Source organism: Streptomyces sp. NPDC001941 (genome assembly GCF_040296945.1).
In the GTDB taxonomy this organism is placed as follows: Bacteria; Actinomycetota; Actinomycetes; order Streptomycetales; family Streptomycetaceae; genus Streptomyces.
In genome coordinates this window covers 1-44,238 of sequence record NZ_JBEOYE010000077.1, presented here as the reverse complement: position 1 = coordinate 44,238, position 44,238 = coordinate 1, and the positions used below count along the sequence as shown (strand labels likewise).

Annotated in this window: 39 protein-coding genes; 24 read left to right on the top strand and 15 right to left on the bottom strand. The window is 72.5% G+C overall.

Annotated features, from left to right (window positions below):
- Positions 1-237 precede the first annotated feature (237 nt).
- The gene (locus tag ABT160_RS35525) at positions 238-1,386 is read right to left on the bottom strand and encodes an ABC transporter permease (RefSeq protein ID WP_351652105.1); all 1,149 of its coding nucleotides are present in this window, start codon (positions 1,384-1,386) and stop codon (positions 238-240) included.
- A 172-nt stretch (positions 1,387-1,558) separates the two neighbouring features.
- Positions 1,559-1,786, bottom strand: coding sequence for a hypothetical protein (locus tag ABT160_RS35520; protein WP_351652104.1), 228 nt, complete (start codon positions 1,784-1,786; stop codon positions 1,559-1,561).
- A gap of 156 nt (positions 1,787-1,942) precedes the next feature.
- Here ABT160_RS35520 and ABT160_RS35515 point away from each other — a divergent pair, with 156 nt between their 5' ends.
- The 6 genes from ABT160_RS35515 to ABT160_RS35490 all read left to right on the top strand — a co-directional run bounded on the left by ABT160_RS35515 (position 1,943) and on the right by ABT160_RS35490 (position 10,287).
- The gene (locus ABT160_RS35515; RefSeq protein ID WP_351652103.1) at positions 1,943-4,411 is read left to right on the top strand and encodes a helix-turn-helix domain-containing protein; all 2,469 of its coding nucleotides are present in this window, start codon (positions 1,943-1,945) and stop codon (positions 4,409-4,411) included.
- A 154-nt stretch (positions 4,412-4,565) separates the two neighbouring features.
- Positions 4,566-5,669, top strand: a complete 1,104-nt coding sequence (locus ABT160_RS35510) for an alpha/beta hydrolase (protein WP_351652102.1) — start codon at positions 4,566-4,568, stop codon at positions 5,667-5,669.
- A gap of 103 nt (positions 5,670-5,772) precedes the next feature.
- Positions 5,773-8,193 (top strand): hypothetical protein, encoded by a 2,421-nt coding sequence (locus ABT160_RS35505; RefSeq protein ID WP_351652101.1) that lies wholly within the window; start codon positions 5,773-5,775, stop codon positions 8,191-8,193.
- Positions 8,190-8,516 carry a hypothetical protein gene (locus tag ABT160_RS35500; RefSeq protein WP_351652100.1) on the top strand — a complete coding sequence of 109 codons (327 nt, stop codon included), beginning with the start codon at positions 8,190-8,192 and terminating at the stop codon, positions 8,514-8,516. The genes ABT160_RS35505 and ABT160_RS35500 overlap by 4 nt, the downstream gene beginning before the upstream one ends.
- On the top strand, positions 8,513-9,952 hold the full coding sequence (locus tag ABT160_RS35495; RefSeq protein WP_351652099.1) for a PrsW family glutamic-type intramembrane protease: 1,440 nt from the start codon (positions 8,513-8,515) through the stop codon (positions 9,950-9,952). The genes ABT160_RS35500 and ABT160_RS35495 overlap by 4 nt, the downstream gene beginning before the upstream one ends.
- A complete protein-coding gene (locus tag ABT160_RS35490; RefSeq protein ID WP_351652098.1) occupies positions 9,949-10,287 on the top strand; it encodes a hypothetical protein in 339 nt (112 codons plus the stop codon). Before ABT160_RS35495 ends, ABT160_RS35490 begins: the two co-directional genes overlap by 4 nt.
- Here ABT160_RS35490 and ABT160_RS35485 read toward each other — a convergent pair whose 3' ends face one another.
- From ABT160_RS35485 to ABT160_RS35475, 3 genes are all read right to left on the bottom strand, one after another.
- Positions 10,288-10,827, bottom strand: coding sequence for an RNA polymerase sigma factor (locus ABT160_RS35485; protein ID WP_351652097.1), 540 nt, complete (start codon positions 10,825-10,827; stop codon positions 10,288-10,290).
- 95 nt (positions 10,828-10,922) lie between these two features.
- Positions 10,923-11,642, bottom strand: coding sequence for an ABC transporter ATP-binding protein (locus tag ABT160_RS35480; protein WP_351652096.1), 720 nt, complete (start codon positions 11,640-11,642; stop codon positions 10,923-10,925).
- 5 nt (positions 11,643-11,647) lie between these two features.
- Positions 11,648-13,081 (bottom strand): ABC transporter permease, encoded by a 1,434-nt coding sequence (locus tag ABT160_RS35475; protein ID WP_351652095.1) that lies wholly within the window; start codon positions 13,079-13,081, stop codon positions 11,648-11,650.
- Positions 13,082-13,269: 188 nt separating this feature from the next.
- Here ABT160_RS35475 and ABT160_RS35470 point away from each other — a divergent pair, with 188 nt between their 5' ends.
- Positions 13,270-13,932, top strand: a complete 663-nt coding sequence (locus ABT160_RS35470; RefSeq protein ID WP_351652109.1) for a response regulator transcription factor — start codon at positions 13,270-13,272, stop codon at positions 13,930-13,932.
- Entirely contained in the window at positions 13,929-15,239 is a 1,311-nt protein-coding gene (locus ABT160_RS35465) for a HAMP domain-containing sensor histidine kinase (protein ID WP_351652094.1), read from the top strand. Before ABT160_RS35470 ends, ABT160_RS35465 begins: the two co-directional genes overlap by 4 nt.
- Positions 15,240-15,305: 66 nt before the next feature.
- Here the strand turns inward: ABT160_RS35465 and ABT160_RS35460 are convergent, their stop codons facing one another.
- The 3 genes from ABT160_RS35460 to ABT160_RS35450 all read right to left on the bottom strand — a co-directional run bounded on the left by ABT160_RS35460 (position 15,306) and on the right by ABT160_RS35450 (position 18,813).
- Positions 15,306-15,776, bottom strand: coding sequence for a MarR family winged helix-turn-helix transcriptional regulator (locus tag ABT160_RS35460; protein ID WP_351652093.1), 471 nt, complete (start codon positions 15,774-15,776; stop codon positions 15,306-15,308).
- A 98-nt stretch (positions 15,777-15,874) separates the two neighbouring features.
- Positions 15,875-17,317 carry an MFS transporter gene (locus ABT160_RS35455; protein WP_351652108.1) on the bottom strand — a complete coding sequence of 481 codons (1,443 nt, stop codon included), beginning with the start codon at positions 17,315-17,317 and terminating at the stop codon, positions 15,875-15,877.
- A gap of 164 nt (positions 17,318-17,481) precedes the next feature.
- The gene (locus tag ABT160_RS35450; protein WP_351652092.1) at positions 17,482-18,813 is read right to left on the bottom strand and encodes an NsdA family TPR-like regulatory protein; all 1,332 of its coding nucleotides are present in this window, start codon (positions 18,811-18,813) and stop codon (positions 17,482-17,484) included.
- A 639-nt stretch (positions 18,814-19,452) separates the two neighbouring features.
- Between ABT160_RS35450 and ABT160_RS35445 the strand changes: the two genes are divergently transcribed.
- Together ABT160_RS35445 and ABT160_RS35440 are read left to right on the top strand one after the other, a co-directional pair.
- A complete protein-coding gene (locus ABT160_RS35445) occupies positions 19,453-19,767 on the top strand; it encodes a hypothetical protein (protein ID WP_351652091.1) in 315 nt (104 codons plus the stop codon).
- Positions 19,746-21,245 (top strand): FAD/NAD(P)-binding protein, encoded by a 1,500-nt coding sequence (locus ABT160_RS35440; protein WP_351652090.1) that lies wholly within the window; start codon positions 19,746-19,748, stop codon positions 21,243-21,245. Before ABT160_RS35445 ends, ABT160_RS35440 begins: the two co-directional genes overlap by 22 nt.
- A 346-nt stretch (positions 21,246-21,591) precedes the next feature.
- Here the strand turns inward: ABT160_RS35440 and ABT160_RS35435 are convergent, their stop codons facing one another.
- Positions 21,592-22,509 carry a LysR family transcriptional regulator gene (locus ABT160_RS35435; RefSeq protein WP_351652089.1) on the bottom strand — a complete coding sequence of 306 codons (918 nt, stop codon included), beginning with the start codon at positions 22,507-22,509 and terminating at the stop codon, positions 21,592-21,594.
- A gap of 136 nt (positions 22,510-22,645) precedes the next feature.
- Here ABT160_RS35435 and ABT160_RS35430 point away from each other — a divergent pair, with 136 nt between their 5' ends.
- Together ABT160_RS35430 and ABT160_RS35425 are read left to right on the top strand one after the other, a co-directional pair.
- Positions 22,646-23,479, top strand: a complete 834-nt coding sequence (locus ABT160_RS35430) for an inositol monophosphatase family protein (protein WP_351652088.1) — start codon at positions 22,646-22,648, stop codon at positions 23,477-23,479.
- A 48-nt stretch (positions 23,480-23,527) separates the two neighbouring features.
- The gene (locus tag ABT160_RS35425; protein WP_351652087.1) at positions 23,528-24,124 is read left to right on the top strand and encodes an NADPH-dependent F420 reductase; all 597 of its coding nucleotides are present in this window, start codon (positions 23,528-23,530) and stop codon (positions 24,122-24,124) included.
- Between the two features lie 79 nt (positions 24,125-24,203).
- On the opposite strand, the gene ABT160_RS35420 is transcribed toward ABT160_RS35425, so the two are convergent.
- Positions 24,204-25,529, bottom strand: a complete 1,326-nt coding sequence (locus tag ABT160_RS35420) for a GAF domain-containing SpoIIE family protein phosphatase (protein WP_351652107.1) — start codon at positions 25,527-25,529, stop codon at positions 24,204-24,206.
- 296 nt (positions 25,530-25,825) lie between these two features.
- Between ABT160_RS35420 and ABT160_RS35415 the strand changes: the two genes are divergently transcribed.
- The gene (locus ABT160_RS35415) at positions 25,826-28,204 is read left to right on the top strand and encodes a phosphoketolase family protein (RefSeq protein ID WP_351652086.1); all 2,379 of its coding nucleotides are present in this window, start codon (positions 25,826-25,828) and stop codon (positions 28,202-28,204) included.
- A 25-nt stretch (positions 28,205-28,229) separates the two neighbouring features.
- On the opposite strand, the gene ABT160_RS35410 is transcribed toward ABT160_RS35415, so the two are convergent.
- Both ABT160_RS35410 and ABT160_RS35405 read right to left on the bottom strand, forming a co-directional pair.
- Complete coding sequence (locus tag ABT160_RS35410; RefSeq protein WP_351652085.1) at positions 28,230-28,676, bottom strand: hypothetical protein; 447 nt, start codon at positions 28,674-28,676, stop codon at positions 28,230-28,232.
- A 73-nt stretch (positions 28,677-28,749) separates the two neighbouring features.
- The gene (locus tag ABT160_RS35405; RefSeq protein ID WP_351652084.1) at positions 28,750-29,310 is read right to left on the bottom strand and encodes a hypothetical protein; all 561 of its coding nucleotides are present in this window, start codon (positions 29,308-29,310) and stop codon (positions 28,750-28,752) included.
- Between the two features lie 419 nt (positions 29,311-29,729).
- On the opposite strand from ABT160_RS35405, the gene ABT160_RS35400 reads away from it, so the two are divergent.
- The 5 genes from ABT160_RS35400 (at position 29,730) to ABT160_RS35380 (ending at position 33,027) form a co-directional block, all read left to right on the top strand.
- Entirely contained in the window at positions 29,730-29,933 is a 204-nt protein-coding gene (locus ABT160_RS35400) for a cold-shock protein (protein WP_351652083.1), read from the top strand.
- A gap of 192 nt (positions 29,934-30,125) precedes the next feature.
- A complete protein-coding gene (locus tag ABT160_RS35395; protein ID WP_351652082.1) occupies positions 30,126-31,643 on the top strand; it encodes a DEAD/DEAH box helicase in 1,518 nt (505 codons plus the stop codon).
- A 115-nt stretch (positions 31,644-31,758) separates the two neighbouring features.
- On the top strand, positions 31,759-31,980 hold the full coding sequence (locus ABT160_RS35390) for a CBS domain-containing protein (protein WP_351652106.1): 222 nt from the start codon (positions 31,759-31,761) through the stop codon (positions 31,978-31,980).
- 70 nt (positions 31,981-32,050) lie between these two features.
- Positions 32,051-32,353 carry an SCO5918 family protein gene (locus ABT160_RS35385; RefSeq protein WP_351652081.1) on the top strand — a complete coding sequence of 101 codons (303 nt, stop codon included), beginning with the start codon at positions 32,051-32,053 and terminating at the stop codon, positions 32,351-32,353.
- Positions 32,354-32,688: 335 nt separating this feature from the next.
- Positions 32,689-33,027: a MerR family transcriptional regulator gene (locus tag ABT160_RS35380; RefSeq protein ID WP_351652080.1), complete on the top strand. Its 339-nt coding sequence runs from the start codon at positions 32,689-32,691 to the stop codon at positions 33,025-33,027.
- A gap of 12 nt (positions 33,028-33,039) precedes the next feature.
- Here ABT160_RS35380 and ABT160_RS35375 read toward each other — a convergent pair whose 3' ends face one another.
- Positions 33,040-33,498, bottom strand: a complete 459-nt coding sequence (locus ABT160_RS35375) for a hypothetical protein (RefSeq protein ID WP_351652079.1) — start codon at positions 33,496-33,498, stop codon at positions 33,040-33,042.
- A gap of 164 nt (positions 33,499-33,662) precedes the next feature.
- Between ABT160_RS35375 and ABT160_RS35370 the strand changes: the two genes are divergently transcribed.
- Positions 33,663-34,157, top strand: coding sequence for a carboxymuconolactone decarboxylase family protein (locus tag ABT160_RS35370; protein WP_351652078.1), 495 nt, complete (start codon positions 33,663-33,665; stop codon positions 34,155-34,157).
- 90 nt (positions 34,158-34,247) lie between these two features.
- Here ABT160_RS35370 and ABT160_RS35365 read toward each other — a convergent pair whose 3' ends face one another.
- Positions 34,248-34,805 (bottom strand): helix-turn-helix domain-containing protein, encoded by a 558-nt coding sequence (locus ABT160_RS35365; RefSeq protein WP_351652077.1) that lies wholly within the window; start codon positions 34,803-34,805, stop codon positions 34,248-34,250.
- A 36-nt stretch (positions 34,806-34,841) separates the two neighbouring features.
- Here ABT160_RS35365 and ABT160_RS35360 point away from each other — a divergent pair, with 36 nt between their 5' ends.
- Positions 34,842-36,104 (top strand): alpha/beta hydrolase family protein, encoded by a 1,263-nt coding sequence (locus tag ABT160_RS35360; RefSeq protein ID WP_351652076.1) that lies wholly within the window; start codon positions 34,842-34,844, stop codon positions 36,102-36,104.
- Between the two features lie 51 nt (positions 36,105-36,155).
- On the opposite strand, the gene ABT160_RS35355 is transcribed toward ABT160_RS35360, so the two are convergent.
- Positions 36,156-36,911, bottom strand: a complete 756-nt coding sequence (locus ABT160_RS35355; RefSeq protein WP_351652075.1) for a GNAT family N-acetyltransferase — start codon at positions 36,909-36,911, stop codon at positions 36,156-36,158.
- A 733-nt stretch (positions 36,912-37,644) separates the two neighbouring features.
- Between ABT160_RS35355 and ABT160_RS35350 the strand changes: the two genes are divergently transcribed.
- The 4 genes from ABT160_RS35350 to ABT160_RS35335 all read left to right on the top strand — a co-directional run.
- Complete coding sequence (locus ABT160_RS35350) at positions 37,645-38,280, top strand: RICIN domain-containing protein (RefSeq protein WP_351652074.1); 636 nt, start codon at positions 37,645-37,647, stop codon at positions 38,278-38,280.
- Between the two features lie 615 nt (positions 38,281-38,895).
- Positions 38,896-40,470: an AbfB domain-containing protein gene (locus tag ABT160_RS35345; RefSeq protein WP_351652073.1), complete on the top strand. Its 1,575-nt coding sequence runs from the start codon at positions 38,896-38,898 to the stop codon at positions 40,468-40,470.
- Between the two features lie 96 nt (positions 40,471-40,566).
- Positions 40,567-41,220: an RICIN domain-containing protein gene (locus tag ABT160_RS35340; protein ID WP_351652072.1), complete on the top strand. Its 654-nt coding sequence runs from the start codon at positions 40,567-40,569 to the stop codon at positions 41,218-41,220.
- A 309-nt stretch (positions 41,221-41,529) separates the two neighbouring features.
- Positions 41,530-44,238 (top strand): coiled-coil domain-containing protein (locus ABT160_RS35335; RefSeq protein ID WP_351652071.1); only part of this gene is annotated, 2,709 nt, incomplete at its 3' end.

Below are 44,238 nucleotides of genomic sequence, written 5' to 3'. Positions count from 1 at the left end.
GTCCGCTGCCCCGGGGAGGCCGGCCAGGGCCGCCGTGGCGACCACCGCTGACGCGGTGACGGCACGGCGCGAGGGGCCGGCGGATGAGGAGGCCGGGGCGGGCTCTTGCTGCGGAGCGGAGTGCTGAGGCATCTCCGCATGGTCGGCCCCGTTCAGCGGAAGAACGGAAAACCTGCCGGTACGCCCGCCTGGATGTCCACCATCCGCAGCAACGGGCCCTCCGCCCCGGCCGCCGGCTCAGGCGGCGGCGACCGCCGCGTGCGCCGCCGTCGAGGCGCGCCCGCCGGGGTGGCGGTGGCGCCAGGTCCAGAAGACGGCGCAGGACACCAGGGCCCACCCGGCCAGCACGAGGTACGGGAAGAGGTGCTGGTGCCCGGCGAAGTACACGGCCGTGTGCTGGGCGTTCACCGAGGCCCCCGGCGGCAGCCAGCGGCCGATGGTCCCGAGCGGCGAGGGCAGTAGCGGCCAGGAGACCGCGCCGCCCGACGAGGGGTTGCCGAGCAGCACCATCAGGCCCCAGGTCGGGATCATGGCCCACCGGCCGAAGAGGGTGTTGAACATCGTGAACACCATCCCGGACGTGAACATCGTCAGCGCGAGGATCAGCCACGACTGCACGAACGGCAGGTCCACCGCGCCCAGCCACCAGTCGACGACCGCGGCGATGGTGAACCCGCCGAGCAGGGCGTACGCCGCGGTGAACCCGATGCGCTCCGGCGGGTTCAGCCCCCGCGCGTGCACGCTGAGCTGGATGGCGCCGACGAAACCGATGATCACGGCAGCGAGCGAGATGTAGAAGATGGCCATGCCGCGCGGGTCTCCCGGCTGCATCGGCTTGACGTCCCGGACGGTGACGGGCACCCCGATCTGCTCGCCGACGGCCGGCGCGGCCTGCTGGAGCAGCTGCGCCACGGAGGAGCCGGAGGCCCCGGCGACGTCGAGCCCGACGCGGTCGTCGCCGGAGTCGCGCAGGACCGCGAAGACCTGCTGCTCGTCCACCGCCTGGCGCGCGGCGGCCTCGTCGGCGTACGGCTTCAGCTCCAGCGAGGCGTTGAGCTGCTTCTCCAGGCCCGCGACGAACTGCTTGCCCCGGTCGGAGTCCCAGGACCCGACGACGGCGGTCGGGACGTGGCGGGGCGTGGGGTTGGCCATGGTGTACGTGTAGCTGCCCGCGAAGAGGCCGCCCGCCGCGGCCAGGATGAACACCAGGACCACGGCGGGCAGGAAGGGCGAGTCCTTGAAGCGCCGCCACCGCTGGGAGGGCGAGGGGACCTTGCCGTGGGCTCCGTGCGTGTGGTGGGCCCCGGTGTCGGTGCCCTGCGTGTCCTGGGCGCCGTGCGGGTCGTGCGGAGGGGTGCTGGGTGTGTCTGCTGTGGGACCGGCCATGACAACACCGTAAAACACTTGTTTCGGTCATATGTGTGCGGGTGGGTGCAGGTCGTCGCCGCCCGCGCGGGAGGCGACCGCCGGATCCGGCCAATCTGATGCGTCCGCGTCAATGCCGTATGGTCGTGCCCCATCGGTCGTACGGTCATGCCCCCTCGGCCGTACGGGGGTCTCAGCGGCGCCACACGCCGACGGCGTACAGCAGGATCACCAGCAGCGCGGCCACGAGCAGGCAGCCCGTCCTCGGGCGTAGGACGAACCTGCGGGACTCCACCTGGCCGTCCGGGAGTTCGGCGGGGTGCTTGAGGGCGTAGTGGCCGAGGTACTGGCGCACCCCCTCGGTTTCGTCCAGCCACGGCGTCCTGAACTCGCACGCGCCGCACCAGTAGCGGTTGGGCACCTCTGGCCACGCCTTTCGTCGATCGTCCCGGGGTCCGCTCCCACGGTCGCCGTGGTGTCGCTGATCGGCCAGGTCAGGCGACCGGACATTCGTGGCCGGTGGGGGGCGTGGGTAGTCTCGTGGGCGTTCGAACGGGTGACTCGGGGGAGTTGGCGGATGGCGGAGAACGTCGGCGCGCTGCTGCGCAGGCTGCGCGACGAGGCGAACCTGACGCAGGAGCAGGTGGCCCACCGCTCCGGCGTCAGCGAGCGCACCATCCGGCGGCTGGAGAGCGGCGGGTCCGCGAGCCACCGGACGGACACCCTCAACCGCCTCGCGGACGCGCTGGAGCTCTGCGAGGACGACCGCCTCCTGCTCGCCGCCACCCTCGCCGGGACGGCGGGCGCTCCACCCGAGGGCCGAGAGGCGGACGCCCCCGAGGCCACCGCCCCGGAGGCCGCGCCGCGCGATGCCAGCGGGCGCGGGCCGCAGCCCCCGCCGGTGGTCCCCGGAGCCCTCGCCGACGCGCTGCGCGACCTGGCGGGCGAGGTCCGGCGGCGCTGGCGCCGCGAGGAGGAACAGCGCCGCGTCCACGACCCCTTCCCGCTGCCCGTGCGCTGGGAGCCGGCGCCGCCGTGGCTGTCCGACCACGCCGAGAACGTCCAGCGCCTCGGGCCGGGCGAGGAGCCGGGCCGGGTGCGGCTCGACGGCGACCTGCGGAACACGGCCGACGTCTACCGGGGCATCCCCTCCGGACGCCTGGTCGTCCTCGGCAGGGCCGGCTCCGGCAAGTCGGTCCTCACCATCCGGCTCGCCCTGGACCTGCTCGATGCCGCGGAGCCGTACGGACGGGTGCCGGTGATCTTCAGCATCGGCTCCTGGGACCCGTCGACGACCGCGCTGCGCGACTGGATGGTCGGCCGTCTGCTGCGCGACCACCCGCACCTGTCGCGCCGCGGCCCCGGCAGGTCGACGCTCGCCGCCGCGCTGATCGACGCCGATCTCGTCCTCCCGGTCCTCGACGGCTTCGACGAGATGGCGGAGGGGCTGCGCCCCGAGGCGCTCGAAGCGCTCAACGCGTCCTCCCTCCCGCTCGTGCTCACCAGCCGGCGCGACGAGTACGCGGAGGCGGTGCGGGTGGCCCGGTCCCCGCTGGTCTGGGCCGGGGCCGTGGAGCTCACCGACCTCACCCTCGACGACCTGGCGGACTACCTGCCGCGCACGGCCCGCACCGTACGGCCGGACACGGCCGCGACCGGTGCGCCGCGCACGCCCGGCACGGCGTGGGACGAGGTCCTGGCGGCCCTGCGCACGGGCCGCGACCCTGAGCACGCACGGCTGGCGGAGGTGCTCCGCACGCCGCTCATGGTCGCCCTCGCCCGCACCCTGTACAGCGAGAACGAGCTGCGGGACCCCGCCGAACTCCTCGACCCCTTCCGGTTCCCCTCCGTGCGGAGCATCGAGGAGCACCTGCTGGCGGGGTTCGTGCCCGCCGTCTACCGCCGCCGCGCCCCCGAGCGGGGCACGGAGCCGGGGCGCGCGAAGGCGGCGTACTCCGAACCCGCCCGGGCGGAGCGCCACCTCGGCTACCTCGCGCACCACCTGGTCCGCCTCGGCCACGAGCGCCACGACCTCGCGTGGTGGCGGCTGGGCCGCTCGCTGTCGCGCTGGTCGCGCACCGCGGCCTTCGCCCTGGCCACCACCCTGTGCGTGACCCTGGCGGACTGGGCCGTCGGCTTCCTCATCAACCCGCTCTCCACCGCCGAACTCCTGGTGCAGGGGCTCCTGATGGGACCGGCCGCCGGGCTCACCTTCGGCGTGGTGTACGCCCTGGCGGACAAGTACGGCAGGGCCGCCTTCGAACCGACCCGGGTGCGGCTCGTGCTCCGCCCGGGGCGCGGCGGCCCCGGCCGCCGGCCCCTGCGCACCGCGGCCGCGCACTTCGCCCAGGGCCTGCTCGGGGGCGCGGTCGCGGGCTTCGGCTGCGGCTTCGCCCTCACGCTCGAACGGGTGCTGGTCCTGCGGATCCCCCTGATCAACCAGGACGTCCTGGTCGGCACGGTGCTCAACATGGTGATCTTCGCGCTGATCTTCGGCACCGCCGGAGGCGTCGTCTTCGGGCTCATGGGAGCCCTGGAGGTTCCCGTCGACGTCACGGCGGCGGCCACGCCCGTCAGCCTGCTGGCCGCCAACCGCGCGACGGCGGCACGGCAGTTCCTCATCCTCGCACCGGTCCTGAGCCTGACCATCGCCGTCGGCGGCTACCTGATCGTCCGGCTGCTGCGCGGCGTGGCGGGGCCGTTGAACTGGGAGGTCTCGGACAGCGTGCTCTTCGGAGCGGTGTGCGGGCTCGGCGGCGGTGCCTCGTACGTGCTCGTGTTCACGGCCTGGGGCCAGTGGCTGGTGCTCGCCCGCGTCTGGCTGCCGATCGCCGGACGCCTGCCCTGGGACCCCGCGGCCTTCCTGGACGACGCCTACCGCCGGGGCGTGCTGCGCCAGACCGGGGCCGTCTACCAGTTCCGCCACGTACGGTTGCAGCACCACCTCGGGCGCACCTTCCGCGACCGGCACCGGTCCTTCGCCCCGACCGGATTCGCCCCGGCCCCGCCCTCCACCCCGCCGGGGGATGTCCGGGCAGGTGAGTGACCCGGCGGGAGGCGGGGTGCACAAAACCCTGAGCGACCGGACAGCGATGGCCGGTCGTCTGGCCTGTTGAACCACCGTACGAGGGACCAGCATCGGGACGTCCGGCTCGCCGCCCGGCCACCGCGCCGCGAGCCTCCCCGACGAAAGGTTCCCGATGAAGTCCCTGCGCCTCACCGCGATCGGCGCGGCCCTCGCGCTCGCCCCCCTGGCGGGCACGGGCCTCGCGCACGCGGCGGCACCGCCCGCCGCCTCCGCGTCCGCCGCGACGGCGTCCGCCGTCCCCGACTTCACCGACGGCTACGGCCTGACCCTGGTGCCGGGCGAGACGCAGGTGCACAGCCCGACCGACTTCACGCTGACCGTCACCACCCCGCAACTGTCCGGGAAGCACAAGATCCGCATCCTGCTGCCCTCCGGGTACGCGTCCGACCCCGGGCGGCGCTGGCCGGTCACGTACTTCCTGCACGGCGGCGGCGGGACCGTCGACGACGTCGTCGCGGCACCCGCGCTGCACTCCGACTCGATGATCACCGTGGTACCGGACGGCGGCCTCAAGGGCTGGTACGCGAACTGGGTGATGCAGAACACCGCCGAGGGCAAGGCGAACTGGGAGGCGTTCCACCTCGACCAGGTGGTGCCGTTCATCGACGCCAACCTGCGCACCCGCGCCGACCGGGACCACCGGGCCGTCGTCGGCCTGTCCATGGGCGGCTACGGCTCGCTGCACTACGCCGAGGCCCGCCCCGCGCTCTTCGGCCACGTGGCCGCGCTGTCGGGAGCCGTCGACTTCGGCATGTGGCAGGTGCGCGCCACCGTCCTCGCCACCGAACTCAACGCCACGGGCGCCTGGTGCGCGGTGAGCAACTCCTCCAGCTCGTCCGGCTCCGGGGAGTGCACCGGCTACGGCCCGTACGTCGACAGCGACGCGATCTTCGGCTCGCCCTACCCGGTCTTCGGCGCCGACCACGTCTGGAACGAGCTCGACCCGGCCGCGCCGTCCAACCTGGCCAAGCTGTCGCGCACCGGCGTCACCCTCTACACCGGCAACAACGACATCGTCGACGTCCACACCTCGGCCGCCTCCGCCACCGTCAAGTCCCGCCTCGACCAGCTGAAGATCCCCAGTCGCCTGGTGGACTACGGGAACGGCAGCTCCCTCGCGCCCACCTGCAACGGCGGCCACAACTACGGCTGCTGGGCACCGGCCTTCGCCGACTACGTCCCCCGCCTCGAAGCCGCCTTCGCGGCCGCGGGCTGACCCGAGCGGCCGCCGGCCGACCCCACGGGACGGGCCCGCGCCCACGTCTTCGTACACCCAGTACACCCAGTAGCCACCCCCCACGCCCTCCCAGGAGACCGCCATGCCCGCACCACCTCCCGAGGCGCGCCCGCCGCGCGCTCCCAGGACCCGGGGCCTCACCCGCGCGGGCCACCTGCTGGCGGTGCTGGGGGTCGCCCTCGCCCTCGTCGGCGGCGGAACGGCGCCGGAGGCCCGCGCCGTTCCGGCGGCCACGCCGCCCCCGAAGCCGTCTGCTTCCCCCGGCGGGGACGTGCGGCCCCCCGGGGCCGCCGAGGGGCTGGACCTCTCCGAGGTCAAGGGCGTCGAGAACCCGCTCCTGCACCCGCTGCTGCTTCCGGTCACCGACCTGCGCGTGCAGCTCTATCGCGAACTGCTGAAAGCCGACAAGAAGGCCGAGAGCGAGGCCGCGTTCGACGAGATGCGCAACGGAGCCGTGGAGTTCATCGATCCGACCGCGGTGGATCGGGACGACTGGGAGCGGATGCAGGAGAGCGACAAGGAACTCAAGCCGAACACCCACGGGCAGTACTGGCGTGCCTCTTGGGTCCGGCTGGACTCCGTCGCTGCGTTCCTCGATCCCAAGGCCGTCACGCGGATCCGCGAGGCGGGGCACCTCCAACTGATCACCATCAGCGCGCTGAACGTCACCAAGGACGAGGACGAGCAGGGGAACGAGGAGGATTCGATCCACTCCGAGGACCTGCTCGCCGACTACCGCCGCGCCCACCACATACCGGACAGCGCACGGCTGTACGCCACTTCCGAGCGCCAGCAGTGCGAGATGTGCGCCAAGCTGCACCCGCTGTCGCTGCGAACGGGGTACGGCCGGCCGTACGGGCTGTCCGTCCAGGCCCTCAAGCTCAAGGCAGAACGCTTCAAGAAGATCGACGCGAGCTCCGGCACGCCCGAGCAGCACGCGAAGAAGAAGAAACAGATCACGAGTCGACTGACTGCGCGGAGGAAGGAGATCAACGCGGAGACGAAGCAGGCCCTCGCCCTCGACCTGGGCCAGGTCAAGGCCCTCGCCGACGCCAACACGGACAAGGCCGTGAGCGCCCTCGTCCAGGTCTTCCACGCATCGCCCGCCAAGGACTGCCCGCCCCCGGCGCCCCACGCCCAGTCCCTGCGCCGAGGCGCTCCCGTACCCGCCGTCCCCGTCATGGCGCTGCGGGCCGCCGACCCCTGTGCCGAGAAGGACGACGACGCAGCCGCACGGTCCGCGGCCTTGTCCACCGGCCTCGGCCAGGCCCTCGCCGCCTCCGCCATGGACCCCGGCGGCATCGACTTCACCACCATGGAACTGCGCTACCTCGCCGACCCGGGCGACGGCAGCGGCCTCCAGTACTCCTTCCAGGCGGGCCGCGACCCGTGGCGCGGGGACGCGCGGACCAGCACCGGCCTGAGCGCGGCCACCCTCTCCTCCGACGCCTTCTTCGTCTGGCTCTCCCTGCGCCCCCAGGACTTCTGGGTCAACCTCAACCCCGACGAACCCGACCGCATCGTGGACCGCCGTCTCGGCGCGACCGACGCGGGCCGGGTGCTGCTCCAGGCGGACCTGGAGATGAAGAAGACCGTCGGCCGCCTGATCCACCCGGACACCGGGGCGGGCAGGGACCTGTGGAAGCGCATCAAGGGGCAGTGCCTGTCCTTCCGCACCTGGATCGTCCCCGCGCCCGCGACCGTGCACCAGGAGGACGACAAGCTGTACATCCTGGACGCGCCCCTCGACGTGAAGATGGAGACCCAGTACCTCAAGTCCCGGGGCGTCACGGCCGGGCAGAACTGCCCCCGCCAGAGCGCCGCCGACCAGACGCACAACGAACAGGTCTACCGCGACCTGGTCCTGACGAAGCTCAAGAAGGCCATCAACACCGGCCGCGAGTACGCCGACCTGCGCCGCGTCTACCTGGCCCGCGTCGCGGCCGAGTGGTACCGGGGCCTCAGCCGGACCCGGCACACCACCTACGCCTCCCTGATCGACCGCGGCGACGCGAGCGCGTGGCCGACGAAGACCTCCTGGAAGCCCACCGACACGTTCGACGCGTTCGTACGGTCGTACACCAAGGGCGAGTTCAAGGTCACCCGCCGCACGACGCGCGGCAACGCCGACTACGTCACCACCTACACCTACGGGGGAGTGGACCTGACCCGGGTACCGATGCGCGACGCGCCCTCGCCGGGCGACGCGGCCCGGGTGGAACGCTCACTGCGCGCGTCGAACGCCTCCTGGCCCGGCGGTACCGCGGACAGCACCGTCTGGCTCGGCGCTCCCACGCCCCGCCAGGCCGCGGGCCTCGACGCACCGGGCGACGGCCTGTCGAACGGCGCCCTGGCGCTGCGCCTGCTGCCCGCGCTCCTGGTGCCCCTGGCCGGTCTGCTGTGGTGGCGCAGGCGCCGCCTGGACGCGGCCGGTGCCAGTCCCCTGCGCCGCGCCGTCGCCACGGCCCCGCGCTCCCCTTCCCGTACCCGGAGGTACCGATGACCCACCCGGTCCCGCCCCCGGCCGGTCCTGCGGACCCGGCCGACGGTCCTGACCCGCACACCCCGGCCCGGCCCCCGCACGCACGCCTGATGTCGCTCGTGGGAGGGCTCGGCGCGGTCGCGCTCGTGCTCGGCGTCCTGGTCGGGTTCACCTCCGACCCGCCCATCCCGCTGCCCGAGAACGCGCCGGTCGTGCCGCCGCGGCCGGGCGGGGCGACGCCTCCGGGATGGCCCAGCACCCTGCCGACGGGCTTCCCGACCGAGCTGCCCTCCGGCTTCCCCACCGCGGCCCCCGGGCCGGCAGCACAAGGAGGCACCCCGTGACCTCGCCCGCCCCACTGGCGCCGCAGGCCGCCCCGCCCCCGGTGCCACGGCACGCGCCGGACGCCTTCCGCCGGCCCTGGCGCATCGCGCTGGGCTTCGCGCTCGTGCTCTCGGCGGCCTTCGCCACCGCCCAGGTGCTGTACTGGACCGCGCCGGAGATCAAGTCCCCGCTGCCCTGGATGAGGATCTACCTGCTTCCCCAGCCCCCGGCCCTCCGGTGGACGCGGGTGCTCCTCTACTCGGGGTGGGGCGTCGCGCTGCTGCTCGCCCCTGTGCTGTACGGCGCCGCGCGCTCCGGCCGTACGGGGGTCGTGCGGGTCTGTCGCGCGGCCGTGCTGGCCGTCCTCTTCCTCCCGTACGCCGTGATGGCGCTGGACACGCTCTCGGGCGCCCCGCTCACCGCGCTGCTGTGCCTGGCGACCTCCGCCGCCGCCCTGCTCGTGGTGCACCGCGCCCAGTTGTACGTACGACTGCCCGCCCGCCTCACCGTGTTCGCCTTCGCCTGGGGCGCCCTGGTAGGAGCCGGTTTCGCGCTCGTGATGGTGATGTGGTTCGCCTGGTACGCGGGCGGCTACCTGCTGGACTTCGCGCACCCGCGCGGCTCGATCCGCTCGCTGATGGGGTTCGCCACCCTGAACGCGGGCCTCGTCGCCGAGCTGGGCAAGGCGGCCGGTGTCGCGCTCGTCCTGCTGGTCTTCCGCCGCCGCGTGCACGGGATGGTGTCCGGCCTCGTCCTGGGGGCCGCCGCGGGCATCGGGCTCAACCTCACCGAGACGGTGCGGTACGTGGCCGAGATCGAGCCGGGCCAGCCGGCGGCGCAGTTCTGGACCCGTCAGGTGGTCGGACTGCTCACGGTGCACGCCGTCTTCGGCGCGCTGGCGGGGGCCGGGTTCGGGGCGGCCACGGAAGCGGCCACCCGGCGCGACCGCGTGGCGATGTGCGCGAGCGGGCTGCTGGCCGCGTGCGGTGGACACCTGCTGTTCGACGCCTTGCTGCCGGTCCTGGACCGCTGGCGCAAGGACCTGTTCTCCGGCGCCGAGACGATGGGGGTACTGATCGGGGTGCCGATGGTCATCCTGCTCGCGGCGGGACCGTTCGCGGTCCTGGTCGTCCTGCTGCTCAGGCGGGGACTGCGCGCGCAGGAGGCGACGCTGCGCGCCGCGCTCTCCGCCGGAACCGGCGAGGGCACGGGCGCCGTGACACCGGCCGAGGGCGGCCTGCTGCTCTCGCCGAAGCGGCGCCTGCTGCTGGAACTCGCGGTGTGGCGCCGCGACGGGACGGCGGGCCTCAGGCACCTGATCCGCCTGCAGCAGGCGCAACTGCGGCTGTTGATCGAACCGCTGCCACACCGGGCAGACCACGTAAGGGAGTTGAAGGGCCTTCCGGCGCTCCCCTCCGGCTCACCGCTCCACATCGACCAGGGGGTCGCGCTGTGACCGTGCTGTTCCGTTCGGGGCTCACCGCCCTGGTCCTCGTCCTCGCGGCGCCGGGCGCGGCGTTCGCCCAGTGCGCGGGACCCAACTACCGGGGCGGCCGGGAGCTGCCCAGCGGCCCCTGCCCCTCCGAGGCCGCGGGGACGGCGTCGGCCACCGTGTGGCTGGTACTGGTCCTTGCCGTCCTGGTCTGGCTCGCCCTGGCCCGGCGTCATGGAAGGGCCACCACGGAGGCCGACCTGGCGCTGGTGGACGCGGAGTTCTCCGCCGCTACCCGGCCGGAGGTGGGGAGTTCCGTGCCGCCCCTTCCATCCGGACAGTTCCCCGCCGGCTCGTGACTACGACGTCCTGAAGGCTGACTCGATGAGGAGGCGCAGAGCATGACGTTCGGCGGAGCGCGTCGCCGACAGCGGTTCGCCCAGCACCTGTCCGGTCTCCTCGGGGGTGAGGGCGCACAGGTGGCGCAGGACGAAGACGTCGAGCTGGGCCTCGGGAAGCGTGCCGATCAGCCGGAGGAGCTGCGGGCTCGGCGTACGGCTTCCTTGGTCGTGCCGTGCGGCGGTGGGGCGGGGCGGCAGCAGGAGCGTCCCGTCCGTGTCGCGGGAGGCCCGGGTCGTGACGGCGGTGCGCAGGGTCCGCCAGGCGTACCGCCGTATGTCCGGGCTGGCCAGGGCCGCTTCGAAGGACGCGCGCAGTGTCGAGAACGCCTCGTAGAGCGCTTCGTGCGCCTGCACCTCCGGCAGCAGCGCGCGGGCGTAGCGGAGGTAGGGGTCCTGGGTGGCCGTACGGAGAGCGGCGAGTTCCAGGGGGGTGCCAGGGTGCGTCGCCTCCACGCCACGGTGCGCGGAGGTGTTCCGTATGGAGTGCATGGAGTGCATGGCGCGCTCCCCTGGTCGTGCCGTGGGGCGGTTGTCCGTGGGCCGGTCTTCCACGGGCCGGTCGTGCCTGATGACCCGTCGGGCCGGATGGCCGGTCAGGCCGGGACGAGGCGTCCCCGCTTGAGCTGGAGCACCTCGTCGCAGGCGGCGGCCACCTCGCGGGAGTGCGTGACGAGGATGACGCACTTGCCGTCCTCGTGCGCGAGCTTGCGGAACACCTCGACGATGCTCTCGGCGGTCTCGTGATCCAGGGCGCCCGTGGGCTCGTCGGCGAAGAGGACGTCGACCTCGCAGGCCAGGGCCCGGGCGATGGCGACGCGCTGCTGCTGGCCGCCGGAGAGCTGGAGGGTGCGGCGGTGGTGCTCGGTGGGCTCGACGCCGAGCAGTTCCAGGAGTTCCACGGCGCGGCGCTTGCGGGCGCCCGGGCGGGACTTGACGCCGGTGATCTCCATGGCGGAGGTGATGTTCTGCACCGCGGTCATGTAGGTGATCAGGTTCAGGGACTGGAAGACGGTGGCGGCGTGCCGGTTGCGGTAGCGGCCGAGACCCATCTCGGAGATGTCGCGCCCCTGGAAGCGGATCGTGCCCGTGGTGGGCGCGTCGAGTCCGGAGGCGAGGGAGAGGAGCGTGGTCTTGCCGGAGCCGGACGGGCCGACGATGGCGTACATGCGCCCGGCCTCGAAGCTCTGGTTGACGTCCTTGAGGAGCGTACGGCGGCGGTTGCGGGCGGTGACGGTGCGGCTGACGCCGGAGATCTCCAGCAGGGCCGGACCGGTCTCCGTGGGGGTGCCGGCGGTGGCGGTCTCGGTGGTCATGGTGGTCAGTCGCCCTTCGTGAGGATGTCGCGGGGGGTCAGGCGCATCACGCGGATGCCGGGCAGGATCGTGGCCACGGCGGCGATCCCGAGGCCCAGGACGCCCACCTGGACGATGTCGGCGGGGCCGACCTTGACCTGCAGGGAGTCGACCGGCTTGATCTCGGGGCCGTTGTCCTTCATCCCCCCGTTGGGGTCGGACGGGTCGCGCTCGGGCGTCTGCTTGGCGGCGTCCTCCTTGGCCGAGGACACCTCGCCCGCCAGCAGGCTGTCGCCGATGGGCTGGGCCAGGGCCTGGGAGGCCGCGCCCGCGATCCCGATCGCGACCAGCGCACAGGCGACGATCTCCACCAGGTGCTGGCCGATGAGCCGGGGCTTCTTCTCGCCCAGCGCCAGCAGGATGCCCAGCTCCTTGCGCCGCTCGCGCAGGGAGGAGGCGATGATCAGGGCCAGGATCGCCGTACCGGCCAGGGCCACCAGCCAGACGGTGATGGTGGCGAACTGCGCGGTGCGCGTGATGGGTCCGACCAGCGCCTTGTACTGCTTGTCGTTCACGGTGACCGGGAAGATCTTCCCGTCGGCGCCCGCCGCCTCGGCGTCCTTCTTCAGCTGATCGAGGTCGTCGGGGCTCTTCAGGCTGAAGGTGGCCGTCCTGAGGTCGCCCTCGCTGCCGGCCGCCTTGCCCTGGAGCACGGAGCTGCCGCTCGGGGTCATGTAGATCTTGTTGGCCGGGTCCATCATGGCCGGGACGTAGGAGCCGGTGTCGACGGTGCCGCTCTTGTAGATGCCGACGACCTTGTACGACACGTCGGCCTCGCTGCGCTGTCCGGTCGCCGGGACCTCGCCGACCTTCAGCGTGACGACGTCACCGACCTTGACCTTGTTGTCCTTGGCGACGCGCTCCTCGATGACGATCTCGTTCTTGGCACTGTCCGGGGTGATGCCCCGACCGGAGACGATCTTCGCGTCGCCGTTGCGGAAGTCCTTCTCCTCCTTCTGGTCGCGGATGCCGGCGGCGGAGAAGAAGTTCGTGCCGGAGGCGTCCTGCCCGGCGGGCGGCGGCACAGGCTGGTGCAGCTTCAGCCCGCTCGCGCGGCCGACGCTCTCGACGGAGTAGTTGCAGCCGGTGACCGCGGAGGACTTGCAGATCTTGTCGACGACGCTCTGGTGGAGCTCGCCCTTGGCGCCGATGGTGCCGGGCTGGCCGCCCCCGCCTCCCTCGTTGCCGCCACCCGACGCGATCAGCGCGTTCACGTCGAGCTGCATGGTGGCGACCACACCGACCTTGCGCTTGGCGTCGTCGGCGGCGCGCGCGGCGGCGGACCTGATGAGGAACCCGGACAGGACCAGGGTGCAGATGACGGTGAAGAGGCCGACCATCATCAGGGTCTTGCCCAACTGCCCGGTCAGGCGCCAGCAGGCACGTTTGAAGAGATTCATGCCAACGACGCTAAGGGGGCGGGTATTTCCCCTTTATGTGATGCCTTTCGACCCGGGACCTTGGTCTCATACACCGCTCAAATACCGCATGCGGTAGATATGGATATGTCCGGTAATCAAGATGCTGTGGTCCTGGGGGACGGCCCGGCATCCTCATGGAACTCTCAGCGAAGGAACAGGCCAGGGGCGTGCGCGTACTGATCGTGGAGGACGAGGCACCGATGGCCCGGCTGCTCGAACTCGGCCTGGCCCGCCAGGGCATCGCCACCGACACCGCGACGGACGGCGCCCGGGCGCTGGAGCTGGTCCGGATCTACGACTACGACGTGATGGTCCTCGACCGGGACCTGCCCCTCGTGCACGGCGACGAAGTGTGCCGCCGCGTGCTGGAGATGGACCTCGGCGTACGCGTCCTGATGCTCACCGCGGCGAGCAGCCTCGACGACAAGGTGACCGGCTTCGGCCTCGGCGCCGACGACTACCTCGCCAAACCCTTCGACCTGCCCGAATTGGTCGCCCGGCTGCGCGCCCTCGACCGGCGCGGCCCGATGGCCCACCCCCACGTCCTGACCCACGGCGACCTCACCCTCGACGTGCACCGCCAGCAGGTCACCCGCGGCGGCGCGGAGATCCGGCTCACCCCGAAGGAGATCGCGGTCCTCGAACTGCTCCTGCGGGCCGACGGCGGAGCCGTCAGCAGCGCGTTCCTCCAGGACAAGGCATGGAACGGCGACGGCGGCCACAGCGGGAACGCGGTGCGCCTGGTCGTGCACACCCTGCGCCGCAAGCTCGGCGCGCCGAAAATAGTCCAGACCGTCACCGGCACCGGCTACCGCCTGGGCACGCAGTGAGACAGCGGGGCCGGTGGGCCGGACACCGGACCGGCCGCGCCGCGAGCGCGCCCTCCCGGCACGGTGCCCGCACGCTCAGCATCCACGCCCGGCTCACCATCGGCTTCGGCGCGGCCCTCGCCGTGTGCGGGGCCCTGATGGTCGCGACCATCTACGTGGGCATGCGCTGGCTGCCCACGTACGACTTCACCACCCCCGTCGTCGTCCCCCCGGGCAGCAACGCCGCACCCGCCAAGCCGGTCGCCCCCGTGGACCGAGACACCCCCTCCCCGCCCGCCGGCCAGGGCAGCACCGCCTCCCCGAGCCCCGGCGGACTCGTGCACCTGCCCGACAGCTCGGGGATCCGTACCAAGGAGGACGTGTGGTCCACCGTCCTCGCCGTGTCGATCGGCGGCGTCCTCGTCGTCGCGACCGGGGGCCTGCTCCTGGGCCGGCGCCTCTCGCGCCGGCTCCTCGCCCCTCTGGAGGACCTCAACCACGCCGCGACCCGCGCCGCCGACGGCGACCTGTCCCACCGGATCAACGCCACCGGCCCGCACGACGAACTGCGCCGGCTCGCCGACACCTTCGACGTCACGCTCTCCCGCCTGGAGAACTCGCTCGCCTCCCACCGGCGCTTCGCGGCGAACGCCGCCCACGAGCTGCTCACCCCGCTGTCCACCACCAAGACGGCCCTGCAGATGCTCGGCGACCGCCCCTCGCCGGAGGAACTCGCCGAAGTCGCGCCCATGTTGACGGAGTCCAACGAGCGCAACATCCGGGTGGTCCGGGAACTCCTGCGTCTCGCGGAGACCGAACACATCACCTTCGACAGCGACCCCGTCGACATGGCCGCGCTCGCCGAGGAGACCGTCGCCGCCCTGCACGCGGCGCCTCCCGGCGGACCGGCCCTCACCCTGGTCGCCGACGACCCCGACTGCGCGGTGCGGGGGAGTACGACCCTGCTGCGACGGCTGATCGTCAACCTCACCGAGAACGGGCTGAAGCACAACACCCGCGAACCGGACGCGTACGTGACCGTCACGGTCGCCCCCACCACCTGCGACCGCGACGGACAGCACGCGGACCGGGTCCTGCTGGAAGTCGCCAACAGCGGCCCGCGCGTCGACCCGGCCACCGTGGAGAAGCTCTTCGAACCCTTCTACCGGGCCCACACGCGCGTGGAGAGCGCCCGCGGGTACGGACTCGGGCTGGCGCTCGTTCAGGCGATCGCCGAGGCCCACGGCGGCACCGTCGAGGCGCGGGCCAACGCGACGGGCGGGCTGACGGTCCGCGTCTCGCTGCCCGCGCTGACGGAACCGGCCTGACCGGGCCCACCCTGCGGGGCTCCGGCCAGCGACGGGGACCAGGGCGGGGAGCGGCCTCCGCGTCCGCTACCCCTCGGTCGCCCGGTCGTAGGCGGCGACCGCCCGCCGGAGGAAAGCCGCCACCGTGGCCCGCTCCTGGTCGGTCATGGCCTCGGTGATCTCGCCGATGCCGTCGACGAGGGGCCCGACGTGCTCGTACGCGGCCCCCTCCCACTCCTCCGCCGGTGTCACGAGCACCTTGCGCCGGTCACTGGGGTGCGGCTGCCGGGTCACGTGTCCGCCGTCCGCCAGCCGGTCGACGACCAGCGTCATCGCCGCCGTCGACGTACTGAGCTCGCGGGCCAGCTGGCTCGGCGTCGCCGGTCCGGCGCTGACGAGGCGGTCCATCACCGCGAGCCCGGCGAGGTCCACGCGCATCTTCCGGCTCAGGTACCGCTCGAACCGCTGCTGGCGGCGGGTCAGGTTGCGCAGCTGTTCGCGGAGGGGGCCCTCCGCCGGGGGCGTGGACGGGGGATCACTGGGACGGTCGGCGGTCATCGCGTGGAACCTGCTCCTCGGTTGCTGAAGGCGACTGCTCAGGGCGATCGCTGAAGGCGTTGGCAACCCATCATGACGCGCGACACCGGACCGGAGCGTCACACCGGGGCGCCCTGCCTCGCCCCGGAGTCGGCGGAGCCGCCGCCTGCGGCGGAAGGGCCGGTGACGCCGTGCTGCTCGTCCTCGGGCCGACCCTTCTTCGGGAGCAGGAAGGTGATGGCCAGGAACGCCGCCAGCAGGCACGCCTGCACGAGCAGCGCGTGGTGGAAGCCGCCGGAGAAGTCGCCCGCCTCGGCCCGTGCGAAGAAGACCGAGCCGAAGACCGCCACGCCGATGGAGCCGCCGACGGCCTGCACGGCGGACAGGACGCCGGAGGCGGAGCCGATCTCGTCGTCGTCGACCGCGGCGAGGATGAAGCTGAACAGCGCGGCGATCACCATGCCCGCCCCGACACCGGCCACCGCCACGCCCGGGGCGATGTCCCAGATCGAGAACGACCCGGTGCCGAGGCCGTCGAGCTCGTACCAGAGCAGCGCCGCACCGGCGAGCTGGGTCAGCGGGCCGATCTGGAGGACCGCGCGGCCGATCCGGTCGGCCAGGAACGCGCCGCTGATCGCGCCGCCGATCGCGGTGCCCACCGCGAGCGGCAGGTTGCCCAGGCCCGCGTCCCCGGCACTGAAGTGCTGGCCGATCTGGAGGAACAGCGTGAGGACGAGCTGCGTGCCGATCAGCCCGCCGAAGAACAGGGCGATGCCCCCGAGCCCCACGGTGAAGGCGGGCTTGCGCAGCAGGCGCGGGTTCACCAGGGGCTCACGGCCGGCGGTGGCGGCCCGTCGCTGCCGCAGCGCGAAGAGGGCGAAGCCGACGACGGACGCGGCCATGCACAGCCAGGTCCACAGCGGCCAGCCGGCCTCCTGCCCCTGGTTGAGCGGGAGCACCAGCAGCGCGCAGGCCGCCACGACCAGGCCCGCGCCGACCAGGTCGATGCGTACGGAACGGTCGCCGTCCTTCCTCGGGACGAACACCGCCGCGACGGCCAGCGCGGCGAGCCCGATGGGCAGGTTGACCAGGAACACCGAGCGCCACCCCAGGCCGAAGAAGTCGCCCTCGATGAGGAAGCCGCCCAGGACGGGACCGACGATGCCGCCGAGGCCGAGCACGGGGCCGAACACCGCGAAGACCTTGGTGAGTTCGGGTCCGGAGAAGTTCTCGCGCAGCAGCCCGAGGCCCTGCGGGAGCAGGAGCGCCCCCGCGGTCCCCTGGAGCAGCCGGAAGGCGATCAGCGACTCGATGTTCGGGGCCAGGGCGCAGAGCAGCGAGCTGAGCGTGAAGGCGGCCAGGCCGGTCAGGAACATCCGGCGCCGCCCGTAGCGGTCACCGAGCCGACCGCCCAGGACCAGGCCCGCCCCGAGCGTGAGGGCGTAGCCGCCGATCACCCACTGCAGGCCGACGGAACCGGCACCGAGGGACTCCTCCAGCGCGGGCCCCGCGACGTTGACGATCGACGCGTCCAGGAGGTCCATGACCTCCGCGACGATCATCACCACGAGGATCAGCCACCGCCACCGGTACGGCTCGGGGCTCGGTACGACGTCCACATTACCTCAGATCATTGATTATCAATATTCTTAGCAATGTGGAGCGTAGCCGGTAGTGCCGTACGGCTGTCAACCGCGTCCGGCCTCGCGTCCCCGACGCGGCGGCTTCAGTGCTGACGGGCGCGGGCGAGGGTGTCGGCGGCGTGGGGCTGGGTGCGGTGGGGTGTCAAGTGCTGCGCGAGCAGGGCCAGTTCGTGCTGGGCGAGGTGTGAGTGGAGGTGGCGGTGGTGGTCCAGGAAGTGGTTCCAGTGGTGGCAGGCCTCCTCCAGGTGTCCGGTACGCAGGAGGTTGTGGGCGCAGCGCGCGTGGGTGAGGGCGAGCGGGCGGTGCTGCTGGGGGAGGCGCCGGGCGAGGGAGGACCGGTAGGCGTGGTGGGCGTGACGGCGGTCGCCCAGGGTGGCCAGGACCTGGGCGCGCTGGTAGTCCAGCGCGGAGCGGGGGTAGTGGTGGAAAGGGCCTTCACCGGTGGCCGAGTCGTGGGCTCGTTCGGCCGCGTGGAGGGCGGTGAGTGCGCCGGCCGGCCGACGGTCGCAGGCATGGGCGAGGGCCTGCTGGGCGTAGAGGAAGGCCTGGACGGCCTTGGGGGCGGTGCGCCCGGCCGCGTCGAGGGCGGCGTCGGCGAGCAGACGGGCGTCGCCGGGGTGCCCCAGGAGCGTGGCCTGGGCGCTGAGGGCCCTCAGGGTGATGGCGGCCTGGTGACGGTCGCGTGCGTGGCGGGCGAGGCCGTAGGCGAGGTGGTAGTAGCGCTGGGCGGTGGCGTGCGCGGTGATGTCCGTACAGATGTCGGCGAGCAGGTGCGTCAACTGGGCGGCGGCACTGAAGAGGTCGGGTTCGTCCGGACGGGTGCTGAGCAGCGGGGCGACCTGTCCGCGCAGGTAGTGGGTGAGCATCAGGCGGACGTTGCCTCCGCCGAACCGTTCGTTGAATCCCGCGAAGGCCCCGACCATCGCGTGGAGTTCCTCGATCCCCGCACGGTCACGGGCGTGGTCGGACGGGGCGGGGGAGTCGAGGCCGGCCAGGGCGAGGCGGAGGGTCTGGGTGCTGGGCGGCGTGTAACAGCCGGCCGGTGAGTCCGTACGGCACCCCGGGGCCGAGTCGGAGCCGAGCAGCGCGGAGAGGCAGCGCACGGTGGCCGGGGTGTCCTGGACCAGCTGGCAGGGTGGGGTGAGGGGGGTAGGTGCTTCGCCCAGGCCGATGTCGGCGGCGCTCAGGGGTCGGCCGAGACGCGCTCCGAGCACTTGCAGGAGCAAGCCGGGGGCCGGCGGGCGGGGGCGGGTGCCGGCCAGCCAGTGCGCCACCGAACTGCGGGTGTAGCGCACCTCCAGGTGCTGGGTGCGGCCGAGGGCGTTGACGGCCCGGGCGAGGTCGGCATTGCTCCACCGTGCTTCCTGCCTGAGCACGTGGGTGAGCCGGTTGTTCCTCGATGCGCCGCGGGTCATCGTTCCTCCTCGTGTTCGCGCTCTGGGCGGGCCCGTGCGGTGTGCGGGCCCGTGGCGGGAACGCTGGCGGTCGGCGGCACCGCGTCCTGGCTCGACTCCTGCCCCGGGTGCGGGCGGGGCAACGCCACCCCCGTTATGCGCCGCGCATATTCGGTCGCCGCGGAGCGGGATGCCGCCCTCGTGTTCCGGCCCTGGGAGAGGAACATCGGCACCAGGAGTGACGCGCGTAGCAAAATCCCCATGGATGCATCGTTCACAGCCGTTCCCGAGGAGGAATCGGGCCAGAGGCGGAAAGTCGTCTTGGCGCGAAATGGAGGGTCGGGCAACCGTCCCTTCACAAGGGCACAAAGTTTCACCACGTGAATCGTGAATCCTGTGAGGGCTGTTGACCGGCCCGCGCCGCTTTGGCTGAATGGACGGTCGTTGGCGGCTGAAAGCGCTTGCCCGTCATGGGTCCGGACTGGACCAAGTGGATTCTCGGAAGAGTTCCCCGCCCCGCATCAACGGCGCGTCAGGTCCGCGGCCCGCAGCGTTCACCGCCCGTCCGGCGCGCCGCTTCCGGTCTTCGAGCGAGACGGCAGTGCTCGACGTCGGACCTGTCCGGGCAGTGTCCGCGAGGAAAGTTCACGGAGGAATTCCATGACACGCATCAGCTATCCGACTCCAAACGATCTGCCCATAGCGGCGCGTTCCGCGCTGGATTCGTTCCAGGTGCGGCTGAACGGGTTCGCGTTGTGCGCTCACGCCCCCAGCCTGCTCCCGGGCCTGATGGGCATGAGCCTGGCCGTCCTGGGCGCCCGCGAACTGACCCGCGACACGACCCTCCCCCACAGCGCCACCCGTGTGGCCGAACAGGGCGAGCCCGTAACGCCCGCCGCCGGAACGGCGCCCGAACCGGACCAGTACGTACGGGTCCATGTGGAGGAGGAACAGTGTCCCAGCGCCCTTCGCTAGCCGTCATCGGTGCGGGAGCCGCCGCCGTCTGCCTGCTGAACGAGCTGACCCGGCGCGACCTGCCCACCGCCTCGCTCACCGTCTTCGACCCCTCCTCCCTGCTGTGGCGGGGACGCGCCTACCAGCCCGACGCCGACTGTGCGCGCACCAACGCCGTGCCCGGGGGGATGTCGGTACGACACGAGAACCCGCGGGACTTCCTCCAGTGGCTGGACGTGCGCGACCTGTTCACCGAGGAGCGCGATCCCGTCCACGGCGGCCTGCGCTACCCGCCGCGCCCCGTCTACGGCGAGTACCTCCAGGCGTGCGCCTTCGACGCGCTCGACACGCTCATGCGCCGGGGATGGGACGTCCGCGTCCACCGCGAACAGGTCACCCACGCCGCGAGCGAGGACGACGGAATCCTCCTGCGCACCTCCACGGCCCGCACCGAACTCTTCGACCAGGTCGTGCTCGCCGTGGGCGGCGACCGCCCCCAGGACGCGTACAAGCTTTCCGGACGGCGCGACTTCACCCACGACCCCTACCCCCTGCGTAAAACGCTGGCGCCCTTGTCCGCGACCGCACACGTGGGCATCCTCGGGTGCGGACTCACCGCGATCGACGTGGTGGTCGCCCTGCGCGAGCAGGGCCACCGCGGCCCCATCAGCATGGTCTCGCGCACCGGGACCCTGCCCGGCGTGCGTCCGTACCCGGTCGAGGGTCTGCCTCAACTCCCCTCGGGCTGGAATGACTTGCCCGACAGTGGTGACGAGGGGCTGCGCTGGTCGCGGGCGGCCGCCTGGGTCGGCGACCTCCTGACGGCGGCCGGAACCGACCCTGCCGACCTCGCCCGCGAGTTCCGCACCGCGGCATCCGAACCTCCCGTGCGCCGCCTGCAACGCCACCTCGAGGGAGCGGCCGAGCCGCTCTCGGCCCTGCGCCTGCTCCAGGGCGTCGCACCCTACCTCGGTCCCCGGCTCTGGTCCCGGCTGCGCGAGGACGACCGCGCCCAGCTGCTCCGCGCACACCAGCGCACCATCATGAGCCTGTGCTGCCCGATGTCCCCGCGCAGCGCCAACACCCTGCTGGGCCTCGCCGCGCAAGGCGGGCTCAGGCTCCACCGAGGGCTGGCCGGCGTCACCCCCGGCACACGGGGCGGCCACGCCCTGGACACCGCCGACGGGACCCGCGTGACGGTGGACCACCTCGTCAACGCCTGCGGCAGGGCCCCCGACTGCGTGCCCCGCGCGGCCCACCCCCTGGTGAACTCCCTGATCAGCGGCGGCCTGGCGGTCCCGCACCCGCACGGCGGGCTGCGCGCCGACCCGCGCACCGACCAGCTGCTCACCCCGCACGGGCCCGATCCGCGGCTCTACGCCCTCGGCGACATCACCCTCGGGACGTTCCTGTTCACCTTCGGCATCCCGGCCCTGGTCGCCCGCGCGCACGAGCTCGCCGCCGCCCTGGAGCACCAGCTCGCGATGTCCCCCGCCTGAGCCCCCCGCCGGGAGCTCCCGCGCGACCGGCCGCCCGGACACTCCCGCGCGCAGCCATCCGTACTCCCACAACACCCGTTCCGAACAAGCCAACAGACATGCCATCAGGCAACCGACCAAGGAACCCGGCCAAGGAAGGGGACACCCTCACGACCATCCACGAGACGGAGGCACGCGCACTCGCGCGCCTGGACACCTGCTACGCGCGCGCGTCTGGAGGCCGACGCCTACCGGCTCTCCACCGCCGTCGGCAAGGGCCCCCGTGACAAGACGCTGCTCTGGGCGCTCGGCCACGCGCTGGTGTTCCTGCGCCGCACCGAGACGAACCGCCGCACGGGACGGCCGGTCACGTCCCCTCGGTGAACGCCTCGCCCGCGGCCAGCGCGGTGCGCGCCAGGCCCCGCAGCCAGGTGTGGGCGGGATCGGTGTCGTAACGCTGGTGCCACGACAGGTATATGGGCGCGGGGGGCAGTTCGAGCGGCAGGGGGAGTACGACCAGGCCGAGGTCGGCGACCGCTGACCGGGTCACCGCCTCGGGGGCGCTGACCAGTACGTCGGAGTGACGCGCGAACTCCCACGCGGCCGCTTCCGTGGGCACCGCCGCCACTACGCGCCGGGTCAGGCCGAGGTGTGCGAGGGCGGCGTCGAGGGCGTTGCCGAGGTTGCCCCGCCGCGACACGACGACGTGCTCCGCGGCGGCGTACCGCTCCGCGGTGAGGGCCCCGCCGACGCTGAGCGGGTGTCCCCGCCGGGCCACGACGACGAGGTGCGTCTCGCCCACGCTCTCGGCGCGGATGTCGGGTGCGCCCGGCCGGTTGGCGTTCGCCTCCAGGTCCACCTCGCCGCGGCGCAGCCCGGGGGTGTCGACGCTCGACTCCGCGACGAAGCGCAGCCGCACACCGGGTGCCTGCGCGCGTACGGCGGCGAGGAGCGCGGGGCCGCTCAGGGAGACCAGGGCGTCGTGCCAGCGCAGGGTGAAGGTGCGCTCCAGCGTCGCGAGGTCGACGTCACGGCTCGGCGCCAGGACGCCCTGGACCTGGTGCAACAGCTCGTGCACCTGCTCCCGGACGGCGATCGCGTACGGCGTGGGGGTCATCGTGCGGCCGGTGCGGACCAGGATCTGGTCCCCGGTCGTGCGGCGGATCCGGCCCAGGCTCCGGCTCATCGCGGGGGCGGTGACGTGCATCCGCTCGGCGGCCCCGGCGACGCTGCCTTCTTCGAGTAGTGCGTCGAGGGCGGCGAGCAGGTTCAGATCCAGTTGCATGGAAGTAATCCTATGCGTTCATAACATGCATTTGAAGTTAATCGAGCGACTGCCTACCTTCATGAGCAGAGCACGAAGCGCACCACCTGACCGGCCCCACCGGCTCAACCACCCTCCTCACGACAGGAGCACCGCCATGTCCGCAACGCCCCAGACCACCAACGCCGTTGCCTCCCAGGCGTCCCTCTCCGACGCCGAGCTGCTCGACCGGACCGCGAGTGCCGTACGCGACGCCGGTACGGCACTGCGCGAGCGCTTCGGGGAGGTCGTGCGCTACGCCACCCGCGACGAGCTGATGCGCGCGCTCGCCGCCAACGACGACACGGCCCTCGACATCCTGCGCCCCCGCCTCACCGAACTGCGCCCGGACGCGGGCTGGGTGGAGGACGAGCTGGACGGCGGCGAACTGCCCTCCGGCGAGTGGTGGGTCGTGGACCCGGCCGAAGGCAACGTCAACCACCTGCACGCCCTGCCCGACTGGGCCGTGACCGCGACCCTCGTCCGCGACAACCTCCCGGTGCTCACCGCGGTCCACCTGCCCCTCACGGGGGAGACCTACACCGCCCTCACCGGCGGCGGCGCCTTCCTGGACGGCCGGCCGCTGCACGTCTCGCCGACCGAGGACCTCGGCCTGGGCATCGTCGCCACCAGCCAGGCCCGGCCCGACGAGGACGAGGAGGTCGTACGGCGCGTCGGCTCCTCCATCACCGCGATGCTCTTCAACGCGCTCGTCGTCCGCACCTCCGTGCCCGCGACCCTGCACCTGGTGAACGTCGCCGCGGGCCGGATCGACGCCTTCTGGCAGTTCGCCGGCGCCCGCGCCGACCTGCTGCCCGGGGCACTGCTCGTCACCGAGGCGGGCGGACGGCTCTCCGACGCCGAGGGCCGCCCCTGGACCCCGCGGAGCGCGAGCTTCGTAGCCGCCGCGCCCGGTGTGCACGCGCAGGCCGTCGCCACGCTCTCCCGCTGACCGACCCGAACCGCACCCCATTCCACTTCCACGTAAAGGCAGTTCACCATGACCCAGATCGCTGTTCTCGGAAACGGCCGCGTCGGCGGCAACCTGGCCAAGGGCCTCTCACGAGCCGGGCACGAGGTCACCGCGACCGGCCGCGCGCCGGGCGCCGCGGCCGCGGCCGTCCGGGAGGCCCGGATCGTCGTCAACGCCACCCCGGGCGAGGGCTCGCTGGACCGACTCACCGCCCTGCGCGAGGAGTTGAGCGGGAAGATCCTCGTCGACGTCTCGAACGCCACCGTCGACGGACCCGACGGGTTGCCCGCCGACCTGATCTACCCCGGTACGAGCCTGGCCGAGCAGCTCCAGGAGGCCCTGCCCGACACGCGCGTCGTCAAGACGCTCAACACCATGCTCTTCCCGGTGATGACGGCGCCGGACACGCTCGCACAGGCGCCCACCGCGTTCCTCTCCGGCGAGGACCCGGAGGCCAAGCGGACGGTCCGCGAGCTGCTCGCCGACCTCGGCTGGCGCGAGGAGTGGATCACGGACCTGGGCGGGATCAGGACCGCGCGCGCCACGGAGGCCGCGATCCTGTTCGTCCCGCACGTGATCCGCTCCAGCGGATTCGCGCCCTTCGCGATATCGGTCGTCCGCTGAAGGCACCCAGGTGGCCCGAGAGCCGGATCGGCCGGCTCCCCGGGCACCTTCGTACGGTCACCTCGGCACCTTCGTACGATCAGGGGCCCGGCGGCACCCGCAGGGACAGCAAGGCGGTGTCGTCGCTGGCCCAGCCGCCGTGGTGGGCGGCCAGGGCGTCGCTGATGTGGCTGTTGGTGGTGGCCGCGTCCATGCCCCGGGTGTCGGCGAGGGCCTGGGCGAGGGCCTTCTCGTCGAAGGGCGGCCGGTGGGGCAGAGCGCTGCGGGGGTCGGGGCGTGCCTCGCAGGCGCCGTCGGTGTAGAGGAACAGCAGGTCGCCGGGGGCGAGTCGGAACCGTACGTCCGTGAGGCGCACGGTGGGCATGGTGCCGAGCAGCGTGCCGGGGACGCCCGTCCGCTGGACGCGGCCGTCGGCACGCCGGATGAGGGCCGGGGGGTGTCCGGCCAGGCACAGCCGTCCGGCCGCGCCGGCCGGGGTGGTGCGGAAGGTGGCCTGCACGGCGGTCAGGTAGCGCGGGGCGCGCTGGGCGAGCATGGCGGTGTTCAGCCGCTCCAGCACGACGGCGGGGGAGAGGTGGTCGCCCGCGTCGGCGCGCAGCGTGTAACGGGCCAGGGCCGTTACCTTGGCGGCCTCCGTCCCGTGGCCGCAGACGTCTCCCAGTACGGCCGTCCACCACGGCCCGCGGGCGTGGAAGAGGTCGTAGAAGTCGCCCACCACCTCCGCCTCGCCGGCGTAGGCCAGGTAGCAGGCCGAGGCGTCCATGCCCGGCACCGGGCGCAGCACCGGGGGCAGGAGGCTGTCCTGGAGGCTGCGGGCCAGCTCCCGCGAGGTGGCCAGCGCGCCGCGGGCACGCTCCAGGGCCGCCTGCGCGGTGCGCAGGGAGATGCGCAGGTTGATCTCGTTGGACACCGCCCGGGCCAGCACCGCGAGCGTCTCCAGCTCCTGTGGCAGCCACTCGCGCGGCCGGGTGTCGATGACGCACAGCGTCCCGATCGCCTGGCCGTCGGTCGTCGTGATCGGGAAGCCCGCCCAGGCACCCACCCCCCACGGGCCGATCGCCTGGTGCCCGGCGGTACGGGGATCCTTCTCGGCGTCCTCCACGACGAACGGGCCGCCCGCCCCGACGGCGAAGTAGCAGAAGCTCTCGCCCACCGCGTTCTGCCACTGCTCCACGCCGCCGTACGGCAGGTGCGGCACCGACTTCCAGTACGTGCGGGTGTCCCCGACGAACGTGATCGCCGAGATCGCCGACCCCGTCACCGACACCGCGAGCCGCGTCAGGTCGTCGAACACCTGCTCAGGAGCGCTGCCGACCATTCCGCTGGCCTCCAGCGCCGCCAGCCTGGCCGGATCGTCCAGCACCGCGGGCAGCCCGTCCCGGCGCGCTCCCGCGGGGTACTCCACCTCTCCCACGAACCCCTCCACACCTCCCGCCCCCGATCCGGGGGCCAGCACATCACAGTGCCCGCCCCGTGTCAGCCGCCCGACCGAGTCGCCCCCGTCAGCTCCGGAGCTCCGGTGAACTCTGGTGAAGGGACCACGGGGGCAGGCGCCGCGCCCTCGGGGTCGCGTCCCGGAGGTGTAGATCACCCGGCGGGGGAACCCGTCGCACGAGACCCCGCCGCGCCGCCGGGACGAGCTGCGGAACCCCAGTCCGCCGGCGCGGCCGATCGGAACCCGACACTTCGATGGAGCTCACCATGACGACGGCCGACCGGGCCACGACGCCCCTGACCGCCGACGAGCTGCGTGCGGTGGACGCGCACTGGCGTGCGGCGAACTTCCTCGCCGTGGGGCAGATCTACCTGATGTCCAACCCGCTGCTGCGCGAGCCGCTGCGCCCCGAGCACATCAAGTCCCGTCTGCTCGGGCACTGGGGCACTTCGCCCGGCCTCAACCTGGTGTACACGCACCTGAACCGGGTCATCAGGCGGCGGGACCTGAACGCGCTGTGCGTGTGGGGGCCCGGCCACGGCGGCCCCGCCGTGCTGGCCAACACCTGGCTGGAGGGCAGCTACAGCGAGACCTACCCGGACGTGAGCCGCGACGAGCGGGGGATGGAGCGGCTGTTCCGCCAGTTCTCGTTCCCGGGCGGGGTGCCCAGCCACGTGGCGCCCGAAGTCCCGGGCTCCATCCACGAGGGCGGCGAGCTGGGATATTCCCTCGCCCACGCCTACGGGGCGGCCTTCGACCACCCCGACCTGCTGGTCGCCTGCGTCGTGGGGGACGGCGAGGCGGAGACGGGCCCGCTCGCGGCCTCCTGGCACTCCCACCGTTTCCTCGACCCCGTCCACGACGGGGCCGTACTGCCGGTGCTCCACCTCAACGGGTACAAGATCGCCAACCCGACCGTCCTCGCCCGGATGCCCCGCGACGACCTCGACTCCCTGCTGCGCGGCTACGGGCACGTCCCGATCCACGTCGAGGGCGACGATCCGGACCGCGTCCACCAGGCGCTCGCCGCCGCGTTCGACCGCGCCCTCGACCTCATCGGCGAACACCAGCGGGCCGCCCGGGCGGGCGCCGCCACCGGCCCGGTCCGCTGGCCGATGATCGTACTGCGCACGCCCAAGGGGTGGACCGGCCCCCACGAGGTGGACGGCGAGCTGGTGGAGGGAACCTGGCGCGCGCACCAGGTGCCGCTGTCCGGCGTTCGGGAGGATCCCGAGCACCTCGCCCACCTGGAGCGCTGGCTGCGCTCCTACCGGCCCCAGGAACTCTTCGACGCCGAAGGCCGCCCCGCCGAACAGGTCCTGGCCTGCCTGCCCGAGGGGCCGAGGCGCCTGGGGGCGACGCCGTTCGCCAACGGCGGGCTGCGCCTGCGCGCGCTGCCCCTGCCCGACCTGGCGGACTTCACGGTCCCGGTCGACAAGCCCGGGACCACCAGCCACGCGCCGACCGAGGTGCTCGGCGACTACCTGGCCAAGGTCATGGCCGACACGGCGGGCGAACGGAACTTCCGCCTCGTCGGACCAGACGAGACCGCTTCGAACAAGCTCCAGGCGGTCTACCGCTCGACGGGCAAGGCGTGGCAGGAGAGCACCCTCCCGGTCGACGAGGACCTCGACCCGCACGGCCGGGTGATGGAGGTGCTGTCCGAACACCTCTGCCAGGGCTGGCTGGAGGGCTACCTGCTCACCGGGCGCCACGGCCTCTTCTCCTGCTACGAAGCCTTCGTGCACATCGTCGACTCGATGGTGAACCAGCACATCAAATGGCTGAAGACCGCGGGTGGACTGCCCTGGCGCGCCCCCATCGCCTCGCTCAACTACCTGCTCACCTCGCACGTCTGGCGCCAGGACCACAACGGCTTCTCGCACCAGGACCCCGGTTTCGTCGACCACGTCCTCAACAAGAGCCCCCGCATCGCCCGCGTCTTCCTGCCCCCGGACACCAACACCCTCCTGGCGGTGGCCGACCAGGTGCTGCGCAGCCGCGACCGGGTGAACGTCATCGTGGCGGGCAAGAACCCCAGCGGCGACTGGCTCGGCCCGGAGGCGGCCGTCGCGCACTGCGCACGCGGCGCGGGCGTGTGGGACTGGGCGGGCACCGAGCGGGGCGGCGAGCCCGACGTGGTGCTCGCCTGCGCCGGGGACGTACCCACGCAGGAAGTGCTCGCCGCGGCCCAACTGCTGCGCCGGCACCTGCCCGAGCTCGCCGTACGCGTCGTCAACGTCGTCGACATGACGACCCTGCTGCCGGCCGAGGAGGACCCGAACGGGATGAGCGACGCCGAGTTCGACGGCCTGTTCACCCCGGACAAGCCGGTGATCTTCGCGTACCACGGCTACCCCTGGCTGATCCACCGCCTCACCTACCGGCGGACCGGGCACGCCAACCTGCACGTGCGCGGCTACAAGGAGTCCGGCACCACGACCACGCCGTTCGACATGGTCGTACGCAATGACCTCGACCGGTACCGCCTGGTCATGGACGTCATCGACCGGGTCCCCGGCACCGCGGTCAGCGCCGCGGGAGTACGCCAGGCCATGACGGACGCGCGCACCCGGCACCACCAGTGGATCCGCGAACACGGAACGGACCTGCCCGAGGTGGTGCAGTGGCAGTGGGACGGCTGACTGCGCCCCCGGGCAGGCCTCTCGCTCAGCGTCCGGGGCGAGTGCGCGCGAGGACTTGATCCGCCAGGCCCGGGGCGGCGTCCGTCAGCTGCCGGACGTAGTCGTCGAGCGTCGCGGTGCATTCCGGCATCGTGGTGGTGACGACGTCCGGCAGTTCAAGCAGGTACGTGAGGTGCTCGCCCCGGGCCGTCTCCGTCTCGTCGCTGTCGATCGTGATGTCCGCGCCGACGGTCAGTCCGTCGGGCGTGGCGGTGACCACCGCCGAGACGCAGAGGTCACGGTCGTCCTGGAAGCTGATGAGGAAGCCGACGACGGCGCAGGGCTCGCCGTCGGAGCCCCCGTAGCTGCTGAACTGCCTCCACCGGGTGTCGTGTTGGTGCCGCAGGAAGATGGCGTAGCCCGCCTGCCTGAAACGGGCCGCGGCGTCGGCCAGTGCGGTGAGCAACTCGGCAGCTTCCCGGGTGGAGTTCACTCCGCGATCGTATCCAGCGCCCGAGCCGGGCGGGGCGGGATGCCCGCCCGGCGGCGGACTCGGGGACGCGGACTCAGAGATCCAGGTGCAGACCGATCGAGACGGCCGGTGTGTCGATCTCGTCGGAGATCAGATCGCGCAGCGCGTCGTTGAAGCCGCGCAGCGCCTGGCGGGCCGCGGGAATGTCCCGCTCGAGTTCCTTCTTGAACTTCATCGCCGTCGACACCCCTACGTTCTTCATGAGTTCGCTCTTGATCGCTTCCTGCGCGGCGCGCGACGAGCACAGGCCGTCGTTCTTGTGCCGCTCCAGACTGGCGGTCACCCCGTCCAGGACCTTGTTTCCGTCCGGACTCCGCGTGAGGGGCGCGGTGTTCTCGCGGAGGGCGGCGACCGCCCGCTCGACGAAGCGGCCGTCGACGAGATCGAGGTCACAGGCCAATTGGACCAGGCCCATGGTCTCTTCCGCCTCGGCGCGCAGTGCTTTGATGAGGTCACCCGGCCTCGGCGCGGCGGACGCGTGAGCAGCTTCGGAGGCGACGGGGAGGGGAGCGGAGGCGACTGCGGAGCCTGTGGACGCGGACACGGCGAGCAGTACGGAGAGCGTGACTGTCAGCCTGCGCGAGTTCGGGGACATCTGGGTTCCTTCGCGGAGCGACGGGACGGGGAGGTGGCAGGCGGGGCCTGGTCCTCCAGCCAAGCACCGCGTCTTCGGAGGGGCACCTCCGAAGGGCCCGTTCGGAGGTGGGTCGGCGCTCCTGGGTGCTCGCGGACAGGAAATTTCTGTGTTCGCCGAGTGAGAATTCGACGCACCGCGCGGTGAGAGTTCCTGGTGCGACGGGCGGAGCGGAATTATTTTTCCCGCCCCGGCAGCCGTGGCGTGCTACTGTCGAATCAGTTGCAGTTGTGGTTCCCAAAACTTCAAGTGCTCCTGGCCTGATTATTTCGGCCGGGGCGCTTTTCGTGTGATCCGGTCATTTCCGGCGGGGTAATCATCGCGGCGACACGGTGTCCGCACGGTGCGGTCGCCGATGTACTGCCCCAAAGGAGATAGACATGGCCACCGGTACCGTGAAGTGGTTCAACTCGGAAAAGGGCTTCGGCTTCATCGAGCAGAGTGACGGCGGCGCCGACGTGTTCGCCCACTACTCGAACATCGCCGCCCAGGGCTTCCGTGAGCTGGCCGAGGGCCAGAAGGTGTCCTTCGACATCGCGCAGGGCCAGAAGGGCCCCACGGCGGAGAACATCGTTCCCGCCTGACACTGACGCACACATCGCAGCTGGGGCCCGCATCCTTCGGGGTGCGGGCCCCAGCTGCGTGCGTTCCCGGCGAGATTTTCGGCTGCGGGCGCCCTTTTCATCGGTTTTTCACCGGCCCATTCTCGAAATTCCCCGCGGCACTCGTCCCCCGCGGAGATTCCATGAGATGGGCCGTAACAGGAAGGTTCCTTTTTGAACCGCACGCGCACGACCGACCGCTCCACCAGTCCCCGCAAGAGCGGTTACGGCACCGGGAAGGGCGGCCGGCAGTCCGGCTTCGCCGCTTCGGGCCGTACCGGCGGTTCCGGTGGGTCCGGTGGGTCTGCCGGGGCCTGGCGGTCGCGTGGCCGCGGGCGACGGCCCACCGCGCCACAGGAGTTCGCTCTCCCCACCACCGTCACTCCGGCGCTGCCCGCCGTGACGGAGTTCGCCGCGCTCGACATGCCCGCCGCGCTGCTGGCCGAACTGGGCAGGCAGGGACTCACCGTGCCGTTCCCCATCCAGGGCGCGACGCTGCCGAACTCCCTCGCGGGCCGGGACGTCCTGGGCCGCGGACGCACCGGCTCCGGCAAGACGCTCGCCTTCGGACTCGCCCTCCTCGCCCGCACCGCGGGGCAGCGCGCCGAGCCCCGTCGACCGCTGGGCCTGGTCCTCGTCCCCACCCGCGAGCTCGCCCAGCAGGTGACCGACGCGCTCACCCCGTACGCCCGTTGCGTGAGGCTCCGCCTGACCACGGTCGTCGGCGGTACGTCGATCGGCAGGCAGGCCGCCGCGCTGCGCGGCGGAGCCGAGATCGTGGTCGCGACCCCGGGCCGCCTCAAGGACCTCATCGACCGCGGCGAGTGCCGGCTGGACCAGGTCGGCGGCATCGTGCTGGACGAGGCCGACCAGATGGCCGACATGGGCTTCATGCCGCAGGTCACTGCGCTGCTCGACCAGGTGCGTCCCGAGGGGCAGCGCATGCTGTTCTCCGCCACCCTGGACCGCAACGTCGACCTCCTGGTGCGCCGCTACCTGACCGACCCCGTCGTCCACTCGGTCGACCCGTCGGCCGGCGCGGTCACGACGATGGAGCACCACGTGCTGCACGTCCGGGACGCGGACAAACTCACGACCACCACGGAGATCGCCGCCCGCGACGGCCGCGTGATCATGTTCTTGGACACCAAGCACGCCGTGGACCGGCTCACCCGGGACCTGCTCGCCAGCGGTGTGTGCGCCGCCGCGCTGCACGGCGGGAAGTCGCAGCCCCAACGCACTCGCACCCTGCGACAGTTCAAGACCGGGCAGGTCACCGTGCTCGTCGCCACGAACGTGGCCGCCCGCGGCATCCACGTCGACGACCTCGACCTGGTCGTCAACGTCGACCCGCCGACCGACCCCAAGGACTACCTCCACCGCGGCGGCCGCACCGCCCGCGCGGGAGAGTCGGGCAGCGTCGTCACCCTGGTCACGCCCAGCCAACGTCGTGGCATGTCGCGCCTCATGGCGGACGCAGGTATCCACGCGCGGGTCACCGAGGTACGCTCCGGAGAGGCGGAGCTCCAGCGCATCACCGGAGCCCGGACCCCCTCCGGGGTTCCGGTCGTCGTCACCGCCACGGTGGACGAACGCGCCAAGCGCCGCGCCGCCTCACGAGGCCGTCGACGTCCCGCCCCAGCGGGCCGACGCGCATCCGTACAGCAGCGCCCTGCAGAGTCGGCGGCCTAGGAACCGTCCGCAGACAACCGTCCGCAGACCCGCCCCCGGCGCCCCCGCGACCGGGACGCCGACCCATCTCCGCAGGAGGCACCATTTGACGCCGGTCCAGAAGAAGTTCCACCCGATGCACACCGACGCCACGCCGCGCGTCTGGGACGACATGACCGTCGAGGTCGCGTTGTCCGTCATGGCCGGCGCCCGGGTCGGACACCTGCACGTCTGCGACGCGGACGGCGGGCTCACGGGTCGGATCACCCTGGCCGAACTCAATGCCTTCCGTGCCGACGCCGGTTACACGGACCGGATCCGCCTGCGCGACCTCGGTGGCGTCCCCGCCGCCGCCTGACCACCACCGGCCGAGACCCCGCTCCGGCCGGTCCCGCTCGTCCCAGTCCCCGCGACACTTGTGAGGCCCCATGCGCTGCGTCATCGCCCGCTTCCCGTTCGACCTGACCAAGGCCGGAGTGCTGGAAGCGATGAAGGGCGTCAAGCCCGAGCCGGTCACCGGCGAGTACGTCACCATCGGACGACGCCAGTACCCCGCGAAGCAGGTCGGCCAGGTCATCACCCGCCAGGACCGCCGCGACTTCAGCGCCGGCGAGGTCATGCGGGCCATGACCCGGCTCGGCTTCACCTGCAACACGGCCACCGAGGCCGCGCCCGCGCCCGCCCTGACCTCCCTCGAGCAGGCTTCGGCCCTCCTCGGAGACCGGTCCTAGGCGACGGGCGGCCGTTCGACGAGGCCGTCCGGCGAGGCGAACGGGAAGCAGTAGGAGCACCAGTACGAGTGAGGGCCCGACCGGCACGTTCCGGTCGGGCCCTCACTCGTACTGCTGCTCTTCCCGGCCCCTTCGCGAACACCGGGCCCGGGTACCGTAGGACGTCGGCAGGCAGGTGGGTGGGGCGGTCGGGCCGTCCCGCGCCCGGCGGCCGCGACGGGCTGAAGCGTCATCACGGTCGGCGGATGGTGTAGTAGTTCCTCAGGGCCCTGGTGCCGTACGGCGCCGGGGCCCTCCACGTGCTCCACCGTTCCACCGTTCCACAGAGAGGTGAAATGACAGCGGACAAGTCGCTGGGTCGTCTCGACGACGACGATTACCCCGCCTACACCATGGGCCGGGCCGCCGAGATGATCGGCGCCACTCCCGGCTTCCTGCGCGCCCTCGGCGAGGCGCGCCTGATCACGCCCCTGCGCTCCGAGGGCGGGCACCGGCGCTACTCCCGCTACCAGCTGCGGATCGCCGCCCGCGCGCGTGAGCTCGTCGACCAGGGCACCCCGATCGAGGCCGCCTGCCGCATCGTCATCCTCGAGGACCAGCTCGAAGAGGCCCAGCGCATCAACGCCGAGTACCGCCGCGCCGCCGAGTCCTCCGGTCCGGCGCCCACGGCCTGAGACGGGAGCCGGTCACGTGTGCCGGGCGAGGATCCAGGCGCTCAGGAGGAGGCCGCCGAGCGAGACGGCCGAGTGCAGCAGCACCCACAGGAGCCAGATCTTGATCCGGTGGACGCGCGGGAACAGGGCCTGGCGCTCGACGCGGTTCGCGGCCACCACCGCGTCCAGGTCCAGACCGGGGTGCCTCAGTCCGACTTCGCGCCGGAAGGCGTCGGCCAGACCCGCGTGAACCACCCACCGCTCGGCGTACTTCGCGCTCGCCACGGCGCCGAAACCACCGAGTACGAACATGGGCACCGTGACGCCGAGCGAGGACAGCTGGAGCCCGCCCTGCTGCGCCAGGAATCCCAGGGCCGCTCCCGCCATGACGATCACGATGTTGGTCAGCGCCGCGCGCTGGGCCTCCAGCTGCCGGGCTTCTTCACGCTGGCCCTTCCACAGTTCCAAGAGGACGTCGGTCTCGTCCGCCATGGTCAGCTCCCCCTCGTGTGTCAGGCGCCTTTCGGCCCACTGTCATCCTTTGGTCATTCCTTTCGCCTCTCAGGGCCTGTTATGTTCGATTTGGGAACTAAAAAACGACTTGTTCCTGAATTCTCTTATCGGCCCCTCGGGCACAGCGACAGGACGGGAAAGCCATGACCACCAGCACCGCCCCAGCCGCCATCACCCCCATGACTGCCCCCACCGTTTCGCGCGTCAACTTCTTCAAGGCCGTGCCCAAGGCGTTCAAGGCGCTGAACGGGTTCGACCTCGCCGCGAACGAAGGTCTCGACCCCGGCCTGGTCGAGCTCATCCACATCCGGGCGTCCCAGATCAACCAGTGCGGGTACTGCGTCCAGGCCCACGCGGCCGACGCCTGCAAGGCCGGGGAGAGCGAGGAGCGGCTGCACGTGCTGCCGGTCTGGCGCGAGGCGCGCGCCCTCTTCACCGAGCGCGAGCAGGCCGCGCTCGCCCTCACCGAGGCGGTCACCCTCATCGCCGAGCACCGGGTCCCGGACGACGTCTACGCCCAGGTGGCGGCCCACTTCGACGAGGTCGAGCTGGCGCGTCTCATCGCCTCGATCTGCGTCATCAACACCTGGAACCGCATCGCCATCTCCACCGGGATGACGGCGGAAGCGAGCGCGTGAGCCGATTCCGCGCGGCCGACCGACGCGAGTGGCTCGGCGGTCCTTCGGTCGGCCGCTGACGTCACCCGGTGACGTCAGCGGCCGGCGTGGTCAATCGTTGGGCTGTCGGGTGGGCCGCGCCGGGGCCTCCACGGGGAAGTGGATCGGGCTGAGCAGGTACTGGGCCCGGTCCGGGCCGGGGGAGTGGGCCAGCCTCGGTGCGATGGCCGCACGCAACTCGGTGATCAATTCGGTCAGTTCGTAAGGCGTGAGCCAGACGGCGTGCTGGCGGTAGCCGACTTGGTCGGCGACGGGATCCGCGTCCTCGCTGTCGAGGTAGGTGTTGAACTCGGCGAGCAGCGCGGCCATCGCCGTGGCGAACGCCTGGCGGTGGTCCTCGGGGGTGAGCGTGCGGAGCCTGTCGGCTCCGATGGCGGCCCGGTCCTGGCGCAGCCGGTAGTGCCGTTCCACTGCCCCGCGTACCCGGTGTTCCTCGGCCACTTCCAGGATCCCGCCGCTGACCAGCGTGTCGATGTGGCGGTAGACGGTGGCCTTGGAGGCGTCCGGGATGCGTGCGCACAGCTGGGCGGTGGTCAGCAGCCTCCCTCCGCCCATCGCGTGCACGATCCGCAGCCGGATGGGGTGGGCAAGCAGCTTCAGGGCGTCCATGTCCCAACGATCTCATAGCTGCTACCGTTCTCAATCATGAGAACAAACGGGGATGGGGCACTGGAGGCAGCGCGACGCCTGGCGGCGCTGCTGAGGGCGGAGCACTTCGAGCAGGTCGCGGAGCTCTTCGCGCCACCGCTGAGAGCCGCCGTGCCCGCCGAGGCGCTGCGGCTGGCCTGGGAGGCCCAGGCGGCCGAGCACGGCGGGGTCCGGACCGTCCGGGAGCCACACCTGGAGCCCGGCGAAGCCGACCCGCCCCGGGTGCGCGTCCCGGTCGACTGCGCCGGAGGAAGCTTCGGCATGGTCGTCTCCGTCGGCGACGGCGGCCTGCTCCAGGGGCTGCGGCTCGACCCGTACGGAGACGCGGAGTGGCAGCCGCCGCACTACGCGCACCAGGACCGCTTCAGCGAACAGGACGTACGACTCGGTACGGGACCGCTCGCCGTTCCCGGAACCCTCAGCCTGCCCCAGGGTGAAGGGCCTTGGCCCGCCGTGGTGCTGCTCGCCGGAGGCGGACCCTTCGACCGGGACGAGACCAGCGGCCCCAACAAGCCCCTCAAGGACCTCGCCTGGGCACTGGCCTCCCGCCGGATCGCCGTGCTGCGCTTCGACAAGCCCACCTTCGCCCACCCCGGCCGCGTCCCCGGCGACTTCACCATGGCCGACGAATACCTGCCGCCCGCGCACGCCGCCGTCCGACTCCTGCGCCACCACGCCCAGGTGGACCCGGACCGCATTCACCTCCTCGGCCACAGCATGGGCGGCAAGGCCGCTCCCCGGATCGCTGCCGCCGACCCCTCGGTGGCCGGTCTCGTCATGCTCGCCGCGGACGCGCAACCCATGCACCAGGCGGCCGTCCGGGTGGCCCGCCACCTCGCCGACCTCGCCCCCGGCCCGGGCGCCGACCAGGCGGTGGCCGACCTCGCCCGCAAAGCCGAACGGGTCGCCGGCCCCCAACTGGCCCCGGACACCCCGGCCGACCTCCTGCCCCTGGGCCTGTCCGCCGCCTACTGGCTGGACCTGTGCGCCTACGACCAACTGTCCACGGCGGCCGCGCTGACTTGCCCCATGCTGATCCTGCAGGGCGGTCGCGACTACCAGGTGACCGTCGCCGACGACCTGGCCCTGTGGCAGCGCGCCCTCGCGGAGCGCCCCGGGGTGACGATCCGCATCCACCAGGACGTCAACCACCTCTTCTTCCCCGGCAGCGGACGCCCCACCCCGGCCGAATACAGCCGGCCGGGACACGTCTCCGCGTCAGTGGTTGACGACATCGCGGCCTGGCTGACGCGACCGTAGGGAAGGGGTAACTCCCTCAGGGTGCGCCGGAGATGAGGGTCGGGCGCGTCGTCATGCGGCGGCGTGCAGCGGTATCGATCCATGGGCGGTCCGCGGCCCGGTGGTGTGGTGCGTGTATTCGCTTACGAGTCTGAAGCCACTGGTCCAGGCCAGCAGGCGGCTCGCCCGGTCGTCGCGCGAGCAGCTCCAGGTCGCGCTGCGCCCGCGTGCGGTGACGTCCGCGCTCAGGCCCGCCACGCAGGCCGCGGCCAGGTGTCGGCGTCGCTCGGCCGTCACAGTGGCGCAGGCCACGTCCTCGTACCGGCTCCCCGCGAAGCGCGAGCTGGCCACCGCGAGGAGCCGGCCCTTGCGGAAGGCGGCCCAGCCGTAGCCGGAGCGGGCCAAGGCGTGCGGTCCGCCCCAGGTGGCGTACGTCCGGTGCAGCGCGGAGTCGGCGGCGGCGAGCGCGGAGCCGTCCTCGGGGCACAGTCTGCGGACGCTCACACCGCGCACCGGCCGCGTCGGTAGCGGGGGCGCCTGCTGTACGTAGAGCATGCGGTCCCGCGTGTGGAGGAGCGGGAACGCCGAGCGGAGCAGGGGCAGGAAGGGGGCGGGCGCCTCGACGCACTGTCCTGCCAGCGGAGCGAGGTCCGCGGGGGTGAGCGCGTCCGGATCGCCCGCCAGGAGCGTGTGCCCGCCGCACGTCACGGCGACCACGCGCGGCCGGACGGGGCGGTCGGTCCACCAGGTGCCGTGGCCGCTGGTCAGTACGTGCTCGGCCAGTGCGGCGCTGCCGGGGACCCCGGTGGCGAAGTGCCTTACGAACAAGTGTGGTTGATGGGCCGAGTGAGCGATCACGACATCTCCGGTCGGGAGGTGGGGCGTTGTGGGGTGACGTCATCCGCGTGCGTCAGAAATGTAGGCGCACCGCTCGCCCGGGAGAGCGTTCGGCCGGGCGAATTGACACTCCCCTGACGAGCGGGAGCCCGCGTGGTCTCCCGGCTCGTTCCGCCTGGACCTCCCCGGCCCGTCGCCGGCCTTCGTTCAGTCGGCCCGGTAAAGGGCGAGGAATTCCCGTCGGGAAGGCTGATCCCTTCCGCTCAAAGTCGCTCACCAGGGGTCGCGTTGCGGATTTCCGCGGACGCCGGATAGAGTCCCGGTGACCAACTTGACCAGCTCGACCGGCTGGCGCACCGGAGGGGATCGGTGGAGTGCGTGCACTTCGTCGTACCGTGTGCGCGCCGGGGGTCTAGCGTGTATCGGGGGATTCATCGTGAGCCGCAGGTCCGACCACTCTGACGCCGTGACGTCCGCGTTTTCCGGACTTTCCTTCCTCAGGCTCAAGCCCACCGGCTGATTCGCCTTCCCGCGCCGTAACCGCGCTCTCCGAGCGGACTTCGGAGGCCTCCCCGGATCGCGTCCGAGTGGCCACCGACCGCCTTCCGTGGAGGCGTCCCCGGTGCCTCGGCGCACTCCTCGGACCCCTTTCCACCCTGCCCGCGCCTCTTCCTGCCCCGGCGCGCCCGCCCGGACGCACACCGCGTCGTACGGGCCTTCCGGCATGGGCGCGTACACCGTCGCCGTGCCGTCGCGCCGCCACTCCTCGATGAACGGATCCACCATGTCCCGTCTCCGCACACTCGCGTTGACCGCCTGCCTCGCCGTCGCGGCGGTCCTCGGTGGCCCGGCCGCCGCGCAGGCCGCCCAGCCCGGGCCCGAGGCCGTACCGCGCACCGCCGCGCCCACCGCGGGCGCGCCCTCCGGCATCACCGCCCGGATCCAGGTGAAGTACGGCAGCAGGTGCCTGACCATTGCGAACGGAAGCCTCCGCCAGGGCGCCCACGCCATCGAGGGCACCTGTGACGACACCGCCGACCACCAGGTCTTCACCGTGGTGCCGCACGACAAGGGCGGCTGGGTACTCGTCGCCAAGCACAGCGGGCGGTGCCTCGCCCACGTCGCGTCGGGCACGCCCGACGTCGTGCAGAACTGGTGCGACGGCTCCGCCGGACAGCGCTGGGAGATGCAGTTCTTCGACGGCAGCGAGAAGAACCTGATCCGCTGGCACCCGCTGGACGCCCCCGGGCAGTGCCTGTCCCTGGGCGGCGCACAGCCGGGCGAGGAGCCGACCGCGTTCGTCGTGGACTGCTTCGACAACATGCCCAGCCAGGAGTGGCGCCTGCTGTTCGTCCACTGAGGCGGTCGCACGGCGGGCCCAACCGGGCTGGATGCACGGGTCATTTGATGGGCCGTGCACAGATCGGTAAACATAGGTTAAAGTGAGGGCGGCCTGCTTGACCGGCGGGCATGCGGATGGGGAAACGCGCGGGGACCAGTCACCGGCGTATCACGCATGCCTTGTGCCACATCGTTCGGTATCGGGGGGAAACATGAACGGCCGAAACGCGTATCACCATTCACGAATGTCCGACGGCACTGCTGTGCCGGCATCCGGATAACTCGTCACTGTTTTCCGTGTAATCGCGCCCGCGATGCGAATGCGCGCCGGAATCACGTAACTTCTCGCGGTCCCAGTGGGTCCCCATGGGTTCCCATGGGTCTTATCGGGTCCCCGAAGCTCGTGGAATCTCCTCTCGGGTGTCTTTGCCCGCTCGGTTTCCCTTCCGGTGGCGCCGTGCCGTCATGCCCGGGCCGTACGCCTCTTCTTCGTGCGCTCGCCCCTGCCCGCGGGTCCTGTTCCGGACCCGCTCGCACACGATCCAGCCATTCACGGGCCGGGCCTCCGCCCGCCCCACGCACCAACGTCGTCGTGCCACCGCCACCCGGTGGCAGAGGAGTCACTGACACCACCATGAACAACCGACACCACACCTCCGCGCGCACGCGGAAGCTCGTCACCAGCTCCCTGGTGACCGTCACCGCGCTCACCGCCATGGCCGGTGCCGCCGTGCCGGCGGGCGCCGCCGTGGCCCAGCCGCCGGCCGACGTCGTCGCCCGGGCCGCCGGTATCGGCACGACCGACACCGAGCGCGTCGACGCCGCCGCCGTCGTGCGCCTCGACCCCACCGCAGACGTACTGCTGCTGAGCGACTACGACTTCATCCACGCGCTGTGGCAGAAGGCCAACGACGCGGGCGAGAAGCTGGAGTCGGTGCGCACGGCGGCCGAGCAGGCGATGTCCAGCGCGCTGCCCGCCGACCACGTGGCGTTCATCACCACCGGCATCCACGCCGCGTACCGCCTCGACCAGCAGCGCGAGCGGGACAAGGCCGAGGCCGAGCGCGTCGCCCGGCTCGCCAAGTCCCAGGCCCTGCTGGTGATCGGCATCCCGAGCACGCCCGAGCTCCTCGCCCTGAGCGACGACAACTTCGTGCGGGCCGTCGCCCGGCACGCCGCGTCCGGTCCCGAGGTGAAGGCCGCCGCGCTCAAGGCGTTGGCCGGAGAGCCCGCGGACTGGCGCGAGTTCATCGTCAACGGCGCGCGCGAGGCCCACAAGCGCGACGTCGCGAAGGAGTTGGAGGAGCTGGAGGAGCAGAACCGCAAGGAGGCCGAGCGTAAGAAGGAGCTCGCCGCCCGGACCAGCACCGCCGCCCTCTTCCGCATCACGCCCACCGAGGCCCAACTCGCCCTGAGCGCGGACAACTTCATCCGCGAGCTCCTGCGCCTCGCCCCGGCCGACCTCAAGGGCGGCGAGCTCTACGCCGAGGGCCAGCGCGCGGTGCTCAGCTCGGACCCGGCCGTGTGGAAGGCGTACATCCACACCGGCGCCGACGCCGCGTACAAGCGCGACGACGAGAACCGCCGCAAGAAGATCGCCGAGGCCAACCGCAAGCTGGCGCTCCAGATCCAGGCCGCCGCCGAGAACAGCGGCGTCAACCCCCACCTGGTCGCCCTCGCCAAGAAGGCGCTCGCCGGGACCGACGAGGCCGTCGCCGCGTTCCTCAAGGAGGACAACCTCCAGCGCGCCCGCCGCCAGTCCTTCCAGCCGACCGACACGAAGCTCGCCGGCTGGCACGTGCGCCGCTCCGACCCGGACGGCAAGTCCACCTTCATCGCCCCGGTCGACACCAAGAGCAAGCAGGCCGACCGCGAGGACGCCACCTGGGTCGTCGTGCCCTCCCTCGCCGCCCTGCCCGGCTGCTACTCCTTCGAGTCCGTGCGCAAGCCCGGCCACTTCCTCAAGGGCGAGACGAACCTCGACGTGATCAACGCCGCGGACGACCGCAGCAGCGCCTTCCGCACGGCCGCTTCCTGGTGCCCGGTCAAGGGCCTGTCCGGCACGGGCACTTCCTTCAAGTGGGGCGTCGGCCCGACCGTCCGCTACCTCCAGCAGATGCAGGGCGGCCTGTACGCGGCCCAGGACTACAAGAACACCGAGTTCCACATCGCCCAGAGCTGGAAGATCACGACCCCGCTGGCACCGTGAGCCGGCCCGCGTGGCGCGCCGGGCCGTCCCCCGGCGCGCCGCGCGGCGCCCCCTGCCCAGCAGCCCGCACCCCCACGGAACGGAACCGAAGTACCAGTGCTCTCCCAGAAGCTCCGCGCCGCCCTCGCCGTCGGCGCCGGTGTCGTCGCCCTCGTCGGCAGTAGCGTCAACGCCCAGGCTGCCACCGCCGACCCCCTGACCCCGGCGCAGAGGGTCGTCCCGGACACCCCCGCGGCCAAGGCCGCGGCGGCTGCCAGGGCCGCCGCGAACGCCAGCATGGTCGCCGCGCGCTCCCTGGCCACCGCCGGAGCGCCCCAGTACGTCCGCTTCGCCGCCGAGCACAGCGGCAAGTGCCTGACCGTCGCGGGCGGCAGCGTGGCCAACGGCGCGAAGGCCGTGCAGTCGGTCTGCCTCCCGGACGACGACAACCAGGTCTTCGAACTCCTGCCGGTCGGCAGCAGCCACTTCGTGCTCCGGGGCAAGCGCAGCGGCCGTTGCCTCACCTCAGGCAAGGAGGTCGACTGGAAGGTCGGCCAGCAGTGGTGCAACGGGGACGCGTCCCAGGAGTGGCGGATCGTGAAGGCCGGGGCGGCCGACGGGATCCAGCGCTACCAGCTGCGGCTGACCAAGGAGTTGGAGTTCTGCTCCACCATCGCGGGCGCCGGCCAGAACGACGGCGCGGCGACCTTCATCGGTTTCTGCGGCGACGTGAGCGCGGCCCGCTGGTCCATGGAGACCGTGGAGTCCTGACGCGCCCGGACGCACCGGCGCGCCCGGAGCACCCGACCAGCCCGTGCGAGCGTGCGGGCCCGTCGGGCCCCCGGCGCGCGAGTGTGCGGACGCGCGTGCGGGACGAGCGAGCGATCCCCTCCGCCTGCGGTGCGCGGGCGGAGGGGATCACCTTTTCTCCTACGTACCCCTGACCCATTTCTTCTGCATGACCCATTTCTGACGCGACGACTTTCGCACCGACTGACGTAGCAACTGACGCAACGAGAGGGATATCCCGTGATGCATGGGTTCCGGCCACGGGCCGGACAGCGCACCACGCGCGGCCGAGTGCCCCGCGTGATGGGCAAGGTGGTGTCGGCGACGCTCGCCGTGACGCTGCTCGGCGGCATGACGTCGCAGGCGGCCGCCGAGGAACGGCCGCCGCGCGAGCCGAACTTCGCGCAGCTCCTCGCCGCGCTCGGTAAGACCTCGCCGTCCGAGGCCCCCCGGTCCGCACCGACGCGCCTCGACGCGATGAGCGCCGAGTCGGACCGCCAACTCGTCGAGGACTTCGCAGAGTTCGACGAGGAGGAAGAGGTACGGACGGCGGCGCGGGCCGCGCTGGACAGCACGGACCCGAACGCGATCCGGGAGTTCCTGGAGCGCGGTGAAGCCGAGGCCCGCCAGCGGGCCAAGGACAAGCGGGACTCCACGGACGTGGCGAACCGGCAGAAGATCGAGGCGCTGCGCGGGACCGGCGGCCCGTTCTTCAACGCCGAGGTCGAGCGGGTGCTGAAGGGCACCGCCCGGGACCGGGCGGACTTCCTCGCGTTCGGTGCGGACATCGCCCGTCAGCGGGACAAGGCCACCGATCAGAACGACAAGGAGCGCGCGGCGGAGAACCGCAAGCGCGTCGAGATGCTGGTGGCGGTCGGCGGCCCGGCGGTGAAGGCCGCCGCGCAGGCCGCGCTCGCCACCGGTGACGACAAGGTGATCGCGCAGTTCCTCACCGACGGCTACCTGGTGGCCGCGCGCAAGGACTCCGCCGACCAGGCCGCCCAGGAGAAGGCGCAGCAGGAGGCGCTGGCCGAGGCGGAGCGGCTGCGCAAGCTCGCGGAGAACACGGCGCGCGCCACCGATGCCCGTACGAAGCTGATCACGGCGCACGGCTCCGCGGTGAAGGCGCTCAAGGAAGCGTCGAACGCGATGAACTCCGCCGCGGCGCAGTCGCGGGCGGCGGACCGGATGCTGGCCGCCGACAAGGCGGGCAAGCGCGTGTCGGACTACGGCCCGGTCAAGGCGGAGGTCGTCCGCCAGGTCGGCGTCGCGCAGGGCGCGGCGACGGCCGCCCGGGTGGCCGCGGCGCAGGCCAAGGTCCAGGCGGACGTCCTGGTGGAGACCGGCATCACGCACGGCGTGCAGTGGTCGGACATCGCCGCCGGTCTCGCCAGTGCCGCGGACGCCGCGGTGAAGGCGTCCGAGACTGCCCGGCACGCGGTGGACGCCACGGCGGCCGACGCCGCCGGTCTGAACGCGCAGAACCAGGCCGAGCTGCACGCGCAGCAGGCGGTGAAGTGGCGTGCGAACGCCGAGCAGCACGCCACGGCGGCGGCCGGTCTCGCGGCGGCCGCCGCGAAGCAGGCGAAGATCGCGGCGGACGCGGCGACGAAGTCGCGGCAGGCGCGGATCGCGGCCGAGCAGGCGGAGAAGCAGGCGTGGGAGCACGCGCAGAAGACCCGTGACGCACGCGTCGAGGCGCAGCGCCAGGCGAAGATCGCCGCCGAGCAGCGGGTGGTCGCGGAGAAGGAGCGCGAGCTCGCCACCGCCGCCCGGATCAGGGCGGAGCAGGAGCGGGACCGGGCCGCGGCGGCGCGGGCCCGTGCCGAGGCCGAACAGCGCGAGGCCTCCGCCCGGCGCGCCGACGCCCAGGCGGCGGCCGCCACGGCCGCCGAGAAGCGCGCGTACGCCCAGACCCAGGAAGGCATCGCGTCCAAGGCCGACGACAACGCGCGCGGCGAGGAGACCAAGGCCCGCACCGCCCGGGACAAGGCCGTCGAGGCCGAGCGGGCGCACCGTGCGGAGGACGCCCGCGCACGGGCCACCGAGGCCCACGCGGCCAAGGTGAAGGGCACCGAGTACGCGGAGGAGGCGCGCACGGCGGCCACCGAGGCGCGGGGTGCGGCCGATGCGGCCGGGACCGCGGCCGGTGAGGCCCGTACGGCCGCCGACGCCGCGTCCGGTGCCGCCGTGCGTTCGCGCCAGGCCGCGATCGAGGCCTCCGGCGCCGCGGCCCGCGCACGCGCCGCCGCCTCCGAGGCGACCGCGCACGCGGCGCGTGCCAACGCGGCCGCCAACAAGGCCGAGGCGGCCGCCCACGCCGCCAACGCCGCCGCCAACCGGGCCGAGTCGGAAGCGGCCCTGACCCGCGCCGCCGCCAACCGTGCCAACGCCAAGGCCGCCGAGGCCACCGCGCAGGAGGCCCGGGCCGGCATCGCCGCGCACGAGGCCACCCGCCTGGCCGGCCTGGCCGCCCAGCGTGCCAACCAGTCGCTCCAGGCCGCCAACCGCACCCGGGAAGAGGCCGACGGCGCCGTCCGCGAGGCCGCCATGGCCCGCGTGCAGGCGGGCGTCGCGGTGCAGGCGGCCACCTCCGCCCGTACCAGCGCGGCGGGCATCGCAGACCCGGCGAACACCGCGATCCTGCTCACCGCGCCGTTCGCCGGGACGGACGTGAGCGCGGACTTCGCCGCCGAGGTCGCGAAGGCCGCCCAGGACCTGGGCCAGGCCGAGCTCACCAAGGCGGAGGCCCGCGCCGCGGAGGCGGTCAAGGCCGCCGAGTCCGCCGAGGCCGCGGCGCAGAAGGCCAACGCGCAGGTCGCCCCCGCCTTCAAGGCCGCCGCGGCGGCAGCGCGCTCGTCCGTGGACGCGGCCCGCTCCTCCGTCGCCGCGATGAAGTCGGCCGCGGCCGCCGCCGAGGACGGTGCCAAGGCCCGGGAGGCCGCCGCCCGCGCCAACCAGGCCGACGTACAGGCCCAGGCGGACGCCAAGGTCGCCCGC

What these genes read in the sequence shown, in the direction of transcription:
- ABT160_RS35525 (WP_351652105.1), bottom strand. Translation starts at nt 1,386, where the DNA reads ATGGCCGGTCCCACAGCAGACACACCCAGCACCCCTCCGCACGACCCG.
- ABT160_RS35515 (WP_351652103.1), top strand. Translation starts at nt 1,943, where the DNA reads ATGGCGGAGAACGTCGGCGCGCTGCTGCGCAGGCTGCGCGACGAGGCG.
- ABT160_RS35510 (WP_351652102.1), top strand. Translation starts at nt 4,566, where the DNA reads ATGAAGTCCCTGCGCCTCACCGCGATCGGCGCGGCCCTCGCGCTCGCC.
- ABT160_RS35505 (WP_351652101.1), top strand. Translation starts at nt 5,773, where the DNA reads ATGCCCGCACCACCTCCCGAGGCGCGCCCGCCGCGCGCTCCCAGGACC.
- ABT160_RS35500 (WP_351652100.1), top strand. Translation starts at nt 8,190, where the DNA reads ATGACCCACCCGGTCCCGCCCCCGGCCGGTCCTGCGGACCCGGCCGAC.
- ABT160_RS35485 (WP_351652097.1), bottom strand. Translation starts at nt 10,827, where the DNA reads ATGCACTCCATGCACTCCATACGGAACACCTCCGCGCACCGTGGCGTG.
- ABT160_RS35480 (WP_351652096.1), bottom strand. Translation starts at nt 11,642, where the DNA reads ATGACCACCGAGACCGCCACCGCCGGCACCCCCACGGAGACCGGTCCG.
- ABT160_RS35475 (WP_351652095.1), bottom strand. Translation starts at nt 13,081, where the DNA reads ATGAATCTCTTCAAACGTGCCTGCTGGCGCCTGACCGGGCAGTTGGGC.
- ABT160_RS35460 (WP_351652093.1), bottom strand. Translation starts at nt 15,776, where the DNA reads ATGACCGCCGACCGTCCCAGTGATCCCCCGTCCACGCCCCCGGCGGAG.
- ABT160_RS35455 (WP_351652108.1), bottom strand. Translation starts at nt 17,317, where the DNA reads ATGATCGTCGCGGAGGTCATGGACCTCCTGGACGCGTCGATCGTCAAC.
- ABT160_RS35450 (WP_351652092.1), bottom strand. Translation starts at nt 18,813, where the DNA reads ATGACCCGCGGCGCATCGAGGAACAACCGGCTCACCCACGTGCTCAGG.
- ABT160_RS35445 (WP_351652091.1), top strand. Translation starts at nt 19,453, where the DNA reads ATGACACGCATCAGCTATCCGACTCCAAACGATCTGCCCATAGCGGCG.
- ABT160_RS35435 (WP_351652089.1), bottom strand. Translation starts at nt 22,509, where the DNA reads ATGCAACTGGATCTGAACCTGCTCGCCGCCCTCGACGCACTACTCGAA.
- ABT160_RS35430 (WP_351652088.1), top strand. Translation starts at nt 22,646, where the DNA reads ATGTCCGCAACGCCCCAGACCACCAACGCCGTTGCCTCCCAGGCGTCC.
- ABT160_RS35425 (WP_351652087.1), top strand. Translation starts at nt 23,528, where the DNA reads ATGACCCAGATCGCTGTTCTCGGAAACGGCCGCGTCGGCGGCAACCTG.
- ABT160_RS35415 (WP_351652086.1), top strand. Translation starts at nt 25,826, where the DNA reads ATGACGACGGCCGACCGGGCCACGACGCCCCTGACCGCCGACGAGCTG.
- ABT160_RS35405 (WP_351652084.1), bottom strand. Translation starts at nt 29,310, where the DNA reads ATGTCCCCGAACTCGCGCAGGCTGACAGTCACGCTCTCCGTACTGCTC.
- ABT160_RS35400 (WP_351652083.1), top strand. Translation starts at nt 29,730, where the DNA reads ATGGCCACCGGTACCGTGAAGTGGTTCAACTCGGAAAAGGGCTTCGGC.
- ABT160_RS35390 (WP_351652106.1), top strand. Translation starts at nt 31,759, where the DNA reads ATGCACACCGACGCCACGCCGCGCGTCTGGGACGACATGACCGTCGAG.
- ABT160_RS35385 (WP_351652081.1), top strand. Translation starts at nt 32,051, where the DNA reads ATGCGCTGCGTCATCGCCCGCTTCCCGTTCGACCTGACCAAGGCCGGA.
- ABT160_RS35380 (WP_351652080.1), top strand. Translation starts at nt 32,689, where the DNA reads ATGACAGCGGACAAGTCGCTGGGTCGTCTCGACGACGACGATTACCCC.
- ABT160_RS35375 (WP_351652079.1), bottom strand. Translation starts at nt 33,498, where the DNA reads ATGGCGGACGAGACCGACGTCCTCTTGGAACTGTGGAAGGGCCAGCGT.
- ABT160_RS35370 (WP_351652078.1), top strand. Translation starts at nt 33,663, where the DNA reads ATGACCACCAGCACCGCCCCAGCCGCCATCACCCCCATGACTGCCCCC.
- ABT160_RS35365 (WP_351652077.1), bottom strand. Translation starts at nt 34,805, where the DNA reads ATGGACGCCCTGAAGCTGCTTGCCCACCCCATCCGGCTGCGGATCGTG.
- ABT160_RS35360 (WP_351652076.1), top strand. Translation starts at nt 34,842, where the DNA reads ATGAGAACAAACGGGGATGGGGCACTGGAGGCAGCGCGACGCCTGGCG.
- ABT160_RS35350 (WP_351652074.1), top strand. Translation starts at nt 37,645, where the DNA reads ATGGGCGCGTACACCGTCGCCGTGCCGTCGCGCCGCCACTCCTCGATG.
- ABT160_RS35345 (WP_351652073.1), top strand. Translation starts at nt 38,896, where the DNA reads ATGAACAACCGACACCACACCTCCGCGCGCACGCGGAAGCTCGTCACC.